At 68.7% G+C, this 54994-nt stretch carries 60 protein-coding genes and 1 pseudogene (2 of these 61 running past the window's edge); 36 read left to right on the plus strand and 25 right to left on the minus strand.

Annotated features, from left to right (window positions below):
- Positions 1–929, minus strand: the 5' portion of a protein-coding gene (locus ABD164_RS05850) for an epoxide hydrolase family protein (protein WP_344294389.1). Its footprint begins 235 nt before the window's first position; the window shows 929 of its 1164 coding nt (coding positions 1–929); its start codon is at positions 927–929; its stop codon lies off the left edge, out of view.
- A gap of 154 nt (positions 930–1083) precedes the next feature.
- On the minus strand, positions 1084–1359 hold the full coding sequence (locus ABD164_RS05855; protein ID WP_344294390.1) for a hypothetical protein: 276 nt from the start codon (positions 1357–1359) through the stop codon (positions 1084–1086).
- Positions 1360–1551: 192 nt separating this feature from the next.
- Between ABD164_RS05855 and ABD164_RS05860 the strand changes: the two genes are divergently transcribed.
- The 3 genes from ABD164_RS05860 (at position 1552) to ABD164_RS05870 (ending at position 4465) form a co-directional block, all read left to right on the plus strand.
- The gene (locus ABD164_RS05860) at positions 1552–2520 is read left to right on the plus strand and encodes a helix-turn-helix transcriptional regulator (RefSeq protein WP_344294392.1); all 969 of its coding nucleotides are present in this window, start codon (positions 1552–1554) and stop codon (positions 2518–2520) included.
- A complete protein-coding gene (locus ABD164_RS05865) occupies positions 2517–2984 on the plus strand; it encodes an SRPBCC family protein (protein WP_344294394.1) in 468 nt (155 codons plus the stop codon). Before ABD164_RS05860 ends, ABD164_RS05865 begins: the two co-directional genes overlap by 4 nt.
- 65 nt (positions 2985–3049) lie before the next feature.
- Positions 3050–4465 (plus strand): MFS transporter, encoded by a 1416-nt coding sequence (locus ABD164_RS05870; protein WP_344294396.1) that lies wholly within the window; start codon positions 3050–3052, stop codon positions 4463–4465.
- A gap of 11 nt (positions 4466–4476) precedes the next feature.
- On the opposite strand, the gene ABD164_RS05875 is transcribed toward ABD164_RS05870, so the two are convergent.
- A complete protein-coding gene (locus tag ABD164_RS05875; protein ID WP_344294398.1) occupies positions 4477–5013 on the minus strand; it encodes a hypothetical protein in 537 nt (178 codons plus the stop codon).
- Positions 5014–5139: 126 nt separating this feature from the next.
- Between ABD164_RS05875 and ABD164_RS05880 the strand changes: the two genes are divergently transcribed.
- The 6 genes from ABD164_RS05880 (at position 5140) to ABD164_RS05905 (ending at position 12348) form a co-directional block, all read left to right on the plus strand.
- Positions 5140–7107 carry an alkyl/aryl-sulfatase gene (locus ABD164_RS05880; protein WP_344294400.1) on the plus strand — a complete coding sequence of 656 codons (1968 nt, stop codon included), beginning with the start codon at positions 5140–5142 and terminating at the stop codon, positions 7105–7107.
- A gap of 79 nt (positions 7108–7186) precedes the next feature.
- Positions 7187–7894, plus strand: coding sequence for an endonuclease/exonuclease/phosphatase family protein (locus tag ABD164_RS05885; protein ID WP_344294402.1), 708 nt, complete (start codon positions 7187–7189; stop codon positions 7892–7894).
- A 22-nt stretch (positions 7895–7916) separates the two neighbouring features.
- Positions 7917–8525, plus strand: coding sequence for a dihydrofolate reductase family protein (locus ABD164_RS05890; RefSeq protein WP_344294404.1), 609 nt, complete (start codon positions 7917–7919; stop codon positions 8523–8525).
- 222 nt (positions 8526–8747) lie between these two features.
- On the plus strand, positions 8748–9596 hold the full coding sequence (locus ABD164_RS05895) for a class I SAM-dependent methyltransferase (protein ID WP_344294406.1): 849 nt from the start codon (positions 8748–8750) through the stop codon (positions 9594–9596).
- 31 nt (positions 9597–9627) lie between these two features.
- Positions 9628–9849 (plus strand): hypothetical protein, encoded by a 222-nt coding sequence (locus ABD164_RS05900; protein ID WP_344294408.1) that lies wholly within the window; start codon positions 9628–9630, stop codon positions 9847–9849.
- Positions 9850–10008: 159 nt separating this feature from the next.
- Complete coding sequence (locus tag ABD164_RS05905; protein ID WP_344294410.1) at positions 10009–12348, plus strand: LuxR C-terminal-related transcriptional regulator; 2340 nt, start codon at positions 10009–10011, stop codon at positions 12346–12348.
- Positions 12349–12489: 141 nt separating this feature from the next.
- Here ABD164_RS05905 and ABD164_RS05910 read toward each other — a convergent pair whose 3' ends face one another.
- Both ABD164_RS05910 and ABD164_RS05915 read right to left on the minus strand, forming a co-directional pair.
- A complete protein-coding gene (locus ABD164_RS05910; protein ID WP_344294412.1) occupies positions 12490–14013 on the minus strand; it encodes an ATP-dependent DNA ligase in 1524 nt (507 codons plus the stop codon).
- Positions 14014–14107: 94 nt separating this feature from the next.
- Positions 14108–15523, minus strand: coding sequence for an FAD-binding oxidoreductase (locus ABD164_RS05915; protein WP_344294414.1), 1416 nt, complete (start codon positions 15521–15523; stop codon positions 14108–14110).
- Between the two features lie 264 nt (positions 15524–15787).
- Here ABD164_RS05915 and ABD164_RS05920 point away from each other — a divergent pair, with 264 nt between their 5' ends.
- Positions 15788–16810, plus strand: coding sequence for a 1-aminocyclopropane-1-carboxylate deaminase (locus ABD164_RS05920; protein WP_344294416.1), 1023 nt, complete (start codon positions 15788–15790; stop codon positions 16808–16810).
- A 175-nt stretch (positions 16811–16985) separates the two neighbouring features.
- Complete coding sequence (locus tag ABD164_RS05925; RefSeq protein WP_344294418.1) at positions 16986–17318, plus strand: hypothetical protein; 333 nt, start codon at positions 16986–16988, stop codon at positions 17316–17318.
- A gap of 187 nt (positions 17319–17505) precedes the next feature.
- Here the strand turns inward: ABD164_RS05925 and ABD164_RS05930 are convergent, their stop codons facing one another.
- The gene (locus ABD164_RS05930; RefSeq protein ID WP_344294420.1) at positions 17506–18270 is read right to left on the minus strand and encodes an SDR family oxidoreductase; all 765 of its coding nucleotides are present in this window, start codon (positions 18268–18270) and stop codon (positions 17506–17508) included.
- 142 nt (positions 18271–18412) lie between these two features.
- On the opposite strand from ABD164_RS05930, the gene sigJ reads away from it, so the two are divergent.
- The gene (gene sigJ / locus ABD164_RS05935; RefSeq protein WP_344294422.1) at positions 18413–19366 is read left to right on the plus strand and encodes an RNA polymerase sigma factor SigJ; all 954 of its coding nucleotides are present in this window, start codon (positions 18413–18415) and stop codon (positions 19364–19366) included.
- Between the two features lie 34 nt (positions 19367–19400).
- On the opposite strand, the gene ABD164_RS05940 is transcribed toward sigJ, so the two are convergent.
- Positions 19401–20390 carry an ArsR/SmtB family transcription factor gene (locus tag ABD164_RS05940; RefSeq protein ID WP_344294424.1) on the minus strand — a complete coding sequence of 330 codons (990 nt, stop codon included), beginning with the start codon at positions 20388–20390 and terminating at the stop codon, positions 19401–19403.
- 102 nt (positions 20391–20492) lie between these two features.
- On the opposite strand from ABD164_RS05940, the gene ABD164_RS05945 reads away from it, so the two are divergent.
- Both ABD164_RS05945 and ABD164_RS05950 read left to right on the plus strand, forming a co-directional pair.
- Positions 20493–20885, plus strand: coding sequence for a cupin domain-containing protein (locus tag ABD164_RS05945; RefSeq protein ID WP_344294426.1), 393 nt, complete (start codon positions 20493–20495; stop codon positions 20883–20885).
- A 75-nt stretch (positions 20886–20960) separates the two neighbouring features.
- The gene (locus ABD164_RS05950) at positions 20961–21251 is read left to right on the plus strand and encodes a DUF4287 domain-containing protein (RefSeq protein ID WP_344294428.1); all 291 of its coding nucleotides are present in this window, start codon (positions 20961–20963) and stop codon (positions 21249–21251) included.
- Positions 21252–21282: 31 nt separating this feature from the next.
- Here the strand turns inward: ABD164_RS05950 and ABD164_RS05955 are convergent, their stop codons facing one another.
- Positions 21283–21531, minus strand: a complete 249-nt coding sequence (locus ABD164_RS05955) for a hypothetical protein (RefSeq protein ID WP_344294430.1) — start codon at positions 21529–21531, stop codon at positions 21283–21285.
- Between the two features lie 286 nt (positions 21532–21817).
- Here ABD164_RS05955 and ABD164_RS05960 point away from each other — a divergent pair, with 286 nt between their 5' ends.
- Positions 21818–22705 (plus strand): DUF2306 domain-containing protein, encoded by an 888-nt coding sequence (locus tag ABD164_RS05960; protein WP_344294432.1) that lies wholly within the window; start codon positions 21818–21820, stop codon positions 22703–22705.
- Here the strand turns inward: ABD164_RS05960 and ABD164_RS05965 are convergent.
- Positions 22656–23102: a VOC family protein gene (locus ABD164_RS05965; protein WP_344294434.1), complete on the minus strand. Its 447-nt coding sequence runs from the start codon at positions 23100–23102 to the stop codon at positions 22656–22658. The two genes, ABD164_RS05960 and ABD164_RS05965, sit on opposite strands and share 50 nt — an antisense overlap.
- 131 nt (positions 23103–23233) lie before the next feature.
- Here ABD164_RS05965 and ABD164_RS05970 point away from each other — a divergent pair, with 131 nt between their 5' ends.
- Complete coding sequence (locus tag ABD164_RS05970; RefSeq protein WP_344294436.1) at positions 23234–23725, plus strand: hypothetical protein; 492 nt, start codon at positions 23234–23236, stop codon at positions 23723–23725.
- 54 nt (positions 23726–23779) lie between these two features.
- Here the strand turns inward: ABD164_RS05970 and ABD164_RS05975 are convergent, their stop codons facing one another.
- The gene (locus ABD164_RS05975) at positions 23780–24682 is read right to left on the minus strand and encodes an oxygenase MpaB family protein (protein ID WP_344294438.1); all 903 of its coding nucleotides are present in this window, start codon (positions 24680–24682) and stop codon (positions 23780–23782) included.
- Positions 24683–24927: 245 nt separating this feature from the next.
- Between ABD164_RS05975 and ABD164_RS05980 the strand changes: the two genes are divergently transcribed.
- The gene (locus ABD164_RS05980) at positions 24928–25149 is read left to right on the plus strand and encodes a hypothetical protein (protein ID WP_344294440.1); all 222 of its coding nucleotides are present in this window, start codon (positions 24928–24930) and stop codon (positions 25147–25149) included.
- Between the two features lie 52 nt (positions 25150–25201).
- On the opposite strand, the gene ABD164_RS05985 is transcribed toward ABD164_RS05980, so the two are convergent.
- The gene (locus tag ABD164_RS05985; protein ID WP_344294442.1) at positions 25202–25648 is read right to left on the minus strand and encodes a TA system VapC family ribonuclease toxin; all 447 of its coding nucleotides are present in this window, start codon (positions 25646–25648) and stop codon (positions 25202–25204) included.
- Positions 25641–25862, minus strand: coding sequence for a hypothetical protein (locus ABD164_RS05990; RefSeq protein WP_344294444.1), 222 nt, complete (start codon positions 25860–25862; stop codon positions 25641–25643). The genes ABD164_RS05985 and ABD164_RS05990 overlap by 8 nt, the downstream gene beginning before the upstream one ends.
- A 143-nt stretch (positions 25863–26005) precedes the next feature.
- Between ABD164_RS05990 and ABD164_RS05995 the strand changes: the two genes are divergently transcribed.
- Entirely contained in the window at positions 26006–27439 is a 1434-nt protein-coding gene (locus tag ABD164_RS05995; RefSeq protein ID WP_344294445.1) for an MFS transporter, read from the plus strand.
- A 105-nt stretch (positions 27440–27544) separates the two neighbouring features.
- Here the strand turns inward: ABD164_RS05995 and ABD164_RS06000 are convergent, their stop codons facing one another.
- Positions 27545–28885: a serine hydrolase domain-containing protein gene (locus ABD164_RS06000; protein WP_344294447.1), complete on the minus strand. Its 1341-nt coding sequence runs from the start codon at positions 28883–28885 to the stop codon at positions 27545–27547.
- Between the two features lie 65 nt (positions 28886–28950).
- Positions 28951–29586, minus strand: a complete 636-nt coding sequence (locus tag ABD164_RS06005) for a GyrI-like domain-containing protein (protein ID WP_344294449.1) — start codon at positions 29584–29586, stop codon at positions 28951–28953.
- A gap of 280 nt (positions 29587–29866) precedes the next feature.
- Here ABD164_RS06005 and ABD164_RS06010 point away from each other — a divergent pair, with 280 nt between their 5' ends.
- Positions 29867–30265, plus strand: coding sequence for a hypothetical protein (locus ABD164_RS06010; protein WP_344294451.1), 399 nt, complete (start codon positions 29867–29869; stop codon positions 30263–30265).
- Here ABD164_RS06010 and ABD164_RS06015 read toward each other — a convergent pair.
- Both ABD164_RS06015 and ABD164_RS06020 read right to left on the minus strand, forming a co-directional pair.
- Positions 30255–30542 carry a hypothetical protein gene (locus ABD164_RS06015; RefSeq protein ID WP_344294453.1) on the minus strand — a complete coding sequence of 96 codons (288 nt, stop codon included), beginning with the start codon at positions 30540–30542 and terminating at the stop codon, positions 30255–30257. The two genes, ABD164_RS06010 and ABD164_RS06015, sit on opposite strands and share 11 nt — an antisense overlap.
- 191 nt (positions 30543–30733) lie before the next feature.
- Positions 30734–31315, minus strand: a complete 582-nt coding sequence (locus tag ABD164_RS06020; protein WP_344294454.1) for a dienelactone hydrolase family protein — start codon at positions 31313–31315, stop codon at positions 30734–30736.
- Between the two features lie 43 nt (positions 31316–31358).
- Between ABD164_RS06020 and ABD164_RS06025 the strand changes: the two genes are divergently transcribed.
- Positions 31359–32012: a TetR/AcrR family transcriptional regulator gene (locus ABD164_RS06025; RefSeq protein WP_344294457.1), complete on the plus strand. Its 654-nt coding sequence runs from the start codon at positions 31359–31361 to the stop codon at positions 32010–32012.
- Positions 32013–32030: 18 nt separating this feature from the next.
- Here the strand turns inward: ABD164_RS06025 and ABD164_RS06030 are convergent, their stop codons facing one another.
- Positions 32031–32534: a DUF6194 family protein gene (locus ABD164_RS06030; protein WP_344294459.1), complete on the minus strand. Its 504-nt coding sequence runs from the start codon at positions 32532–32534 to the stop codon at positions 32031–32033.
- A gap of 38 nt (positions 32535–32572) precedes the next feature.
- Between ABD164_RS06030 and ABD164_RS06035 the strand changes: the two genes are divergently transcribed.
- A complete protein-coding gene (locus ABD164_RS06035; protein ID WP_344294461.1) occupies positions 32573–33313 on the plus strand; it encodes a MerR family transcriptional regulator in 741 nt (246 codons plus the stop codon).
- Between the two features lie 9 nt (positions 33314–33322).
- Here the strand turns inward: ABD164_RS06035 and ABD164_RS06040 are convergent, their stop codons facing one another.
- Positions 33323–33880 (minus strand): TetR/AcrR family transcriptional regulator, encoded by a 558-nt coding sequence (locus ABD164_RS06040; RefSeq protein ID WP_344294463.1) that lies wholly within the window; start codon positions 33878–33880, stop codon positions 33323–33325.
- 186 nt (positions 33881–34066) lie between these two features.
- On the opposite strand from ABD164_RS06040, the gene ABD164_RS06045 reads away from it, so the two are divergent.
- The 7 genes from ABD164_RS06045 (at position 34067) to ABD164_RS06075 (ending at position 40642) form a co-directional block, all read left to right on the plus strand.
- Positions 34067–36001 (plus strand): S16 family serine protease, encoded by a 1935-nt coding sequence (locus ABD164_RS06045; protein ID WP_344294465.1) that lies wholly within the window; start codon positions 34067–34069, stop codon positions 35999–36001.
- 52 nt (positions 36002–36053) lie between these two features.
- Positions 36054–36488 carry a DUF4190 domain-containing protein gene (locus tag ABD164_RS06050; protein WP_344294469.1) on the plus strand — a complete coding sequence of 145 codons (435 nt, stop codon included), beginning with the start codon at positions 36054–36056 and terminating at the stop codon, positions 36486–36488.
- A 118-nt stretch (positions 36489–36606) separates the two neighbouring features.
- Positions 36607–37272: a class I SAM-dependent methyltransferase gene (locus tag ABD164_RS06055; RefSeq protein WP_344294471.1), complete on the plus strand. Its 666-nt coding sequence runs from the start codon at positions 36607–36609 to the stop codon at positions 37270–37272.
- 232 nt (positions 37273–37504) lie between these two features.
- A complete protein-coding gene (locus tag ABD164_RS06060) occupies positions 37505–38371 on the plus strand; it encodes an alpha/beta fold hydrolase (RefSeq protein ID WP_344294473.1) in 867 nt (288 codons plus the stop codon).
- Positions 38372–38416: 45 nt separating this feature from the next.
- Positions 38417–39211, plus strand: a complete 795-nt coding sequence (locus ABD164_RS06065) for a strictosidine synthase (RefSeq protein ID WP_344294475.1) — start codon at positions 38417–38419, stop codon at positions 39209–39211.
- A 31-nt stretch (positions 39212–39242) separates the two neighbouring features.
- A complete protein-coding gene (locus ABD164_RS06070) occupies positions 39243–39845 on the plus strand; it encodes a TetR/AcrR family transcriptional regulator (RefSeq protein WP_344294477.1) in 603 nt (200 codons plus the stop codon).
- A gap of 221 nt (positions 39846–40066) precedes the next feature.
- Positions 40067–40642 carry a hypothetical protein gene (locus ABD164_RS06075; protein ID WP_344294481.1) on the plus strand — a complete coding sequence of 192 codons (576 nt, stop codon included), beginning with the start codon at positions 40067–40069 and terminating at the stop codon, positions 40640–40642.
- An 8-nt stretch (positions 40643–40650) separates the two neighbouring features.
- On the opposite strand, the gene fosX is transcribed toward ABD164_RS06075, so the two are convergent.
- Both fosX and ABD164_RS06085 read right to left on the minus strand, forming a co-directional pair.
- Positions 40651–41085 carry a FosX/FosE/FosI family fosfomycin resistance hydrolase gene (gene fosX / locus ABD164_RS06080; protein ID WP_344294483.1) on the minus strand — a complete coding sequence of 145 codons (435 nt, stop codon included), beginning with the start codon at positions 41083–41085 and terminating at the stop codon, positions 40651–40653.
- Between the two features lie 139 nt (positions 41086–41224).
- A complete protein-coding gene (locus ABD164_RS06085) occupies positions 41225–41854 on the minus strand; it encodes a VOC family protein (RefSeq protein WP_344294485.1) in 630 nt (209 codons plus the stop codon).
- A 128-nt stretch (positions 41855–41982) separates the two neighbouring features.
- On the opposite strand from ABD164_RS06085, the gene ABD164_RS06090 reads away from it, so the two are divergent.
- The 3 genes from ABD164_RS06090 to ABD164_RS06100 all read left to right on the plus strand — a co-directional run bounded on the left by ABD164_RS06090 (position 41983) and on the right by ABD164_RS06100 (position 44132).
- Positions 41983–42330 carry an ArsR/SmtB family transcription factor gene (locus ABD164_RS06090; protein ID WP_344294487.1) on the plus strand — a complete coding sequence of 116 codons (348 nt, stop codon included), beginning with the start codon at positions 41983–41985 and terminating at the stop codon, positions 42328–42330.
- Positions 42323–42580, plus strand: a complete 258-nt coding sequence (locus ABD164_RS06095; protein WP_344294489.1) for a hypothetical protein — start codon at positions 42323–42325, stop codon at positions 42578–42580. The genes ABD164_RS06090 and ABD164_RS06095 overlap by 8 nt, the downstream gene beginning before the upstream one ends.
- A gap of 115 nt (positions 42581–42695) precedes the next feature.
- Positions 42696–44132 carry an alpha/beta hydrolase family protein gene (locus tag ABD164_RS06100; protein WP_344294493.1) on the plus strand — a complete coding sequence of 479 codons (1437 nt, stop codon included), beginning with the start codon at positions 42696–42698 and terminating at the stop codon, positions 44130–44132.
- A gap of 38 nt (positions 44133–44170) precedes the next feature.
- On the opposite strand, the gene ABD164_RS06105 is transcribed toward ABD164_RS06100, so the two are convergent.
- Positions 44171–44947 carry a hypothetical protein gene (locus tag ABD164_RS06105; RefSeq protein WP_344294495.1) on the minus strand — a complete coding sequence of 259 codons (777 nt, stop codon included), beginning with the start codon at positions 44945–44947 and terminating at the stop codon, positions 44171–44173.
- A gap of 266 nt (positions 44948–45213) precedes the next feature.
- Here ABD164_RS06105 and ABD164_RS06110 point away from each other — a divergent pair, with 266 nt between their 5' ends.
- Positions 45214–45615, plus strand: coding sequence for a DUF1801 domain-containing protein (locus ABD164_RS06110; protein ID WP_344294498.1), 402 nt, complete (start codon positions 45214–45216; stop codon positions 45613–45615).
- Positions 45616–45865: 250 nt separating this feature from the next.
- On the opposite strand, the gene ABD164_RS06115 is transcribed toward ABD164_RS06110, so the two are convergent.
- The 4 genes from ABD164_RS06115 to ABD164_RS06130 form a co-directional block, all read right to left on the minus strand.
- On the minus strand, positions 45866–48490 hold the full coding sequence (locus ABD164_RS06115) for an ATP-dependent Clp protease ATP-binding subunit (protein WP_344294500.1): 2625 nt from the start codon (positions 48488–48490) through the stop codon (positions 45866–45868).
- Positions 48491–48560: 70 nt separating this feature from the next.
- Positions 48561–49259: a hypothetical protein gene (locus ABD164_RS06120; RefSeq protein ID WP_344294502.1), complete on the minus strand. Its 699-nt coding sequence runs from the start codon at positions 49257–49259 to the stop codon at positions 48561–48563.
- Positions 49260–49262: 3 nt separating this feature from the next.
- Complete coding sequence (locus ABD164_RS06125; protein ID WP_344294504.1) at positions 49263–49895, minus strand: hypothetical protein; 633 nt, start codon at positions 49893–49895, stop codon at positions 49263–49265.
- Positions 49892–50713, minus strand: a complete 822-nt coding sequence (locus tag ABD164_RS06130) for a TIGR04255 family protein (RefSeq protein WP_344294506.1) — start codon at positions 50711–50713, stop codon at positions 49892–49894. Before ABD164_RS06130 ends, ABD164_RS06125 begins: the two co-directional genes overlap by 4 nt.
- A 140-nt stretch (positions 50714–50853) precedes the next feature.
- Between ABD164_RS06130 and ABD164_RS06135 the strand changes: the two genes are divergently transcribed.
- The 4 genes and pseudogenes from ABD164_RS06135 to ABD164_RS18020 form a co-directional block, all read left to right on the plus strand.
- On the plus strand, positions 50854–52053 hold the full coding sequence (locus tag ABD164_RS06135) for a hypothetical protein (protein ID WP_344294508.1): 1200 nt from the start codon (positions 50854–50856) through the stop codon (positions 52051–52053).
- 324 nt (positions 52054–52377) lie between these two features.
- Positions 52378–52947 carry a PadR family transcriptional regulator gene (locus tag ABD164_RS06140; protein ID WP_344294510.1) on the plus strand — a complete coding sequence of 190 codons (570 nt, stop codon included), beginning with the start codon at positions 52378–52380 and terminating at the stop codon, positions 52945–52947.
- A gap of 5 nt (positions 52948–52952) precedes the next feature.
- Complete coding sequence (locus ABD164_RS06145) at positions 52953–54716, plus strand: ABC1 kinase family protein (protein WP_344294512.1); 1764 nt, start codon at positions 52953–52955, stop codon at positions 54714–54716.
- A 60-nt stretch (positions 54717–54776) separates the two neighbouring features.
- A pseudogene (locus ABD164_RS18020) lies at positions 54777–54994 on the plus strand (alpha/beta fold hydrolase); its annotated part runs 115 nt beyond the window's last position; the annotation flags it as partial.

Raw genomic sequence — 54994 nt, forward strand, 5'->3', positions numbered from 1 at the left:
TCGAAGTAGCTGCGGCTCATGCCCGCGGCGGCGTTCGCGAACCAGTTCACGCTCACCTCGGTGAGGATCTTCTCGAGCGGCACGAGCGCGGTGCCGTTGCCGAACGAGTTGAACAGCTCACTGTAGGCGAGCAGGGCCACCGGCGAGTCGCTGAGGCCGACGGCGACCGTCTGCGGCCGCGAGGCGTTCATGGTGTTGTAGCCGCCGACCGACTGGAACCACTGCATGTGCTCGAGTCCCGCGTAGTCCTGGGGTTCGAGGTGCTCGAACTCTGCCGGGTCGCCCGACGGGAACGAGAAGAGTTGCAGCACGTGCAGGCCGAGGAAGCCCTCGGGGTTCTGCAGTCCGAGCTCGCGGGCGACGAGCGCACCGTTGTCGGAGCCGTGGATGCCGTACTCCGAATAACCGAGCCGGTGCATCAGCTCGTCGTACGCACGAGCGACCCGGGGCGTCGCCCAGCCCGCCTCGGCGACCGGCTGCGAGAAACCGTAGCCCGGGGCATCCGGAACGACGACGTCGAACGCTTCTTCGGCGCGCCCGCCGAACGCGACCGGGTCGGTGAGCGGGCCGATCATGTCGAGGTAGTCGACGGATGACCCGGGGTAGGTGTGCGCCAGGATCAGCGGGGTGGCGCCGGGGTGCGGCGAGCGCACGTGGATGAAGTGGATGGGCTGGCCGTCGATCTCGGTGATGAAGTGGGGCACGGCGTTGATGCGGGCCTCTTCGGCGCGCCAGTCGTAGGTCGTGCGCCAGGTCTCGACGGCCTCGCGCAGGTATGCGTTCGGGGTGCCGTACGACCAGTCGTCGCCGGGCGCGGGCTGAGGCAGCCGGGTGCGGGCGAGTCGCTGCATGAGGTCGTCGAGGTCTGCCTGGGACGCCTCGACGCGGAAGGGGCGGATGTCGGTGCTGGTTGCGGTGGTGTTCGTCATGTCTTCGACGGTACGGGGCAATTAGGAACGTTCAGCTCCTCATTGCGCATGCGATTCCTTCTGTCTCCAGATCTCTCGACCCCCCCACCGCACGACGAACCGAACAGGGCGCGCCCGACTGCGGCGGCGCGCCCTGTCGACTCGACGAGCAGGGTCAGCAGTGGGTCGCGTCGTTCCCGTCGATCGAGGCGAGCAATGTGCCGAGTCCGCCGGGCCCCTCGACGTTGAAGAGTCGCGCGACATTGCCGATGCCGAGGCGCGGTTCGTCGAACGAGCTGGCGTGGGCGCCGAGCCCGCCATCGGAGCGAGCCGCCTGCGACGAGACGACGCCCCAACAGTTGCTTCCCTCGGCGGCGACGGCGGGCGTGGCCAGGGCGATGCTGCCGACGATGCCGAGTACGGCGGCGACGGCGAGAGAGCGAGTACGCATGAGAACCTCCTGATTCACCGGCGGTCGGAGCGGCCGCCTGAGTGGGGTTCGTCGCCGACCGGTCGATCGGATTGGAACCCGACCCTCGGTTCGAGTATCCCTCTCGCGATGCGCCGCTTCCAGACCGAGCGCAGCCGAGCCGCATCCACGAGTTTCTGCCGGCTGGCACCTGCCGACGGCAGAATTGACGCCATGTCCGACACCGCTGCGCGACTGCTCGCGATGCTCTCCCTGCTGCAGGCGCGACCCGACTGGACGGGCGCTGAGCTCGCCGAGCGACTCGGCGTCTCGACCCGCACGATCCGCAACGACATCGACCGCCTGCGCGAGCTCGACTATCCCGTCGACGCCACTCGCGGCGCCGCCGGCGGCTATCGGTTGGGCGCAGGCGGCAAGCTGCCGCCGCTGCTGCTCGACGACGAGGAGGCGGTCGCCGTGGCCGTCGGCCTGCGGGCCGCGACGGGGATCGCCGGCACCGAGCTCTCGAGCGCCCGCGCGCTGGCGAAGCTCGAGCAGGTACTGCCGGCGCACCTCCGCCCGACCGTCGACGCGCTCACGAACACCGTCGACCGAGCGCCCGAGAACGTCGGCACCGACGCGCCCGACCCCGAGGTCGACCCTCAGGTGCTCACGGCGATCGCGACGGCGATCCACGACGTCGAGTGGTTCCGATTCGTCGACCGCGGAACCGCCCGGCTCGTCGAGCCATACCGACTGCTGAGCTGGCAACGCCGCTGGTACCTCGTCGCCCGGGAGCCCGAGTCAGGTGAGTGGGTCACAGTGCGCGCCGACTGGATCGAGCCGAAGATACCCACCCGTCGCCGGTTCTCGCCCCTGCCGGTGCCGGGCGGCGACTACACGGTCTTCGCGATGCGCTCGATCGCCGCGAGCGGCTGGAACGTTCACGCGCGGCTGCGCATCGACGCCCCCGCCGAGGCCGTGCTCGATCGCATCAACCCGGCGGTGGGCGTGGTCGAGTCCGTCGACGACCGCACGTCGGTGCTCGTGACTGGCGCCGACAGCCTCGACACGGTCGCCGCGTACATCGGCATGCTGAACATGGACTTCACCGTCGAGTCGCCGGCCGAGTTGCGCGAACTGCTGCGCATCTACTCCGAGCGCTACGCCCGGGCCGCGGCCGGTGGCAGGCTGGAGCCATGACGAAGATCGAACGACAGATCGACATCACTGCCTCCCCCGAGGTGGTGTTCGACCTCATCGTCGATCTGCATGACTACCGCCGCTGGTTGCCGTCGGCCGGCGATTACGAGGGCACGAGCGAGATCTCGCCGCCACCCGTCGCTGTGGGTACCACCTATGTCGAGCACAGCCGCGCCGGCGTGCGGCACGGCGTGGTGATCGCCCTCGCCCGGCCCGACGTGGTCGCGTTCGAGCAGCCGATGACCCTGCGCCCGCGCAGTCTCGGCACGATCGCGAGCACCGTGAGCATGTCGTTCGCTGCGACCGCGACCGGCGTGCGCGTGATGCGAACCGTCGAGCTCGGCATCCCGCGACGGCTCAAGTTCGTGCGCTGGACCATCGTCGGGCGCTACGCACGCGAGAGCGAGCGGATGCTCCGTGCGCTGAAGTCGTACGCCGAGCGAACTGCCGTTCCGAATACTTGACACCCGGCTTCGTCTCGCGAAAGGCTCGCAGCGAGCCGTCCGTCGACACGGGCAGGAGGCAGCGGATGTCGCACCCTCGCGCGGGTTCGTCCGCCCCGGGTCGCGCCCGCTCCGACTGGACGATCGTCGCCCTCTGCACCGGCACCACGCTCAGCGCCCTGAACTCGGGCATGATCGCCGTCGCCCTCTCGACGCTGCGCCGCGAGTTCTCGGTCGACGTCACCACGGTCACGTGGGTGATCACGGCGTTCTACCTCACCTCGTCGGTGCTGCAGCCCGTGATGGGCCGCCTCGCCGATCGTTACGGACCGCGGCGCGTGTTCACGATCGGCCTCGTGATCGTCGGAGTGGCCGGGGCGCTCGGTCCATTCGCGACGACATTCGAATGGCTCGTCGGCGTGCGCGTGCTGCTCGCGATCGGAACCGCCACCACCTTTCCGAGCGCCGCCGCCATGATGCGCTCGGTCGCCGCGATCACGGGGCTGAGCGCGCCGAAGATGATCGGCCGCATTCAACTCATCGACACGAGTTCCGCGGCCGTCGGCCCGGTGCTCGGCGGGCTGCTGATCACGGCATTCGGGTGGGAGGGGATCTTCTGGGTGAACGTGCCGCTCGCGATCATCGCGATCGTCGCCACGCGAATCCTCGCCCCACACGACGGCCCGCGCGAGCACGTGCCCCTCGCGCGAACCGTGGCCGAGTCCGATCTGCCGGGCATCCTCGGGTTCGCCGTCACGGTCGTGACGCTCCTCCTGTTCCTGCTGGGGCTCACGACCGCTCCGAACTGGTGGTTCCTCGCGGTGGCGATCGTCGCCGGCGGCCTGTTCACGTGGCGCGAACTGACGTACGACAACCCGTTCGTCGACCTGCGGCTGCTCGCCGCCAATGTCGCGCTCATCCGGGTGTACGCGACGTTCATCCTCGCGACGCTCGTGCTGTACAGTGCGCTGTTCGGCGTGCCGCAGTACCTCGAAGACCATGCGGGATACCGCACCGACGCAGTCGGTGCGATGATGCTGCCGCTCGCCGCGTTCACGGTCATCCTGGCCCCCCTGGTCGAGCGCGTGATCGACAAACGCGGCATCCGCACCGCGCTCATCGCCGGCAGCATCGGGCTCGCGTTGGCGGCGTTCGCCCTGCAGCTGCTCGCCGCATCGACGAGCCCGGCGACGGTGCTGCTGCTGATGGCCGCCGTCGGAATCCCCTACGGGGTCGTGCTCATCGCGATCACCCAGTCGCTCTATGTCGCCGCGCCGCCCGAACACGTCGGCCAGGCCGCGGGGCTGTTCCAGACGGCGCGCTCGCTCGGCTGCATCGGCGCGACCGTCGTCGTCGGGCTCAGCTTCTCGGGCGGCACGGCACCCGCAGATTGGAACCTGCTCGCGACCGCGATCGCGGTGCTGGCCGTTCTGTTCGTCGCGACGGTCGTGCTCTGGCGTGACCCGCGGGCCGCGCGGGCCGCCGCGCCTGAGGTCGGTTGACTGCTGGCGCCTCAGCCGGCGCCCGGCAGCCCGACCCGGTCGGGCACCGCGCCCCTGACCTTCGGCAGCCACGCGTCGACCTCTGGCCAGGCGCGCGCCGTCGGCAGGCGCCGCAACAACTCGGCGAGCGAGTCGTCTGCCGACGGCCATGGGATGACCCTGCTCGGCGATGCGCTCGAGAGCACGCCCAGCCACCAGTGCTTCCAGGTCACCGGCAGCACCTCGGGATGGATCACCACGTAGTAGTCGGGCACGCTGAAGTCGTGGCGCACGGCCGCGTCGAGCGCCCGCTCGATCTCGAGCTCGAGCACCCCGTAGGTCGACTGGTCGTCGAAGAACTCGACCCACGCGGCCGCGACGTGCCCGAGCGGGTCGTGGTCGTGTACGACGTAGGGCGCGGCCGCGGTGGCCGACCATCGCGACACCTCCACGTCGGTGGCGTCGTGCAGCGAGGCGGCCTGCACGTTGGCGTAGCCCTCGAGCGCATGGATGGCACTCGTCGCCTCAACTCCGACGACGACCAGGGTGGTACTGGCCGGGGCCTCCATTTCCGCAGTCTACGTCCGTCTCGGCGGCAGTGCAGGGCGCCCCGCCGAAACGTGATCGGGTCGTGTCGAACGGCCGTGCGTCGCATGCCGCCGAGGGGTTCTTTCCGTGAACGGCGCAGTCCTGCCATGCTGAACTCGTACCGCGAGACGCGGCCGAAGGGGGATCAGAGCAACGTGCACGAAGACAGCGAACTGACGCCGAAGCCGGCGACCGCCCACACGAAAGCGGCGAACACCGCAGCCCGGGCGAGCTTGCCCTTCGCCGACCGGCGGGACTATGACGACGCGGCCCGCGGCTTCATCGCCGATCTTGCCGATCCGGTGATCCACCGGGCCGATGGTGCGCCGGTCATGGATCTCTCAGCGCACGACTTCGTCACGGAATCGGAGGAGTCGCCCGACACCGTGCACCCGAGCTTGTGGCGACACGCGCAGGTGAATCAGCACCATGGGTTGTTCGAGGTCGTCGAGGGGGTCTACCAGTTGCGGGGGCTCGATCTGGCGAATCTCACGATCATCGAAGGCGACGAGGGCATCATCGTGATCGACCCGCTGAGCTTCACCGAGACCGCGAGAGCGGCCATGGACCTCTACCGTGCGCACCGCGGCGACCGTCCCGTGAAGGCGCTGATCTACACCCACAGCCACGTCGACCACTTCAGCGGGTCACGCGCCATTCTCGAGGGCATCGCCGAGGACATCCCCGTGATCGCGCCCGACGGATTCCTGTACGAAGCCGCCGCCGAGAACGTCTTCGCCGGCACCGCGATGACCCGCCGTGCCCTGTACATGTATGGCCCGCTGCTGCAGCCCGGTCCGCGCGGGCAGATCAGCGCGGGTCTCGCGAACGCGTTGGGCAACGGTGGCAGCGCGACCCTCGTTCCGCCCACCGACCTGATCACGCGCACCGGCGAAACCCGCACCATCGACGGAGTCGAGATGGTGTTCCAGATGGCCCCGGGCACCGAAGCGCCGGCAGAGTTCCTGATCCACTTCCCGCAGCGACGGGTACTCTGCGCTGCAGAAGACCTCAACCACCTGATGCACAACCTCTATACGCTCCGGGGCGCGCAGGTCCGCGACGCCGCCGCGTGGTGGAAAGCGCTCAACGAGACGATCCAACTCTTCGCTGACGAGACCGACGCGGTCATCGGGCAGCACGGCTGGCCCCGCTGGGGCACCGCAGACATCCGCGAGTACCTCGAGAACCAGCGGGACCTGTACAAGTTCATCCATGACGAGTCTTTGCGCCTGGCGAACCACGGGTTCACCTCGACCGAGATCGCCGAGCAGCTTGAACTGCCCGCCGCACTCGATGAGCAGTGGTACAGCCACGGCTACTACGGGTCGCTCAGCCACAACGCCAAGGCCGTCTATCAGCGCTATCTCGGCTGGTACGACTCGCACCCCGCTCGGCTGAATGCGCTTCCGCCGACAGAGGTCGGGCCGCGCTACGTCGAATTCATGGGCGGCGCCGATTCGGTGCTCGAGAAGGCTCGGGCATCGTTCGAGGCCGGTGACTACCGATGGGTGGCCGAGGTGCTCACGCATGTCGTGTTCGCCGACCCCGCCAACACCGAAGCGGCCCTGCTGCAGGCCGACGCGCTCGAGCAGCTCGGATACCAGGCCGAGAACCCGACCTGGCGCAATGAGTACCTCATGGCGGCCCTCGAGCTACGCCATGGCGTACGCGACCTCGGTCGGATCGAACTCGCCACGGCCGACGTCTTCGCCGCCATGACGACCGAGATGATCTTCGACTTCGCCGGCATCAAGCTGAACGGGGCGAAGGCCGGCACTCGCACGGCGACGATCGCCTGGATCATCACCGACGAGAGCGATTCGGCCCTCCAGTACCTGCTCGAGCTGCGGAACGGCGTACTCGTCTACACGGCGGGAAAGGCCGCGACAGCACCCGACGCCACCGTCTCCTCGACCAAGGCTGCGGTGGCGGCGGCCCTTTTCAGTGGGCGGCCCATCGAAGACCTCGTCAGCGCCGGGGATCTCTCGATCGACGGCGACCGGAGTGCCGTCGAGCATCTCTTCGCTCTCCTCGACGACTTCCCGCTCTGGTTCAACATCGTGCAACCGTGAGTCCACGACCCGCCGAGTAATCCGGGAGCACGCTGTCAACGCGACCACATCGGGCGTCGGGCTGCGTAGGCTGGATCCGATGAAGGTCGTCAGCTACAACCTCCGCAAGCACCGGGCAATCGCTGAGCTCGCCGCGCTCGACGAGCAGTACTCCCCCGACGTGCTCTGCTTGCAAGAGGTCGAGACCGCTGGTCTCGCCGAGCACGTCGGCCGACTGCAACTGGCGCACTCCACGACCGGCAACCGGCTCGGGCTCGCCGTGTACTTTCGGCCCGACCGCTACGAGTTCGAGGTGGTGCAGAGCTTCGCGCTCAAGAAGTCCCTGCACGATCACCTGCTGCGGCCCGCCCACGAGCGTCTCGTCGGCGTGCGCCTGCGCGACCTCGAGGCCGATCGCGAGTTCGTCGTCGCCTCGTTCCACGCCGCACCGCTGACGGCGCTCAACTCGCTGCGTCGGCACCAGATCCACGCGGCGCTCGCCGAGTTGCAGGGTATCGGTCCGGGCCTTCCCATCCTCATGGTCGGCGACTACAACTACCCGGTGTTCAAGGACAACCTGGCCGAGAAGGTGCGCGAGGCCGGTTACGAGCTCAGCCTCAGCGACAGCCGCACGTACACGCGCTACAAGTTCTTCCGCGGGCACTTCGACCTCGCGACCTCGGTCGGCTTCGACATCGAACGCGTCGAGACCCTTCCGCGTGGGTCATCCGATCACCTGCCGATCCTCGTCGACGCCCGCTACGCCGCCGCAACCGAATCCGAGGTCGAGGCCGCCATCGGCGCCTGACCCCGAGCAGAAGGAGCACCTCATGGGCACGATCGTCGCCGACCTGTTCGTCACCCTCGACGGGGTCTACCAGGGGCCCGGTGGTCCGAATGAAGACACTGAGAACGGCTTCGAGTTCGGCGGCTGGCAGGCGCCGTATTTCGACGACGAGAGCGGCGAGGCGATCGGCGCGGGCATCGACACCCTCGAAGCGCTGCTGCTCGGCCGAAAGACGTACGACATCTTCGCAGGGTATTGGCCGAATGCGCCGGCCGATGTACCGATCGCGAAGAAGTTCAACGAGGTGCCGAAGTTCGTGGTCTCGCACACGCCGTTCGAACCGACGTGGCGGGGCACGACGGTGCTCACCGATGCGTCGACCGAGGTCGCGGCGCTGAAGCAGCGGTTCGGCACGACGCGGGTGATCGGCAGCGGCGACCTCGTGAAGTCGCTGCTGACCTACGACCTCGTCGACCGGCTGAACCTGTTCGTGTATCCGATCGCGTTCGGCGAGGGCAAGCGGCTCTTCGCGAGCGGGGTGCCGGCGGCGTTCACGCTCGCAGCGCCGCCCCGGGCGTTCCCGAAGGGCGCGGTGCTGCTCTCGTACGACCGCGCGGGCACGCCCGTGACCGGTATCGACATCGACGCGTAGCCGAGTCGCCCTGTCGCTCACACTCCGATCGTGAGCGCCGCCGTGCAGCCGCTCGCGACCGAGCCCGACATGCTCGCGATCTGGTGGATGCCGCCGTCGTGTCGGGGGTACCCCTGACCAGATCTCCGTGTGCTGCACGGATGTCGCGACCACGGCATGCGCGCACGCTGAGCGACGAAGCATCCGAATCATGCGTGCTTCTCACTCATAAGGAGACGACCGATGACCGACGCCACCACAATTTCCGCCACGCAGACCGACGCCGACCGCGCGCTCAAACAGAAGCACCGCGCGATGTGGGCCTCGGGCGACTACCCGCGACTCGCGAGCGAGCTCATCTGGCGGCTCGGGCCGCGCCTCGTCGCAGCGACGGCGGTGCAGCCGGGCGAGCGAGTGCTCGACGTCGCGGCGGGGAGCGGGAACGTGGCCATTCCGGCGGCACTGCACGGCGCGACGGTGGTCGCGAGCGATCTCACCCCCGAGCTGTTCGACGTCGGCCGGCGCCTCGCCACCGAGGCCGGAGCCGAGCTCGAGTGGCGCGAAGCGGACGCCGAGGCGCTGCCGTTCACCGACGCATCGTTCGACGTCGTGCTCTCGTGCGTGGGCGTGATGTTCGCGCCGCACCACGAGCAGGCCGCCGACGAGCTCGTGCGCGTCGCGGCGCCGGGCGGACGCATCGGACTCATCAGCTGGACGCCCGACGGGTTCATCGGCCGCATGTTCAAGGTCATGAAGCCGTTCGCGCCGCCCCTGCCCGAAGGGGCGCAGCCGGCGCCGCTCTGGGGCGACGAGCAGCACGTGCGCGCGCTGCTCGGCGATCGTGTCGACGAGGTCGAGGCGAAGCGCCAGACCGTTACCATCGATGCCCTCGCGACGCCCGAGGCGTTCCGCGACTACTTCAAGGCCCACTACGGCCCCACCATCGCGGTCTACAGCCGCATCGCAGACGACCCCGACCAGGTTCGGGCGCTCGACGAGGCACTCGTGGCGCTCGCCGTCGAGCACGGCCTCGGCGTCACCCGCAAAGCCATGGAATGGGAATACCTGCTGTTCACCGCCCGAAAGCGGTGAACGGTCGGGGCTCCCCCGAAGAGAGACCATCATGTACCTCAGCGAAGACTATGTTTCACACGAGCTGCATCGCGCGGCCGAGCAGCGCATGCTGCGCGACCTCGAGCGCCGCCGAGTGATCGCCGAGCGCGCGGCCGAGACCGCTGCAGCCGGCGACGGTGTGACCGATGCCGGGCGCCTACGCCGCGGCATCCGCGCCCTGCTCCCCCGCCGCCTGGGTCCGCTCACCCCGCCGCGCCCCGCGACCCCGTGACGCACTCCCCCTGCATGACTCCTGAAAACAAGGACGCTGCTCCACATCGAATGATGTGTCATGTCTCACGACATCGAATGACGTCCTTGTTTTCAGGAGTCTCCGAGCAGGGATGCCGCACCGGTGCGGTGCGGCGCGTACGGCCGTAGACTGAGCGCCGTGTCGACCCGTGAAGACACGCTGACGCCCCGCGAGAGCGCCATCCTCGCCGCAGTCGAGCGGCGACTGAGCAACCCCGAGATCGCCGCGGAGTTGTTCATCTCGGTGCGCACCGTCGAGAGCCACATCGCGAGCCTGAAACGCAAGCTCGGCGCCGAGAGCCGGACGGAGCTGGTGGCAGCGGCCGGAGAGCGGCGCGAGCGAGCGGCATCCGTTCGCCTTCCGCACAACGCGTTCGTCGGTCGCGACGCCGACCTCGCCGCACTCGGAGCCCTGCTCGACGACCACCCCTGGGTGACCGTCGTGGGCCCAGGCGGGGTCGGCAAGACCCGGCTCGCACTCGAGTTCGCGAGCGCCGGCGAGCGGGTTCCGGTCGTCGTTGAACTCGAGCACGCCGAGCCCGGCGATGTCATCGCCCGCATCGCTCGGGTGCTCGACCTCGAAGCTGCGCCCGGCAGGGACATCACGTCGTCGGTGTTGCTCGCCCTCGCCACGCACCCCTACCTGCTGGTGCTGGACAACGTCGACCGGGTCGGCGTCGCGGTGGGCGAGGTGGTCGCGCGCGCACACGCGACCGCACCCACGCTGCGGGTCCTCACCACCTCGCGCACGCCGATCGGCGAGCCCGGCGAGGCGGTGTTCCCGCTCGCGCCACTCGCCGTCAGCGACGGTGACGGGGACGGGGACGGTCCGGCGGTGACGATGTTCCTCGACCGGCTGTCTGCCGCCGGCCGCACCCAAGCCGCGCCGATGCGCCTCTCGGCGTCAGCCGCGTCGCCGGCGGAGGTCGAGCTCGCCGCCGAGGTCTGCGCGCGGCTCGACGGGATCCCGCTCGCGATCGAGCTCGCCGCGGCCGTCGCCAGACACCTCTCGCTCGCCGAGCTCGCCGCTCGCCTCGAGCGCGACTTCGCGACCCTCGATCGTGCGGTGCCCGATGGGCGTCACCGAACGCTCGAGACCGCGTTCGAGTGGACCTGGGATCTGCTCACCGACGAGGAGCGCGAGGTGCTCTGCCGACTCGCCGCGCTGCCTCGCACGTTCGATGTCGACCTCGCGGCAGCGGTGACGCACCCGGGTGCCGAGGGGATCGTGCTGCGCCTGCTCGACCACTCGCTGCTCGTGCCCGCGGGCGGGCACCCGCGGCGCTTCCGCCTGCTCGCGGTCACGCGCGAGTTCGTACGCGCTCGCACCGACCCCGAGGTCATCCACGAGGTGCTGCGACAACACGCCGAGTTCCTCGATGAGAGTGTGCTCGTGTTCGTCGCGACCGCCCGCACCGACAGCAGCCTCGAGGCGATGCACCGGTCGGAGACCTTGTGCCCCGAGGTGAATGCCGCTCTGCGATGGGCGCTCGCGGCGCGGCATCCGGCTGCCGTCTCGCTCGCGAACTCGCTGTCGATCGGCGTCGAGCAGTTCGGATCCGACGTCGACAGCATCCGCACGCTCGCGATGGCGGCGCACGACGAGGGCTTCCTCGCGGCCGCCTCCCCGTCGCAGTTGCTGTCGATCGGCACCGCACTGGCATTCATGGATGTCGCGCTCGTGAGTGAACTCGCACAGCGCGCCCTCGCGCTCGCCGCCGACGAACACGACCTGCTCGACGCGCACCACCTCGCCGGCCTGGCCGACGCGTACGCCGAGCGCCACGACTCGGCACTCGAGCACCTCGATGAGGCCGCGCGGCTCGCCGTCAGGCAGCACGCGGAGTGGGATCTCGCCGCGGTGCGCCAGATGCGGGGCCTCGCGCTGCGCGACTCTACTGTCGACAGCGCCCGCCTCGCGATCACCGAGTTCGAGGCGGCGATGCGCGGCTACGCCCTCGCGGGCGACGTGGTCCACGTCAACAACTCGCGGTACATGATGGCCCACACCGCGGCCGAGGCCGGCATCGAACTCGATCGTGCCGCGCAATGGGCCGGCGAATGCGTCGACTACGCCCGCTCGATCGGAAACGAGCACGAACTCGCCCATGCGCAGCTCGTGCAGGCGACGCTGGGCTCCGATTCGCCGGGCGAGCTCGAGGGGCTCGTCGGCAGGTTCCGCAGGCTCGGCGACCTGCGATGCGTCACCCGCAGCCTCGTGTTGCGTGCCGAGCGAGCGGCACCGACGGAGCGCGTCGCGCTGCTCGATGAGGCACTCGGGGTCGCCGAGGACGCCGGCGACACCGCCAAGCAGATCGCGATCCTCTCGCGCCTCGTCGAGGCGCGCTGGTCGCTCGGCGATCGCCACAGCACCCTCGTCGCGCTCGATCGGCTCGCCGCCGTCGGCGGGGCGGATGTCGCGGCCGAGGCGTGCCCGCCCGAGCTCGCCGATGCCGTGGTGGGGGCGACGCCGGCGTGACGGCGGCACGACTCCCGATGTGACTCCGCGTGACTCCGACACGCTCGGCGCACGCGAAAACAGGAAGTGTCGGGCAACAGGCCGCCACGGCTTCCTGTTCTCGAGCCCGGTGCGGCGTGTCTTCCTGTTTTCGGCGCACCGCTAACCGCGCAGCAGACCGCGCAGCGCCTGAATCGTGTCGGCGTCTTCGGGCCGCTTGTCGTCGCGGTAGCCCTTGACTCGGGCGAACCGCAGCGCGATGCCGCCTGGGTATCGACTCGAGCGCTGCACGCCGTCGATGGCGATCTCGACGACGATGACCGGCTCGATGAACACCGTCGACTCGGTGCGCCGCACCTCGAGCTGCGGGAACCGCTCGGTCTGCCAGCGCAGCACCGCGTCGGTGAGACCCTTGAACGTCTTGCCGACCATGACGTACTCGCCGGGCTCACCGAACTCGCCGACGGGGTCGAGCGCGGCGAGGTGCAGGTTCGACAGCCAGCCGGTGCGGCGCCCGTAGCCCCACTCGGCGCCGAGCACGACGAGGTCGTAGGTGTGCACGGGCTTCACCTTGATCCAGCTCGACCCGCGCCGCCCGGCGGCATAGGTCGACCCGATCGCCTTGACCACGATGCCCTCGTGCCCGGCGGCGAGTGCTTCGGTCGAGACGCGCTCGCCGACCTCTGCATCGGCGGTGACCTCGCCCGGGATGCGATGCCCAGGCGCGATGCGCTCGAGTTCGGCGAGGCGCGCCGAGAGCGGTTCGTCGAGCAGGTCGCGCCCGTCGACGTGAAGTACGTCGAAGAACCAGGGATGCAGCACCGTCGCCCGCGCTCGCTCGGCGCTGAATCGCGACAGCGTCTCTTGGAAGGGGCGCGGCCCGCCGTCTTCGTCGAGCGACAGGGTCTCGCCGTCGAGGATGACATCGCGCACCGGCATCGCCTGCACGACCTCGACGACCTCGGGGAGTCGATGCGTGATATCGGCGAGGTTGCGAGTGAACACGCGCACGTCGTCGCCCGCGCGGTGCACCTGGATGCGCGCCCCGTCGAGCTTGTATTCGACGGATGCCTCGCCCACGGCCACGATCGCCTCGCTCGGGCTCGCCGCCGTGGCCGCGAGCATCGGCAGCACCGGCCGCCCCACGACGAGGCCGACGGCGTCGAGTTCGACGGCGGTGCCGGTGAGCGCGAGCCGAGCGGTCTCGCCGAGGTCGCCCGAGAGCATCGCGGCCCGGCGCACCGAGTCGCCCGGCCGATCGGCCGCCCGCGCGATCGCGTCCATGAGCACGCCCTCGAGCGCGCCGGTGCGCATGTCGCCGAGCAGCACCCGGCCGATGAAGTCCTGCTCGCGCTCGGTCGCCCGCGCGGTCAGCTCGCGCAACTCGCGCGCGCGTTCGCCGCTCGACCCGGCGCCCGCGAGTGCCGCGAGCCGGTCGAGTGAGTGATCGAGGTCGGCGACCGTGAGGCCCGGGACATCCGTCGCATCGCCCATTGCGGCAGCCAGCCCTCGCCAGCCGACGCCGACGCGCCCCTGCCGCGCCCTGCTGACGAGGAACCCCACGGCCGGCGCGATCTCGTCGGGCTCGAGCCTGCCCAGCAGGTCGGCGAGCGCGTCGACCTTCGCCAGCCGCGAGCGGGTCGCGGCGACGGTGTCGGTGGTGGTGACGAGCTCGTCGAGCAGCACGCGCCCAGTCTGCCACCGGCCTCCGACACCGGTGCCGGCATCGGCTGCGGCATCCTTCTCGCACCGGAACGCAGCCGGACGCGGCGACCCGGATTCAGCCGCCCTGCGGCGCGATGTTGTTGTTCATGCGGAACAGGTTGCCGGGGTCGTACGTCGTCTTGGCCGCCACCAGCCGCTCGTAGTTCGCACCGTACGAGGCGCGCACGAGCGCCTCCTTCTCTTCGCCGAAGCCGACGAAGTTCAGATAGGGCCGATCCGTCGCGAATCGCTGCTGCATCGCCGCCCACGTCCTGCGAGTCCAGTCGATGCACCGCTCGCTCGCGTCGGGGTCGAACCACGACGTGTCGAGACTGAGCAGGTACCTGGCGTCGCGCTGGGCGAACGCCGTGGCGTCGGGTGCGACCCGATCGATCGCGCCGCCCAACTGCCAGAAGTTCACGATCGCTTCGGGCGACGGCCTGTCTGCGGCGACGTCGATGATCGCGTCGAGCAGGTCGTCGCTCGGCTCGCCCACGAGCAGCGACTTCCAGTAGTAGTAGCCGCCGAAGGGGAAGAACGCATCGAACGAACTCTGGGCGAGCGTGTACGGCGCGCGCCCGCTGAGGTCCAGGATGGGCGTTCCCCATTCGAGCACGGGCTGCAGCAGCCGCTCCCCGTCGTCGGGATCGCCCGAGTAGACGACCAGCACGACGAGGATCGGCACGCCGTGCAGCTCCGCGGGAAAGTCGTCGACGGCGGGCACGCTCCAGAACATCGCCTGCGGCCCCATCTCGTCGGGCGCGCTCGCGCAGAAGTCGCGATACTTGCGCAGCACGGCCGGCGCATCGTCGAGCGAGAAGATGGGGGCAGCCTGGTAGATCTCGGGTCCGACCGGGTGCAGCACGAACTCGAACGACGTGACGACGCCGAAGTTGCTTCCAGCACCCCGCACCGCCCAGAAGAGCTCGGGGTTCACCGACTCGCTCGCGGTGCGCACCCGCCCGTCGGCGGTGACGATCTCGACCGATCGAAGACTGTCGAGCGCCAGTCCGTACTTGCGATGCAGCGAACCCAGACCGCCGTGCAGGGTCAGGCCCGCGACGCCGGTGGAACTCACCTGGCCACCTGGCGCGGCAAGCCCCCACAACTGGGTCTCACCGTCGACGTCGGCCCAGGTGGCGCCGCCCTGCACGCGCGCAGTCTTACGCTCGGGGTCGACGTGGACGGCCCGCATCGCGGAGAGGTCGATGACGATGCCGCCGTCGTTCACCGCGTTGCCGGCGACGTTGTGCGCACCGCCGCGGATCGACACGACCATGCCGCGCTCGCGGGCGAAGTCGACTGCGTCGACCACGTCGGCCGTTCCCGCGCACTGCACGATCAGCGCCGGGTGCCGATCGATCAGCCCGTTCCGCACCAATCGAGCTTCGTCGTAGCCGGGGTCTCCCTGCTGCAGGACCCGGCCACGCACACCCGCGGCGAACCGTTGCGCTGATTCTGCATCGATGGATGCTGCAGCCTCGGTACCCATTGCACTCACCCTTCAGCGTTCACCGGAGTGTCGGGTCGGCGGTGGAACCGGGCGGGCATCGGTCGATCGATGCGCTGCGTGAGGGCATTCAGGGCGGGAATCCACCTGTTCGCCATCATGCTCTTTCACAGCCGTGGCGTCCAGCGCGGAACCGTTCGTCCTCGCTGCAACGCCGCGGTTGACCTCACACGCGGATGATGGTGCAATATATTGCATGCAGTTACCCGCGCCCGGGTCATCCGTCGCCTGAATGAAGGAGCCCTCATGGCACTCGCCGACTTTCCCCGCCACCAGCTGACGTTCGGTCCGAGCCCGGTGCACCCGGTGAACCGCCTGAGCGACCACCTCGGCGGCGCCCGCATCTTCATGAAGCGCGAAGACGTCAACAGCGGCCTCGCGTTCGGGGGCAACAAGACCCGCAAGCTCGAGTACCTCGTGCCCGACGCGCTCGCCGCGGGCGCCGACACGCTCGTCTCGATCGGCGGCGTGCAGTCGAACCACACTCGCCAGGTCGCCGCCGTCGCCGCGCACCTCGGCATGAAGGCCGTGCTCGTGCAGGAGCACTGGGTCGACTGGCCCGACGCGGTGAACGACCGGGTCGGCAACATCCTGCTGTCGCGGCTCATGGGCGCCGACGTGCGGCTCTCTGCGGCTGGGTTCGGCATCGGGTTCAAGGAGTCCTGGAAGCAGGCGATCGCCGACGTCGAGGCCGCCGGCGGCACGCCCTACGCGATCCCGGCCGGTGCGAGCGATCACCGGCTCGGCGGCCTCGGCTTCGCGAACTGGGCGCACGAGGTCGCCGCCCAAGAAGCCGAGCTCGGCGTGTTCTTCGACACCATCGTCGTGTGCGCCGTCACCGGGTCGACGCAGGCGGGCATGATCGCGGGCTTCGCCGACCTCGAGGCGAACGTCGGCGGCCGGCCTCGGCGGGTCATCGGCATCGACGCGTCGGCGAAGATCGACGAGACCCGCGACCAGGTCGGTCGTATCGCCCGCAACACGGCGTCCCTCATCGAGGTCGGGCGTGAACTGCGCGACGACGAGATCACCGTGCTCGAGGGCTGGGCCGGCGACGAGTACGGCATCCCGGTCGAGTCCACCGACGAGGCGATGCGCCTCACCGGCCGGCTCGAGGGCGTCATCCTCGACCCGGTCTACGAGGGCAAGTCGATGGCCGGGCTCATCGACCTCGTGTCGAGCGGCGACATCCCGCGCGACTCGAACGTGCTCTACGCGCACCTCGGCGGACAGCCGGCGATCAACGCGTACAGCGGCCGCTACCACTGAGCGGATGCCGCGTGGCGCGCCTGCTGCAGCTCGACGCGGCCGCCGCGTCTACGTCGAGATGACGCGATCCGCCCGTTCAAGGCGTCCGAACGGGCGGATCGCGTCACCTCGGCGCCAGGGGGACCCGGGCGGATGCCGCGTCGCGGGTGTCGGCCGGTCGGCGTAGTGTCGCGGCATGGCGAAGTCGAATCCCCAGCGTGAGCGGGCCGTCGAGCGGCTCGCCGAGGTCGGATCCGACCTGCTCCAGCGGCCGGATGTCGCGATGACGCACATGTTCGGCTCCGAGGCGCTCGCTGTGCGCGGCCGGCTGTTCGCCTTCGCATCGACCGCCGGCGACCTCGTCGTCAAGCTGTCGGAGCAGCGCGTCGACGAACTCGGGCTCGACAACATGGTGATGCGAGGCAGGCCGATGCGCGAGTGGGCCGTCGTCCCCTACGACGCGGGACCGGAGCGCTGGCGCGCCATCGTGGGCGAGGCGCACGGCTTCGTCGACGCGATCACGCCGTGACGCGGCATCCGGCTTGCCGACGGCTCCGAGCAGCGCACGAGCGTGCGCGGGCTGTACGCCGCGGGGAACGTGGTGTCGGCCAGGTCGTCCGTTCCGTGGGCCATGGCGTCGGGGGCCCTCGCGGGCACGGCGATCAACGCCGACCTCGTGGGGCCTCCGGGGCCTCGAGGCATCCGGCATCCGTCGCTCAGCGGGTCGGCTGGGCGGATCTCGCCTGCTCCGCCACCCACTCGTCGAACGTCTGGCGACCGAGGATCGCGTCGGGATTGGGCAGGGTCTCGCCGCGCTTCATCGCGCCGAACTGCTTGATCGGCAGCGAGACGGTGATGATCGGCCCCTTCACTCCCGTCGCGTGTGCAAGTCGGCGGATCATGTCCTCGAGGCGCTCCTGGCGCGGGCCGGCGAGGTCGGGCACGTGGCCGGCGGGCTGACCTTCGGCGAGCGCGATGAGCCGCTCGCCCACCTCCCAGGCGGCGATCGGCTGCGTGCGGATCCTCGGTGCGAGATGCACGCCGGCGATGCGCAGGCCCTTCAGGAGCTGCCCGGCGAACTCGTGGAACTGCATCGCGCGCTGGATCGTCCACGGCACGTCACCCGCCTCGACCGCCTGCTCCTGCGCGAGCTTGCCCGCGTAGTAGTCGAAGGGTGCCCTGTCGATGCCGACGATCGACAGCGCGACATGGTGCCGCACCCCGGCGGCCTGCTCGGCCGCCAGCAGGTTGCGCGTGACGGTCGTGAAGAACGCGGTGGACTTCTTCGCCGACAGCGAGTTGAGGTTGCTCACGTCGATCACCGCGTCGACCCCGCGCAGCGTGTCGGCGAGCCCGTCGCCCGACACCAGGTCGACCCCGTTGCCGCGCGTGAGCACCACCACGTCGTGCCCGCGCTCGCGGGCGGCGTCGACGGTGTGGCGTCCGACGGTGCCGGTTCCTCCGGCGATGGCGATCCTCATCGTGCTTCCTCTCCTCGGTCGTCGTGCGCCTCCCGGGCGGGAGGCACGACGTTCGCGTTCACCCCATCCGACGACACAGGCCGCCGGAATGTGAGGCGGCCTGCGCATCGTCCTCACCGGCATCCGGTGGGAAGGTGGAGGCATGACCCCGCACGACGGAACGACCGACGGCCGAGACGCTGCAGCATCCGGCGCCGCCCGAGACGCCTTCGACGCGACGACGCTCGACGCCGAGCGCGGCATGCTCATGAGCCTCGCGTACCGCATGCTCGGCATGGTCGCCGACGCGGAGGACGCCGTGCAGGAGACCTACGCGCGCTGGTACCGGATGACGGAGGGCGAGCGCGACGCGATCGAGAACCCCGCGGCGTGGCTGACGCGGGTCGCGAGCCGCGTCTGCCTCGACCAGCTCGCCTCGGCGCGAGCCCGTCGCGAGCGATACGTCGGCGAGTGGCTGCCCGAGCCCCTGCCTGGAGGCGCCGGGATGTTCGCGACCCCGCCATCGTCCGATCCGCTCGACCGAGTCACACTCGACGAGTCGGTGTCGACCGCACTCCTCGTCGTGCTGGAGTCGCTCACGCCCGCCGAGCGCGTGGCGTTCGTGTTGCACGACGTGTTCGCGATGCCGTTCGCCGAGATCGCCGAGATCGTGGGCCGGTCGCCCGACGCGTGCCGTCAGCTCGCGTCGACGGCGAGGCGGCACGTGCGCGAACGTCGCGAGGGCGCGGCCACCCGCGAACAGCACGACGCCGTGGTGCAGGCCTTCATCGCGGCGGCCGGCGAAGGCGACCTGCAGGGACTCGTCGCGCTGCTCGATCCCGAGGTGGTTCTCGTCTCCGACGGTGGCGGGCTGGCGTCGGCCGCTCGCCGACCTGTGCTCGGCCCCGATCACGTCAGTCGGTACGTCCTCGGACAACTGGAGAAGCGCGGCCAGGCGATGACCATGTCGGTGCACGAGACCGCCGACGGCCTCACGCTCGCGTTCGCCGAGGACGGCGTCGTCGACAGCGTTGCGGTGCTCGACGTGCGCGACGACCGCATCACGCGCATCTGGATCATGCGCAACCCCGAGAAGTTGCGGCTCTGGAACGCGTGAGGAAGGCTCTCGAGGTCGGCAGCAGAACTCGAGCTCACAGCACCGCGCCGACCATCGCCTCGCCGAGCGGCGTGCGAAGGTGCAGCACCCGGGCGCCGTCGCGGGTGCTCACCACGAGGCCGGCGTCGCGCAGTACCGTGAGGTGGTGCGAGGCGGTCGAGATCGCGAGCGCGGCGTCGGCCGCGACCTGCGACGTCGTGCGCGGTTCGTGCGCGGCGAGCAGGATGCCCGCGCGGGCTGGCCCGACGAGCGCGCCGAGCGCCCGCTCGGACGCCTCGGGGTCGCGCGACCACGTCTCGGTGACTCCGTGCGCCGGGTAGAACAGCGTCGGCTGCGCCGGCGGCTCGGTGAGCACGGCGCAGCGTTGTCCGCCGAACACCGACGGCACGAGCACGAGGCCGCTCCCCCGGCAGTCGAGCACCTCGCTGTGCATGCGCATGCCGACGCGCACGGCGTCGCCGTTCCATTCGACCGTGCGATGCAGCGTCGCCACCATGCCCGCCAGACCCTCGGTCGCGACCCGGCGCGAGCGCACGGCGATGTCGGCGCGAAGCAGCCGCTCGAGCTGCACCCACACCGGCGCGAGCAGCGCCGCCCACGCGTCGGCCCACGCGTCGGCGATGACCTCACGGGCGCGCTCAGGCTGATCGCGCATGCGCGTGATCGCCGCCTGCCGGGTGCCCGTCGACCGCAAGATCATCTTCGCAAGGTCTGCCTGAACAAGCTCGGGCGCTACTGCCCGCAATCGCTCTGCCTCGTCGTCGGGCGTCATGTCCCAGCTCGGCGTCGCCGTGAAGAAGTCGGGAAAGTACCCTTCGGCGCCGATGACGAGGGCGAGCAGGTCGAACGCCTCGCGCGGAACGCGGTCGCGCACGCTGCGCAGCCATCCCCATTGCAGCGGGTGATCGGCCGGCCGCTGCAGCACCCGCACCGCATGGCACAGCTCGTGACCGGGCGAAACGCCGAACCTGATCGCTGAGATGTCGTCGGGCGCGAGCCGGAAGTCGACATGGTTTCGATCCACATCGAAACATTAACGGCATCGGATGTCCCGGCGCGAGTCTTTCTGTAGGCGCCTATCCCGACCACCGACCAACCGAACGAACGACCAGAGCGAGGTAGTCCCATGAACGCCGCCGAGATCACCATGACCCCGACGATGACTCCGCCCACCGAGCCGCAGCTCGTCACCGCCGAGTCGCTCGTCATCGGCACCGGCCGCACCCGACGGTTCGTCGGGCGCGACCACGGCGCCGGGATCTCGTATTTCTACGTCGACGACGAGCCCGGCCAGGGCCCCGATCTGCACTGGCACCCGTACACCGAGACCTGGTTCGTGATCGAGGGCACCGCTCGCATCACGATCGGCGATCATCAGCTCGTCGCCAACGCCGGCGACACCGCGACCGTGCCGGCAGGTGTCTGGCACGGCTTCAAGAATGCCGGCACCGGGCGCCTGCGGGTACTCTGCATCCACGCCTCCGACGTCATCATCCAGACGTGGGCCGACGAGGCCTGAGCGCCGCCGACACCGCGACCGACCCCCTCACCGAGCCTGCGCACCACACCGGCAACTACTGAAGGAGAGTGCACAATGTCGTTCCAGGCCTACCTCGACAACATCGAGGCCAAGACGGGGCTCGCGCCCCGGCAGTTCATCGAGCTCGCGCACGAGCGTGGCTTCGACGAGACCACCAAGGCGACCCCGATCGTGGCGTGGCTGAAGCAGGACTACGGCCTCGGCCAAGGTCACGCGATGGCCCTGGTGCACGTCATCACGAAGGGCCCGCAGATCAGCACCAAGCACGTGGGTACCGACGGCACGCACCGCGACGAGTCCGACACGCTCTGGCTCGACGGCGTGGCCACCAGGCCCGGCGGCTGAGCGCGCGCGATTCGGTGCCCCCCGAGTATGCCTAGACCGCGAGGTAGTGCGGCTTCGGCACGGCGCTGAGCGCAGCCGCCCCGGCGAGCACCATCGCCGCGGCGATGAGCGCGACCGTGATGACCGACGGCACCCACGCCGCGAGCGCGAAACCCTCGATGACCGCGCGGCTGTTCACGAGCACCACCCCGATGCCGCATTCGATCACCCCGATGAGCGCGGCGATCACCCCGACGACGTACCACCGATCGACGCCCTGCTGCCGGCGAGTCGCGCTCATATGATCCCCCTCATGATTTCCCCTTCATGAAGGAAGACGCTCTCGGCGCCCGATGATGACGCAGATTCGCGAAGACGCATCTGCCCGGCGACTCCGACACTGATGCCACGGGGCATCAGTGTCGGAGTCGGCCGATCCATCAGGGTGGACCCCGTCACTGATGCTGAATTCGCATCAGTGACGCAGTCCCGAGTGCTGCACACGACGTCGAGCGAGATACACGGGCCGAGCGGTTCGGGGGTTTGCCCCATGTCGGCGTCGCGAGCAGGCGGCCTAACCTGCCGCCATGTCCGAGATCACACCCACTGAAGCGCCACCCCGACCCGTTCCCGACGCCGTGATGTCGCACGAATCGTCGCCATCCGCCGAGTCGACGACCATTCGCGCGACATCACGCCTCAGGGTCGGGAGGGCAGGCAGGGCAGGCGGGGTCGGCAGGGCTGGCGCCCGCGCTGGCTGGACGTGGGTGCTGCTCTCGTCGATAGGCATCGCCGCATTCGCGGTGACGCCCTACCTCACGTCGTCGCTGGCCGCGCTCGTCGATTCCCCGACCTCGGGCCTCGCGTCGAACTACGTCGACCGGCCGTGGTTCATCGTCGCCGCGTTCTACGCCCACGTCGTCATGGGCGGCTTCGCGCTCGTGCTCGGGCCACTGCAGTTCTGGCGGGGGTTGCGCGAGCGTATGCCCCGCATGCACCGCTGGACCGGCCGCATCTACCTCGTGGCGGTCGCGATCGCCTCGGTCTCGGGCCTCGTGATCGCGTTCGTGAACGACGCCGGTTTCGTCGGATTCTTCGGCTTCGGCACCCTCGCTGTGCTGTGGTTCGCCACCGGCTGGCGAGCCTACCGAGCGATCCGGCGCCGCGACATCGACAGCCACCGGGCATGGATGATGCGCAACTTCGCCCTCACCTACGCCGCGGTGACCCTGCGCATCTGGCTGCCGCTGCTCATCCTCTTGCAGGTGCTCGTGCCGCTCGCGCCCGGCACCGACTTCGACGCCGTGTTCGCGAACGCCTACGCCGCCGTGCCGTTCCTGTGCTGGATCCCGAACCTCATCGTCGCCGAATGGCTCATCCGGCGCCGCGGCTTGCCGTCGTACCGGCTCAGCTCGGCGGCACGCGTCAGTCGAGCTCCTCGAACAGCGTCAGCTGAAGTCCAGCTGGCCCGTTGAGCCGCGAGTTCACCGACCGCCACGGCGTCTGCCGAGGCTCGGCGACGAGGTCGGCACCGCCGTCGACGGCGTCATCGGTCGAGGTCGCGGCATCCGTCACCTCGAGCGCAACCCGCAACGTCGCACTCGGCTGCCCTTCGGCCTCGACGCGGTCGATGTAGCGCACTTGGGCGGCGTTCGACAGCTCGAGGGTCGCGCGGCCCGCGCCGAGGATCACGACGCGCGCGTCGTCGTCGCCCTCGTAGGCCTCCTGCTGCGGCATACCGAGCACGTCGCGGTAGAACGCCAGGGCGGCCTCGAAGTCTTCGCCCTCGGGCACCGACACCACGAGCCGCAGCTGCTTCACCCGGCCGTGCGGATGGGTGGGGTTCGAAGATTCGGCGGATGTCTCGTGCATGATGCACCTCCGATTCGGAGACTATCGCAGCGGTGGTGCGTGAGGGGCCGGCCCGATGTCGCGCCGAACGGCGCGGACTGCTCGGTAGTGGCACGGATGCGGTGTCGGGTGCGTGGCGGTAGCTTCGCGCCATGACCCAGACCCACAGCCTCCGACTGCCGCGCACCCATGCGCCGCAGGTGCCGCGCGCCGCCGCGCGGCACGTGGAGCGCGTGCGGGTGGAAGCCGACAGCGCGCCGCAATCGCGCCGGCACTCGACAGCCTCGATCGAGCTCACCCTCTGGGCGGTCTTCACCGCGGCGACGCCGTTCGCGATCGGCATCGGCATGCTCGGATCGCTGCTGCGCGCTGAAGCCGGTCACGGATTCGGCGGCTACGACGTGCTGTTCTACTCCGGGCTGGCCGCCGGCATCGCCGCCGGCGTCTTCGCCCTTGCGCTCGGGGCCTGGCCGTGGGCCGCGTCGCTCGTGGCATCGCCGGCGCTCATCGTCGCCATCGGATCGGTCTTCGACGGCGACTGGGTACTCATGGCCCTGCTTGCGAGCCCGATCCTCGTCCTCGCCGGCATCGCGGGCGTGCTCGTCACCGCCCGCAGGGCGACCGATCGCACCTGGGAGCTGTGAGCCGGCACCGACCACGGGACATCCGTACGCAACGGCGCGGGCGCAGGCGCGCCTTCAGAGCCGCGCGAGCCGCGCGATGCGGGCGCGGGCGTTGCGCTCGCTCGGAGAGACCGGCCCGAGTACGAGCACGCCCACCGCGAGCGCGATCCTCGTGAGCGTGATGGCAGGCCAGCGCGGGCGACGCAACCCGAGAAGCCTGCGGTACTCGGGCGCGAGCGAGGCGACCGCGCCGCCGAAGAGGATCGGGTAGGCGAAGCCCGTGAGTCCGGGCAGGCCCGGTCGGCGCAGGAACTTCACGGCTTCGACCACGCGCTCGTCGACCTTCGCCTCGCGGAGGAACTCCGACATCTCGGCATGCAGGGCCGCCACGCTCGTGGGTGGATCGCTCACGCCCATGAGGCGCCCGGCCTGCGCCCACTCGCGCACGTAGGCATCGCCGCCGCCCGGGATCGCCCGACCCCAGGTCTGGTGCGCGCCGAGGAACGCTTCGGTGAACGCGTCGTGCACCCAGCGCAGCAGTTGCTCGTCGTTCGCGGAGTACGCGCGCTCGACGCCCGACGCATCGGTGTAGGTGCCGGTGACGTGCTCGTGCAGCCGGCTGACCGAGGCCGAGGCCGCTGTGGCGCTGCGGCGGTCGCCGAACGTCGTCGTCGCGACCCAGCGCACCGTGCCGTCGAGCCGCCCGAGCGGATCCTCGTTGTAGCGCGACCAGTCGTGCACGCCGGCCATGGCACCGGGATGCAGCGTCTGCAGCAACAGCGCACGGATGCCCGCGACGAGGGTCGGCAGCGCACCGTTCACCGCCCAGACCGCGCTGCCCGGGCCGAAGAATCCGGCATCGTCGCCCTCGGCGAGCGCGCGCGTCCACGCGGGCAGCTCGTGCGGCGAGCGGGCGAGGCGGCCGCGCACCCGCCAGCGAGCCCCTCGGGCTGGCGGTTCGGCAGTGGTGGCGGCCATACTCCACCCTAGGCATTCACGGCCCGATTTGCGCCCAGCCGTGACCGTCGCCCGCCGTATGGAATCCGCTGGCGAAGGCGCCGGGTCTCACGCTCGACCAGATCTACCACGCACTCGACCAGGCGGGCGAACGGCCGGCGTGGGGCTTCGTCATCGCGTGGGCCGTCTTCTGGTCGCTCGCGGCGATCGCGGTTTCCGTCATCGCGCTGGTCACCCGATTGCGCCCGTTGGCGAGCAATCGCCGCGTGGTTGTGGCGGGACTGCTCGTCACGGGCGGGACATGCGTCACCTCGTGGCTCGCGGGGTTCAGTCACGGCATGTCGATCGCCGACGCGTTCATGACGTCGGGTGGCGATGCGGCCGGTTCAGGTGCAGCCCTCATCGCGATCGGCGTGCTGTCGACACTGGCCGCGATCTTCGTCGCACTGCCTCCGGCGCGGCTGACGACGGCGTCAGCCAGCGCATAACCCCGCTGGGCTGCGTTCGTTCTCCAAGGGAGCCGCCGGCTTCGCCGCCCGCTCAGACCTGGATGAGCTCGACATGTCGCCGATCACCAGCGGCGAGCGCCGCACGCAGGCGAGCATCGAACGTCGCAAGCACGACGCCGTTGTCGGCGGCGAGGTTGACGAGGTGGAAGTCGGTGACCTGCCGGTGCCCGACGAGCGCGATCACATCGATCGCGGGTGTTGCGAGCGAGCTGGCATCGGCCACGAATCGGTGCCCGGCCACGGCGCGCAATTGACCGAGTAGTCGAAGGGCTTCGCTCGGTGGGATGTCCCCTCCCGCCACCGCAGGATTCGACACGAGTCGAACGAACGCCGTCTCGGTGATCGGACTCGTCGCCCATGTGGTGACGCCGCCGAACCATCGGTGTGCAGCGGCGTGGTGCACGTGTTGCTCGCTCATCAGGGCGATGAGCACGTTGACGTCGAGCAGGTAGGCCCGCCCGGGCGAACCGCTACTCACCGTCACGGTACTCGGCGACGAGTTCGTCAGTGATGACGTGATCGCTGCGCAGGTTCGGCAGCATGGGGAATCCTTCGCGAACGGCCGGCGCGTCGGCGCGCAGGCCGCGAAGGGCGAGTTCGGACATCGCCGCACCGAGTGAGACACCACGCTGCTCGGCGAGTGCCTTCGCGGCGCGAAGCACCGAGGGGTCGATGTCGAGAGTGGTGCGCATACAGACATTCTACCTGCTCACCAACATCATCGCATCACTGCATCACCGCATCACCCACATCCGGATCATTCGTTCGGGAATACCCCTGGGGGGTATAGCGTATGTATCTCTACAGGAAATCGACCCGGAAGAGAGAACCGACCATGTCAGCACCAACCCCGATACCGGCACGACGCCGCTGGCTCGGGCTCGCGCTCATCGCCGCGGCCCAGTTCGTCGTCATCATGGACACGTCGATCATCGGCGTGGCCCTCCCTCACATGCAGGCGGAACTCGGGTTCACACCCGAGTCACTGTCGTGGGTGTTCAACGCCTACGTCGTCGCATTCGGCGGCCTCCTGCTTCTCGGCGGCCGGCTCTCCGATCTGCTCGGAGCCCGCAAGGTCTTCATCTACGGGTGGATGGTCCTCGCGGCCGGTTCCGTGCTCGCGGGGGCGGCCGGCAACGTCGGCGTCGAGATCGCCGGCCGTGCCATTCAGGGCGCGGGTGCCGCACTCATCGCCCCCGCAGCGCTCAGCCTGCTGATGGCCCTCTTCGGCGGCACGAACGAACTGCCCCGCGCCTTCGCCGTATACGGTGCAGCCGCGCCCATCGGCGGCACGGCCGGGGTCTTCCTCGGCGGGGTGCTCACCGAGTACGCCAGCTGGCCGTGGGTGTTCTACATCACCGTTCCCATCGCGGCGCTCGTCGCCGTGCTCACGCCGGCTGCACTGCCTCGTGTCGCCGGCCGGCGCGGGTCGGTCGACATCGTCGGCGCCACCACGGGCACGGTCGGCCTCGCCGCCCTCGTCTATGGGCTCGTGCGCGCCCCCGAAGCCGGCTGGGCCGCGGCCGAGACGCTCACGGCCCTCGCAGCGGGCGGATTCCTGCTCGTCGTCTTCTTCGTCGCACAGGCACGCTCCCGGCAGCCGCTGCTGCGTCTGGGCATCTTCCGTGCCCCGCAACTCGGGGCAGCGAACCTCGCGCAGCTGCTGCTCGGTGCAGCCTGGGTGCCGATGTGGTTCTTCCTGAACCTCTACCTGCAGCAGGTGCTCGGTGCAGGTGCATTCGCCGCCGGAGCCGCCCTTCTTCCGATGACGGTCCTCATCGTGCTCGGCATGACGCTGGTCGCGCCTCGACTGCTCGCGAAGTTCGGCGCGAAGCCGCTCATCGTCGCCGGGTTCCTCTTCCTGGCCGCCGGACTCGCGTGGCTCGCGCTCGCGCGCCCCGACGGGGCGTACGTCGTCGACGTGCTCCCCGCTTCGCTGGTCGCGGCGTTCGGCATGGCGCTCGCGTTCGTGCCGTCGCTCGGCATCGCCATCGGAGCAGCACGGCCAGACGAGACCGGAGTGGCATCAGGGCTCGTGAACACGAGCTACCAGATCGGTTCCGCCGTGGGCCTCGCGGCGCTGACCGTGCTCAGCTCGGCCGTCGCCGCCGGTGGCGCGAACGCTGATCAGCTCACACGCGGGTACGTCGCCGCATTCATCGGCGCGGCAGTTGTCGCGGCGGTCGGAGGTGTCACCGCCCTCGCCACTCTTCGGGGCAGGCAAGGCGTGAACGCGGCGGACGCCGAACGTGAGTCGGTCAACGCCTGATTGTCAGACAGACCGAACGGGGAAGCGCGGGTCAGTAGCCCGCGCTTCCTCGCACGGCAGCTCGCGCACGAAGTGCGGGGAGATCAGCCTGCCTCAGGCGGTCCGTCAGTCGAGCGCGGCGATGGCGTCGTCGACGAGTTGCACGACCGAGTCCTCTTCGTCGTACTCGGGCGTGAACCCCATGCGAACGACCACGAGGTCTTCGCTGGGCACGACGAGCACCTTCTGCCCGTCGTGGCCGCTCGCGTAGAAGGTGTCTTCGGGCAGGTCGGGCCAGCGCAGGGTGCCGTCGGGCAGCGGGTTGACGCGCCATCCCATGCCGTACCCGGGGTCGTCGGTCTGCTCGACGTCGACGACCGTGAGGCTCTGCTCCATCCAGTCCTCGGGCAGCAACTGCTCGCCCTGCCACTCGCCGTTCTGCAGGGCGAACTGGCCGATCGCCGCCCAGTCACGCGGCGTCGCCCACAGGTACGACGAGCACACCGGCGTGCCCGCGGCGTCGGGTTCGAAGATCGCCGACGAGAGTCCCAGCGGTTCGAGCAGTGTCTGCCGCGGCAGGTCGGCGCCGAGACCGGTGCGTTCGGTGAGGATGTCGCAGAGCAGTGTCGTGCTGCCGCTCGAGTACAACTGCACGGTGCCGGGATCGTGCGCGAGCGGCAGGCTCGCGACGTAGGCGCCCATGTCGGGTTCGAGGTAGAGCATGCGGGTGATCGGCGTGCCAAGGTCGTATGTCTCGTCCCACTCGAGGCCGCTCGTCATGCGCAGCAGGTGCTCGATGGTGATGTTCGCGCGGTCATCGGTCCATTCGGGCCGCAGGTGGTCGTCGTCGAGCGAGACCACGCCCTGATGCACGAGCACGCCTGTCAGCAGGTCGGTGACGCCCTTCGACATCGACCAGCCGAGCTGCGGGGTCGCGGCGTCGAACCCGTCGGCGTAGCGCTCGGCGACGAGCTCGCCGTCCTTCACGACGATGACGGCGCGGGTGCCGAGCGCCGCGGCCTCGTCCTCGGAGAGGTCGTCGCCGAAGGCGCGCGCGACCGCGTCGTCGACGGCAGGGTTCGCGGCGGGGGTCGATGCGTCGGTGAACGGGTTGCCGCCAGCCGCGATCGGGGTGGCCTCGCCGAGCGCGGGGCGCTCGCCCGCGAGCGTGCAGCCGAAGCCCTCGGTGAACCAGGCCGTCTGATGTGCGAACTGGCCGAGCAGTGACGCCGTCGACTCGTCGTCACCGGACTCCACCTGCAGGTAGGGCACGAGCGGGTTCGGCGGCAGGTCGGTGGCGGGGTCGTCGCGGCCGGCCACGGTGGTGACCGCGCACGCGTTGTGCGCGGCGTATCCCGTGCCGGTCAGCAGGATCGGCTTCTGCCAGAGGTAGACGCCGGCGAAGGCGGCGATCAGGACGAGGGCGGTGACGGCGACGACGACGATCACCCGGCGGAGGATGTGCACCAGCGGATGCTAGCAAAGCGGACGCCGGTGTCCGAATCGACCGCGCGCCCCACGTCTCGCGGGCGTCAGGCCGCCGGCCGCACCGGCTGCCGCAGAACCGTGCGCAACTTCGCGGGGGCGGTGCGGCGCGCGTCGCTCAGGTAGATCTCGTGATGGTCTCCGTTGAAGGTCAACCCGTGTTGCGGCATCCATTCATCATGAAGCCGGGCGAGCGTCGGCGCCTCGTCGTCGTACGAGCCGACATGCAGGATCTGCGCCGACGCGCCCTCGTGCAGCCGCTCGAGCCGCAACCTGTCGAGCGCGGACTTCTCGCCCTTCGCCCGCACGGCGGCGACGGCTTCGCCGACAAGTGCCTCGGTGATCCACTCGGGTTGTGCGATGAGCATCGTCCAGCTCCACGATGCCTTGTCGCGGGTCACGAACGCCGCGGGGTCTTCGGCGCGCCAGAGCCCCTCGAGCGGCCCGACCACGAAGTCGCGCCCGAGGCCCCTCTTGCTGCGGAACTTGACGGCGTACGCGACGCCGAAGAGCGTCTCGACCGCGTCGGCGTACGCGGTCGACCTGTTGGGGTCGCCCGACCCGTCGACCGCGAGGTAGTTCATGGCCGGCACGTCGACGACGGCGAAATCCTTCGCGGATGGCGCGTAGAGGTCGCGATGGGCGCGCTTGAGGTCGTACTTGTCACTCGTCGGCGTGGTCATCCTGCGAGGCTACGGCCGCATCCGGTCAGTCGGCGACCGGATGCGGTCTTCAGCTCGCGACGGCCACGGCGATGAGCACTCCCTGAGTGATGAAGAACCAGTCGTTGATGATGTGCGCGCCCGCCGAGACCCAGAGGTTCTTGGTGCGGATGAACGCGAGCGTCAACGCGATGCGCGCATGAGCGCGAGGAGCGGCAGCACCACGAAGATCTCTTCCACTCGGTGCAATGCGTGTCGAGTCTGCCAGACATGCGTGCACCATCGTCGCTATCGTGACATCGTGCCCTTCGCCATCGCGCTGACCGTCATTCTCGCCGTGCTCGCGATCTTCCAGGCCGCCCTGATCTTCGGGGCCCCGATCGGGCAGTACGCATGGGGTGGTCAGCACCGCGTGCTGCCGCTGCGACTGCGCATCGGCAGCGCCGTGTCGATCGTCATCTACGCGTTGATCGTGCTGATCGCATTCGACCGGCTCGGGGCGATCGACGTGTTCCCCGACACGTTCTCGGTCATCGCGATGTGGGTGATCTTCGCGTACTTCACGCTCGGCATCTTCATGAACGCGATCTCCCGGTCGAAACCCGAGCGCAACGTGATGACTCCACTCTCGGCGGTGCTCGCGGTGCTGAGCCTGCTCATCGCCCTGGGCGTCGGCTCGATGGCGATCGCTATAGCGTAGAACCCCACACGAACCCGTCGGGGTCGGTGAACGACCCGGCGTCGCTGTTGACTTGGAGACGGTGCGACCCGGTGCCCTCGGCCGAGACGCAGGCCGACTTGGCGAGCGCACGACGCTTGTACAGGCCCAGGCCGATCGGGCTCGACGGCGTGGCGAAGTCGACATAGCTGCCGAAGCTCTTCGCGACGGCGAGGCCGCGGTCGGCATAGAAGCGCTTGCTGGCCCCGACGGGGTCGGGCGTCTCGAGCGCGATGGAATCGATGGACGTGATGGTCATGGCGTCGCGCCTCAGTGCGTCGCGGCCCAGTTCTTGAGCTGCGTCAGCGTAATGCCCGATCGCGAGTCGGCCTTGCGCAGGCCGAGCGCCTTCGGGGCCACCGGCGCGTAGTCATGCCACCACCGTCGCACCCGGCAGACCCGTGGTCGAGACCCGTCACGACGTCGGTCGAGTAGCGACGAAGGAGCGACTCAGCCGGCTCGCTTCAGCTCGTCGAGCTCGCCGAGCCACTCGAGAACGGATGCCTCGAGCCGGCGTGCAAGCGCGGCGTCGTAGTCGGCGCTGACCGGGTCGGCGAACAGGTGCGCCGAACCCGGGTAGCGCTCGATGGTGCCGTGCGCCTCGGCGACCAGCGCCTGCGCGACGTCGAGGTCGACCCAGGGATCGTGTTCGGTCGTGTGCACCGTGAGCGCGACATCGGCCGGCCACGGCGTCTCGAAGGCGGCCGACGGCAGGCAGCCCGACATCAGCAGCGCGGCGCGCGCGCCGGGCCTCGTCTGCGCGAGCAGCTGCGCCGGACCGGTGCCGAGTGAGAAGCCGGCGTACACGAGGTCGTTCGGCAGCGATTGGGCCGCGGCGACCGCGCGGTTCGCGAGCTCGGGGATGCCGATCTCGTCGCGGTAGGCGACGCCTTCGTCGAGCGTGGCGAACACGCGCCCGTCGTAGTAGTCGGGCGTGTACACGGTATGGCCCGCCGAGCGAAGGGTGGCGGCGAACGCGAGGACTCCATCGGTGAGTCCCTGGCCATGGTGGAAGAGGAGGATCTCGTTCATATTGAACAGTGTACAACTCAATTGATCGATGTACAATAGCCAGATGGGACGGACCGCCGGGCAGCGCGCCGGCCTCACTCGCGAGCGGATCACCGATGCCGCGATGGGCCTCCTGCGCGACGACGGCCTCGAAGCCGTGTCGATGCGACGACTGGCCGACCGGCTGGGCGTCGCGCCGAACAGCATCTATGCGCACATCGCCGACAAGGCCGCCCTCATCGACGAGCTGATCGACGCGATACTCGGCGGCGTGCCGACGCCGGCCGACGGCGGCTGGCGCGAGCGCATCGAGCGGATCATGGGCGACAGTCGACGCGAGCTGCTCGCCCACCCCGACCTCATCCCGTTCGCGCTCGTGCGCCAATCGGTCGGACCGAACGCGCTGCGCCTCGGCGAGGTGACGCTCACCGCGCTGCGCGAGGCCGGGCTCGACGGGCCCGAGGCCGTGACCGGGCTGCAGGTGCTGCTGGTGCACACCATCGGCTCGGCGGCGTTCGAGACCGGGCGCGCACAGGATCCCGAGCCGGCGGCCCGCATCCGCCGCGGCCGCGAACGAGCCGAGGAGTTCGGCGGCGTCACGGCCGAGCTCAGCGAACCGATCTCGCACTGGAGCGGCGACGCGGTCTTCGAGCGCGGCCTCGGCTGGCTGCTCGACGGGCTGGTGTCGGATGCCGCGTCACGACGCGCGGCGCGGTGACGCGGCATCCGATCGTCACTACTCGACCGCACCGACCTCGCCGCCGACCGCACCGCCGCCCGCCTCGCGGCGCCGCTCGAAGCGAGCACGCGCAGCGTCGTGCGCCTCGCGAAGCAGCTGCAGCACGGCCGCGGTGGTCTGCGCACCGGGGTTGACCACGGCGACCCACCCGAGCGCGCCGTACACCGGGTGCGGGTTGAACACGTCGGCGGCGGCGTGGTCGCGCGCCCGGGTGAGGCTGCGCGGCTCCTCGCCCGTGAGGCGGCGGAAGGTCGTGCGGTCGACGTGCACGTTCACGCGCCACAAGCCCGGCGCGTCGAGGCCCGAGGCGGTGTCGTCGGGGTAGTCCTTCGTCACGATGGTTGCGTAGGGCTGTACGTGCTGCGGCATCTCGCCGTCGGGCGCGTAGTAGAAGAAGGCGTCGCCCCAGGCGAGCTCGGGCGAGCCGCTGCCGGGCCCGGGGATGACGACGAGCGCGCCGTCGAAGTCTCGCACGGTGTCGATGATCTGCTGCATACTCATAGTTCAAGCATCATCTTCAAGTGTTTATGTGGGGTTCGATGATCGACGCGACGGCGGGCGGTGCGCCGCGGGCACCGTTGCGAACTTCGGATGTCGCGCACGCGACGGGCTATTCGGTGCAGCAGGTGCGCGACCTCGAACGACTGGGCGTCATCCCGCCGGCCACCCGATCGCCCAACGGATACCGCTCGTACGCCCCCATCCATGTGCACGCGCTCGGCGCGTACCGGGGAATCGCGGCGGCGATCGGCGCGGTCGCCGCCCGTCGGCTGCTCACCGAGCTGCGCGAGCAGACGGTGACCGAGGCCGCGGCCGCGGTCACCTCGATCCACGCGGGCCTCGCACGTGAACGCGACGAGGCCCTGCGCGCACAGGCGGCGCTGCACGCGATCCAGGCCGAGGGGTCATTTCCAGATGGCGAGGCGGCCGATGACGCCATGACGATCACCGAGCTCGCCGCCGCGCTCGGTGTGCGCGCATCGACGCTGCGGTTCTGGGAACAGGAGGGGCTCGTCACGCCCGACCGGGTCACGTCGCTGCGAGCACGCCGCTACGGCCTGGCGGCGATCAGGCAGGCGCGAATCGTCGCGGCGCTGCGCAGCAGCGGGTACGGCATTCCGGCGGTGAGCGGCGTCATGAGCTCGCTGGATGGGCTCGGCGGGGTCGCCGAGGCAGAGCGGATGCTGCAACACCGACTCGATCAGATCGGTGGGCGTTCGGTGGCATTGCTGCGGGCGAGCGCCGACCTCGCGGCCGTCGTCTCGGCACCCGCTGGGTGAGTGAATCCCTCAGGCGCTCGTCTCGTCGGAGCCGAGCATGACGTCGACGAGCGGCGTCGCCCACGGATGCTCGTCGAGATGGTCGGGGAACCCCATGGCGAGCACGGTATTGATGAGCAAGCCACGGGCCAGGTAATCGCGCGCCTGCTCGGGTGTCGCCTTCGTGTGCTCGAGCAGCACCGCGTACATCTGCGACAGGAGCTCGCGAACGTATGCCCCGACGGAGGGCACGCTGCACGTCGCGAATCCCTGCAGCAGCACGCCCATGACGGTGTCGTCGAGCGCCGTGCGCGCGTAGAGGGCGTCGAAGTTCTCGAGGTCGAACTCCTCGAGGCGGATGCGTCGCATCTGATCGACGATCGCATCGCCCGCGCGCTCGAGCACAGCGAGGAACAGCGCCTCTTTGGTGCCGAACAGGTGCAGCACGTAGCCCTGCGAGATGCCGGCCGCCTCGGCGACCTGCGTCGTCGTGGTGCCGAAGTAGCCGCCTCGGGCGAAGACGCGCATCGCGGCATCCAGCACCAGCTCCTGGCGTTTCGCGCGCTTGAGGTGCGTCGTCTCTGCCATCCGATGAATTCTATCCGCCCGCCCGGCGCGCCCTGACAGAGTGGCCGATCGCACCCTGCATCCCGGACAAACCGTCCTTTGCGGATTCAGTGCTGTCACTGATTTTATAATTGATTGATTACATCATGCTCTAGGCTGGGCCAGTTGCCCGCCCCCGATCAGACCTCACGAAGGAGACGAACCAGCATGCCAACGACCACGAGAAGGCGACGGCCGATAGCGCTCGCCGCGATGACCGTCTTCGCGACGGTCATGCTCACCGGATGCATCCAGTTGCCGTTCGGCGGCCCGAAGGGCACGCCCGTGCCGGTCGTCGAGCAGAAGTCCGAGGTCACGATCCCGGCTCTGAGCGGAGCAGGCGAGGGCGCGGTCAGCTCGATCGACATCAGCGTCGCCCCGAACACCGAGGGAGCGCTCGCCGTCGAGGTGTCCGAGAACGAGGTCGGCGGTGCCGGGCGAACACTGCAGGCGTCGGCATGGAACTCCGCGATCGTCGCGACCCTCTTCACCGGGGCCGACCTGGCGACCGACTACCGCTTCGCGTTCGACGGCTACGTCGACGGACCGAGCGCGGGCGGCATCATGACCGCCGCGACCATGAGTCTGCTCCTCGGCGACGAACTGCTGCCGGGCGTGGCGATGACGGGAACGATCACGCCCACCGGCACGATCGGGCCGGTCGGCGGTGTGCCGACCAAGATCTCGGCCCTCGCCGAGAACGGCGAGTACACCAAGGTGCTCATCCCTCTCGGCCTGCGCAACGCCCCCGACCAGGACGGCGCGCTCGTCGATGTCGTGAAGCTCGGTGCTGAGAACGGCATCGAGGTCGTCGAGGTCGGCGACATCGCCGAGGCCTACAGCCAACTGACCGGCGAATCGCTGCCATCGCCGTCGAGCGTCACGATTCCCCGGGTCTCCGAGCCCGGCTACTCGAGCACCGAGGCCGCGACGAATAGGCAGATCACCGAGTTCGAGCGCAACGAGTCCGACTTCCTCACGCTCTCGGAGGAGATCCGGTCGTTCGCCTCGGGCGGTTATGAATCGGCAGCAGTCGATGCCGCGACAGCACGTGACCTGCTCGCGCAGGGGCTCGTGGGCGGAGCCCTGATGAAGGCGATCGGCGCCAACATGCTCATGAAGGCGTTGAGCGGCACGTACCGCACCGCAGACGACGTGCTCACCCGCGGATTGGACAGCTTGCTCATCCGCCTCGAGTCCGCCGACCAGGCATCCGATGTCTTCTTCAACTTCCTCGACCAGCTCGACCGTTACGAGGTCGAGACCATCGCCGATGCCGAAGCCCTCATCACCGCCTACGGCAACGCCTTCGACGCGTACTCGCTGTACCGCTACGCCGAGGCCGAGATCGCGGCGATCTACGAGAATGCCGACAGCTACGCGAGCACCGAAGAAGTGCTGATGGATGCGCTCAGCCCACTCATCTACCTCGAAGTGTCGATCGCGCAGGTCGAGGCGTCGGAGTCGGTCTTCGAGATCGCCCGCGACGCCGACGGCCCGGCACTCGCGCCCGAGGCCGACGTCGAGGCGATCGCCGAGTTCTTCCGCAAGGCCGCCGACTCGAACCTCGAGGTGTTCAACGCCGACGTCATCGCGATGATCGCCGAGGACGCCGGTGTCTCCGACGCGGTCGCGCTCGACGCGATGGGAGCGAACGACCTCAACATCGCGCTTGCGAACAACGCCACCGGCCTCGTGCACGGCATTCAGGCCTACCTCGGCGAAGAGAACCCCAACTCGGCCTACGCCGCGATGGGCTACGGCTGGACCAACTATGCCCGCAACTCGAACCTCATCGAGAAGTACGGCACGAACGGGATCCTCGACTGGACCACGTTCACGGTGGTCGGCGTGACCAGCGATGCCCGACTCGTGCACACCCTCGACTTCTCGCGCGGCCAGGTCGCCCAGGCGATCGACGTGCTCGCCGGCAATGGCTACGCCTCGGTGCTGGGAGTCGGTTCGTTCGAGTCGGCCTCGCTCGCCCGCGAGGGCGACCTCGAGGAGAAGTTCACTGCGATCCAGGACTACACCGGCACCTTCGCGCTCAGTCGGGTGCTCGCGTACCTCGGCGGATTCGCCCAGGCCGAGTACGCCGAGTGACCGTTCGTCTTCACACCATCCACATCAGTACCCCAAACACAGAAGGAGCATCATGACCGACCAGAACCTGCAGCCCCAGCCGAGCGTTGCCCAGGCGTCCACAACCGCCTCGGCCTCGCCGTCGGCGCCGCCGGCACCGACCGCCTCCGCCCCCGGCTACGCGGCCGCGCCGGTTACCTCCGGCGCTGCGCCCGTCGTGCCCGGCAAGGGCCTCGGCATCGCTGGCCTCGTGCTCGCGATCGTCCTGCCGCTCATCGGGCTCATCGTGAGCATCGTCGCGAAGTCGAAGTCGAAGAAGGCGGGCGTGAAGAACACCCCGGCCACCGCCGGCATCATCGTCGGCGCGATCCTCACCGCGGTGGGCATCATCATCGCGATCATCGCCGTCTCAGTCAGCGCATCGCTGGTCGGTGGCGTCGTCGAGATGTGCAGCGAACTCGGCGCGGGCGTCTGGGAGGTCGACGGGGTCACCTACACCTGCGGCTGAACTCAGCTCACCGCGTTCAGGAGCGCCGCCGGACCGAATCAGCGTCCAGCGGCGCTTCGCCATGCGCCGCTCGCGAGTCGGATCCGTAAGCTCATGGAACAGCGGAAGGGAGCACCTGATGAGTCGCCACGAGCACGGGACGGACGCGGCCGAGGAGGCGGAGTTCTTCGAGGCGCCGAGCTGGGAGGAGCGATACTCGGGCGACCAGAAGATGTGGAGCGGCAACCCCAATGCACAGCTCGTCGCCGAGGTGTCTGCGATGCCCCCGGGCACGGCGCTCGACGTCGGCTGCGGTGAGGGCGGCGACGTGATCTGGCTGGCCCAGCGGGGCTGGCAGGTGACCGGAGCCGACTTCTCGGCCAACGGCCTCGCCCGCGCGGCTCGGCACGCCGATGAAGCCGGGGTCGCCGACCGCACCGACTGGTTGCAGGTCGACGCCCGCACCTTCGCTGCCGAGGGCCGGTCATACGATCTCGTCACCACGCACTTCCTGCATCCACCCGACGGCGGAATGGTCGATGTGACCCGCCGGTTGGCCGAGGCCGTCGCGCCCGGCGGGCATCTGCTGGTCGTCGGGCATGCGCCATCCGAGGGGTCCACCCACCTGTCTGCCAGTCACCGCCCGGCGATGTTCCTCGCCGAAGACCTGCTGCCCGGCCTGCCAGATGACTTCGAGGCACTCGTGGTCGAGCAGCGGCCACGAACGATGATCCGCGACGGCGTGAAGATCGACATAGAGGACGCCACCCTGCTCGCGCGCCGGAGCTCGACTCAGTCGGCGTGACGGCCGGGTGTCGCGGCTCATCGTTCGTGGGCGATGCGCGAGGCCGCGAAGACGACGGCCGGCCGAGTGCGCGGCGCCCGGCACCGCCGGAGCCGGAGCCGGCACGACCGGTTGATGCGCCAGCGCTTTCAAGGAGATCGATTCGACCTGTGCACTTGACATACTTTCTGAGTTGACTCGTAATTGAGCGTACTCGGCTTTATTGGCCGTGACGACAACAAGGAGAGTCACCATGGGCACCACCGACACCCGCAACGAACCGGTCATCACGTCGTACGCGGCGGCGCCGACCCGCACGATCAGCGCGGGCGGCGTCACCTACGCCTACCGCGAGTTGGGACCGAAGGGCGGCGTCCCCGTCGTCTTCTTCGTGCACCTCGCCGCCACCCTCGACAACTGGGACCCGCGCATCGTCGACCCCATCGCTGAAGGCCACCACGTCATCACGTTCGACAACCGCGGAGTTGGCGCGTCGACCGGCGAGGTCGCCGACAGCGTCGAGGCGATGGCCGACGACGCGTACACCTTCATCACTGCCCTCGGGTTCGACAAGATCGACGTCTTCTCGTTCTCCCTCGGCGGCATGGTCGCGCAGTCACTCGTGGCCAGGCACCCCGACCTGGTCCGCAAGCTCGTGCTCACCGGAACCGGCCCCGCCGGCGGCGAGGACATCGACAAGGTCGCCGGAATCACCTACTGGGACATCCTGCGCGCGACCCTGACCCGATCCGACCCGAAGGAGTTCCTCTTCTTCAACCGCAACGCCACCGGCAAGCCCGCCGGCAAGGCGTTCGTGAAGCGACTCCAGGAGCGCACCGACGACCGTGACGCCCCGGCCACCGTGAAGGTGCTCCAGACCCAGCTGAAAGCGATCAAGAAATGGGGTCGCTCGGCGCCCGCTGACCTTTCGAAGATCACCCAGCCCACCCTGATCGCGAACGGCGACAACGACCGCATGGTGCCGTCGGTGCTCTCGAGCGATCTGCACCGCCGCATCACGGGATCCGAACTAGTCATCTACCCCGACTCCGGCCACGGCGGCATCTTCCAGTTCCACGACCGGTTCGCCCCGGTCACCGTCGAGTTCCTCGCCCGCTGACGGGCAACCGAAGCACCGGCATCCGAAACCCGAAGGAAAAGGACCATGACCGCCACCGTTCCGTTCACCAAGAAGCCCTTCGCATCATCGATCCTGCTCTGGATGCGCACCGACCAGTCGCGCCAGCAGGGCATGGAGTACTGGAAGGGTCCGCACTCGAAGATCATCTCGGCCACGCCGGGGTTCGACGAGTATCGGCAGGTCCACCTCGCCGCATCCAATCCGGGGCTGTGGCCCGCAACCCACGGTGTCCAGACCGCCATTCCCGCGGATCGCAGAATCGACGGTGTCGCCGAGGTCACCTTCCAGTCGACTCTCTCGCCGCTGCTTGGCCGCAGGCAGACCCGGCTCGCATACCAGGATGAGATCAACGTGTTCCGGCGCACCCTGCTCTACGCTGGACCGCCGAACTCGACTCGCTGGTATGACGTCGGCGGGCCGGGCGAGACCGGGGCTCGGGCGCTGATCTACCTCAGGAGAAGAGAGGGCGTCGGCACCCGATCATTCCGCAAGCACGTCACCGACGAACTCGTGACCGCGCTCGCGAGCACCGGCATGCTGACAGAGCTGCGCACCCAGGTGTTCATGCCCTGGAACGAGACGCTCTGGAATACGCCCAACGTCGCGCACGACAACCCCACCGACCAGCGGTTGCACGCCTCGCTGATGCTCGGCTTCGCCGACGCATCCGCGCGAGCGGCGTTCTTCGGCAGCGACGAGGTCATGATGCTGTCTGACGAGTTGTCGATGTTCGCCTCGGCCGTGCACGCCTACGAGGTCTCCGAAACGTTGACGTACGTCAGCGAGGGCGATGTTCTCCCGCACTATGCTCATAACTGAGCACAGTCAGATCTGATCCTTGGAGAACCGCATGACAGTGACCACCCCACCGGTCGGGCGCCGCGAGCGGAACAAGCAGGAGAAGCTCCAACGCATCACTGCGGCAGCACGAGAGCTCTTCGCCGAACACGGCGTCGACGAGGTCACCACGCAGCAGGTCGCCGAGAAGGCCGATATCGGCACCGGTACCCTCTTCCTCTACGCCAAGACCAAGGGCGAGTTGCTCCTGCTCGTGCAGAACTCCAGCTACGTCGACGCCCTCCAAGAGGGAAGGGCGGCCGCCGAGCGCCTCCCCGATGCGCTCGACGCGGTCATGGCGATCATCCGCCCTGTCGTGGAATGCAACCGCATCCAGGTCGACAACGGGCGCACCTACCTGCGAGAGCTCGTCTTCGGCGACCCCGAAGAGCCGCATCACCGCGACGCCCTCGCGCTGACCGTCCAGACCGAGGAGGCGATCGCCGACGTGCTGGGTCGCGACGACCGTATCGATGCGCGTGATGCTGCGACGCTCGCGCACGTCGTCTCCGCGATCATGTTCGTCGGCATGGCCTCGCCGGTGAACGTCGCCCGCACCGTCGACGACATCCTGCAAGAGGTCAGGGATCAGGTGCGCGTGCTCCTGCCACGCTGATCCTGCGGCAAGCTTCAACCAAAGCCGCTCGCGCCCGCCTCAGTGTCGCCCCGGAACCGCCGGTCGAGTAGCGACGTAGGAGCGTATCGAGACCTCGTCACCGGGTCTCGATACGGCGTCGGCGTCTACTCGATCGACGTTGACGCCAGTTCGCTCGGGTCGGGCCCATTCGGGGGTTCTCCCGATACCACCCACCCGCCCTCATCGGCTTGGCTCGAGACATGTCGTTCGTCACGTTCGTGCGCGGGTGGGTGGCCATCGCCGTCGGGTGCCTGCCGCTCGCCGCCCTCATGCTCGTTCCGCAACTCATGCGCAGCCGCGCCGGCAGCGAATCGCTGCTGATCGTGGGCATGCTCGCCCTGCTCGCCCTGCTCGCCGCAGCGATCGTGCTCGCGCCTGTGCTGAGCGCTGCGGCAGCGCCGGTCGCCGGCGGCTGGGAGCCGCGGTCGGCCCTGCGGTCGGCCCGCGACGTGTGGCGCCGTCGCGCAGGGCAGGCGTGGCTGGAGTTCGCAGCCCTCGTGCTCGTCTACGGCGCGGGCCAGGCGATCGGCTACGTCATCGGGGCGGCGGTGCCGTACGTGCACGACAACCCGGCGAGCGCGACCGACCCGATGGCGCCGCGGTGGATCATCGACTACCCCGCGTACGCGCTGCAGGCCGTCGTGCTCTACGCCACCACGACCCTCGCGATCGCGGTGTACGCCGCTCGCCTTCGTTCGCTCGCGCTGCGCCTTGTGATGTCAGCGCCCAGTGATGTGGCAGGGCGCCGACGTGGAATGGAGTCGAACGTTCACTGAGCTGCGGGCTACTCGACCGGCTCGGCTGGCGGCACGTACACGGCGAGCCGTTCGCGCAGCGATCCGGTGTGCAGCTCGAAGAGGTGGCCGTCGTCGTCGTAGAAGTAGATCGAGTCGCCCTCGCCCTCGACGCGCGAGCGCGGCGGCCGGATCTCGAGGCCGAGCCCGGTGATCTTCTCCCGAAGCCCCGGCAGGTCGGCGCGCTCGACCTGGAACGCGACGTGGTTGTACGTGCGCGGCAGCCCTCCGTCGCCGCGCATGGTCGCCACCCACGTCGCCGCCTCGCCCGCGCCGACGAGGAAGAAGCGCTCCTCCGAGAGCGAGAAGGTGTCGCTGCCGCTGTCGTAGACGCGCACCGCGCCGAGCACCTCGGTGAGGATCTGCTGCATGCGGTCGAGGTCGCGCACGATGAAGGTCACATGGCTGAGTCCGCTGCTGGTCACCGCGACAGGCTAAGCGATGCTCGGCGCTGAGAGAGTAATCGTCGATGCCCGAACGGAGGCCGGTCGATGCGGGAAGACGTGTACGTCGAGCAGGAGCTGCGGCGAGAGCCGGCGGGCGGGGCGGCCCGGCCGGCCCGGCTCACACGGTGCCCCAGGTGAACCCGTCGGGGTCGGTGAACGACCCGCCGTCGCTGTTGATCTGCACGCGATGCGACCCGCTGCCCTCGGCGGGAACGCCGGCGTCCTTTGCCAGTGCGCGCCGCTTGTAGAGACCCAGGCCGATCGGGCTCGAGCCGGTGGCGAAGTCGACGTAGCTGCCGAAGCTCTTGCCCACGGCAAGTCCGCGGTCGACGTAGAACCGCTTGCTCACGGGCACGTCGTCGGCGCCCAGCAAGACGATGATGTTGTCGATCTTCCGGGTGGCGGGGCCGGTGTCCTTCTTTGCCGAGGTCGCGATCTTCCAGATCGCGCCGTCGGGCGCCTGCACGGCGGCGCCGCAGCCCCAGAGCGACTTCGCGACGGGCTTCAGCACGGATGCCCCAGCAGCGACCGCAGACTCGAAGAGGGCCGCGACGTCCGCCGGCTGCGACACGATGAGCGACACGGTGAATCCGCGGAAACCGCTGGTCGGGGCATCCGAGGCCCGCACTTTGACCTGGGAGCCGAGCCCGAACGCGTCGGAATAGAAGCGCGCGGCGGCCTCGGGGTCGGCAACGTCGAGCGTGATGGAGTCGATGGTCGTGATGGTGATGGTGTCGGTGGTGTTCATGTCTTCGACGGTATTCGCGCGCTTCGGACCGTGCTTCTCGATATCTGCTCGATTGCTGCGGCACGAGCGCACTATTGACAGCTGCGCTTGCACGTGCAATAGTTTCTTTGCACATGCAAGGAGACAATGTGAGTGAGTACACCGGGGACGAGATGGTGCGCATCATGGCGGCACTCTCCAACCCGCACCGCATGCGCGTGGTCGCCACGCTCGTTCGGGGAGCGACCTACGTGAGCCAACTCGCTCGTGAACTGCAGATCAGCAGGCCGCTACTGCAGGTTCACCTGCGCCGGCTCGAGGCGGCCGGCCTGGTCACCTCGCAACTGCAGATCTCAGAAGAGGGGAAAGCAATGAAGTTCTATTCCGTGCAATCGTTCGCACTGCAACTGAGCCCAGAGTCGATCGCGCGCGGCGCGAACTCCCTCACGTTGCCCGACGCAGAGAAAGACGCCGAGAAGGGAGTCCGAGATGAGTGAGGGGCTGCTCGTCTTCCTCGCCGTCGCCGGGCTGTTGAGCGTCATCCTCGTGGTGGTCATCTGGCAGCTCGCCTCGACGTGGCGCGCGAAAGCGGCGCTGGTGCGTGAGGGTGAGTACCGCCGCCTCGGGGAACGCGCGATCGCCGGTAACGAAGCGACGCTGCATCGACTCGATGACGTCGCGTCGCGGCTCGCCGAGGTGCAGGCGCGACTCTCCGCGATCGAGAAGTCGCTCACCGTCATCGAGTGATTCTGAGGCCCCGGGTCACCGAGTGGGCGCTCGGCGACCCGGGAGAAGACCGCCGTACACGCCGCGAGGCGTGCTCTGAACACGACACGATCTCCACCGAAAGGATAGGCGCATCATGCTGCCTGCAACCACGGTTCGGCACCGCCTGCCGGCCTTGATCACGGTAATCGGCCTCGCGCTGGGCCTCGCGCTCGGCCTCGTATTCGGCTCGTCGAGCGCGATCGCAGCCGAACAACGCAACGATTCCGGCTACACCACGCACGACGTCTCGTTCGAGAACGACGGCCTGACCCTGCACGGCACGGTGCTCGTGCCGTCGACGGGCGCGTCGCGACATCCCGCGGTGGTGATCGTCGCCGGGTCGGGCGCGCGAGAACGCGAGGACTACCTCGACGAGGCTCGCGCCTTCGCCACCTCCGGAATCGTCACCCTCATCTACGACAAGCGCACGGTCGGCTATTCGCTCACCGAGCGCTCGTACTCCCAGCTCGCCGATGACGCGATCGCCGGGCTTCGGCTGCTGCAGGCCCGCCTCGACGTCGATCCTGCGCGTGCAGGACTGTGGGGGCACAGCGAGGGCGGCTGGGTGGTGCCGCTGGCCGTGGCGACGCACGCCGACGTCGGATTCGTCGTCATCGCGGGCGCGAGCGCCCACCCGCCCGCCGAGGTTCAGGCGTGGAGCAACTGCCGCTATCTCGTGCACGCCGGCTTTCCCGAGCGAATGTGCGCACCGGTCGGCGTCAACCTCACGCGTCTCATGGTCGCGAGCGGCCTCTTTCCCGAAGCCGGGCACGACCCGCTTCCCGTTCTCGCGCAGGTGCGTGCCCCGGCCCTCGTACTGTTGGCCGAGTTCGATCGATCGACGGCGCCGGCCACGAGCGGGTCCCGCTTCGCGACGGCCCTCGGTGATTCACCGGATGCCACAGTGTGCGTCGTGCCCCGAGCCGATCACGAGTTCCGTGCGAGCTCGAACGGGTTCGACGAGAGCGAGCGCGTCGCGGCCGGCTACCTGCAACTCGCGCCGGCCTGGATCATTGCGCTCGACGGGGGTTCGTTCGACTGCCCTTCAGACGTAGTCGCTCAGCAGATCGGCGCACCCGAATCGCTTTCGCCGCTCGCGTGGTACGAGTCTGTCCCCATGCAGGCCGCAGCCGCGGCCGTGATGCTCGTCGCGTTCCTCTCGTACCCGGTCTGGGCGCTCGTTCGACGTTCCCGCGGGCGGCGGGGAACGCCGCCGGCTGCCCGGTCGGCGCGTCTCGTCTCAGCCGCGGGTCTCGTCAGCCTGCTCGCTACGATGTGCCTGCTCGGCTACCTGACGGCGACCGGCGCGACCGAGCCGATCGGGCCCGTCGTGCTCGGGCGACCATTGGTGTGGCTCGCCGTTCAGGTGCTCGCGCTCGTCGTCGTGACCGCCGCGGCCTGGACGGCGATCGCCTGGTGGCGAGCTCGTGACCGGGTCGCAGCCGGAGATCACGTGCGCCTGATCATGCTGCTCATCGGCGCGACCGTGTTCGTACCTTGGGCGGCGTGGTGGGGGCTGTTCACGGTGTGACGGCCGGCGCCGCCGGCGGCTGATCCGGCGCGCAGCCGCTACCCGCCAATGCAGTTCGGGTCGCCCTCGCCCATGCAGGTGGGGCCGCGGGGCGCTTCGACCGGAGGTGCCTGCTCGGGGAAGAAGCGCCCGGTCGGAACCTGCGCCGCGAATGCGATGATCAGGCCGAGACCTCCGACGATGCATGAGGTGATGATGAGCGAACGTCGACGGCTGACCGCGGCGAACACGATGGCTGCGACGAATGCGACAGCCGTGAGCGCGGCGGTGACGAGGTATCGGTCTTCCTGGGCCGGCGTCGCCGTCACCGGTCCGCCCCAGATGACGAAGTAGGTCTCGAACAACTGCCAGACAAGCACGAGTGTGAGCAGTCCGCCAAGGGCGAGCAGCCCGCCCGCGATCCGCGCTGGCGTACGCCGTCCCCGGCTGAGGAACGCCGCGGTGAACGCGATGCCGAGCGCGACGACGGCGGTGAGGATCCCGGCGTCGATCCAGGCGATGCCGTTGCCCAGTACGGCGCCGAGGCCGGTGCCGATGAGGCCGGGGAGGCTGCGGACGACGGTCGCCAGAAGCACCGCGACGGGAGCGGCGAGCACGATCAGCGCGAAGCGGCCGGGTCGGCGCATCAACCGCAACCCGAACTGCACGGCCGCGGTAAGCGCGATCCACACCAGCAGGTTCGGATCGGCGACCATGGCGATGAGCGGGAGCAGCATGTCGGTCGAGCCCAGCCCGTATGACGAGAGCACGAGCAGCAGCACGCCCAGCAGGCGAAGCACGACGACGGATGCCACGAGCACGACTGTCTCGGTCACACGCGCCCGTACGTCGAATCTCTGGCGGTCGGGGTCGATTGCCGCGCTGGCGCCGGTGTCATCGCCGCCATGGGGTAGGGCACTACTCATTGGCCAAGCTTCAACCACGCCGCTCGCGCCCACCTCAGTGTCGCCCCGGATGCGCCGCTGGCGGCACGTACACGGCGAGCCGGCCGAGATGCCGGCCGGGATCTCCTCACGGGGTGCCGGAGTACGCTGGCTGTCGAACACGTTCGTGAGGAACCATGTCGGCGAAGCAGCCCGCGATGTCACCGTCGGACCTACCGGTGTCCGAGGTGCTCGACCGCGTCACGGGCCCTCGCCGCGCCGAGGCCGAAGAACTGCTCGCGATGCTCGGCGGCATCAGCGGCGAGCGGCCCGTCGTCTGGGCGAACCGGATCATCGGGTTCGGAGTGTTCGAGTACCGCTACGAGAGTGGGCGAGGCGGTCGAGCTCCACGGCTCGCCTTCGCGCCGGGCCCGACGAAGCACACGATCTACCTCCCCGAGCATTTCTCCGAGCGCTGGCCCGACCTCATGTCCCGGCTGGGCCCGCACCGTGCGAGCAAGGTCTGCCTCTACGTCACGCGGCTGACGGGGGTGGATCGCAGCGCGCTGCGAGAGCTGCTGGAGCGCGCGCACGCCGACACGCGGTCTCAGGTGTCATGAGCACACGCAGCGCCCGGCCCTCGCGAAGGAGGACCGGGCGTTCGGGTTGCGGGGTCTCGATACGGCGCTGGCGCCGGTCGAGTAGCGACGAAGGAGCGTATCGAGACCAGTCACGGGGTCTCGATACGGCGCTGGCGCCGGTCGAGTAGCGACGAAGGAGCGTATCGAGACCGGTCACGGGGTCTCGATACGGCGCTGGCGCGCCTACTCGACCGACGGGGAGGCGCTGGCGCGCCTACTCCACCGGCGGTTACGCGGCGAGCTCCACGGTCGCGCGCGGCACCGGCGCGACGAGGAACTCGCCGTCGGCGGCATCCACTCGCACACCCTCGCCGTCGCCGAGCGCACCGCTGACGAACAGGTCGGCGATGCGGTCGTCGATCTCGCGCTGGATCACGCGACGCAGCGGGCGGGCACCGTACTCGGGCTCGTAACCGCGCTGCGCCAGCAGCGCCACCGCGGCATCCGTCACCTCGAAGCTGACCTCACGGGCCGCGAGGCGCGAAGCGGATGCCCCGAGCATGAGCCGCACGATTTGCTCGAGCTGCGGCTGGTCGAGCTTCTGGAACAGCACGATCTCGTCGATGCGGTTCAGGAACTCGGGCCGCATGGCCTCGCGCACCTTGCCCATGACGCGGTTGCGCACGTCGTCCTGCGACGAGAAGCCCGAGCCATCCGTCGACGCGACGAACCCGAGCGCACCCGAGCGCGACGCGAGGAACTCCGAACCGAGGTTCGAGGTCATGATGACCACCGTGTTGCGGAAGTCGACCGTGCGACCCTGGCCATCGGTGAGGCGTCCGTCGTCGAGCACCTGCAGCAGCAGGTTGAACACGTCGGGGTGCGCCTTCTCGATCTCGTCGAACAGCACGATCGAGTACGGGTTGCGCCGCACGCGCTCGGTGAGCTGGCCGGCCTCGTCGTAACCGACATAGCCGGGAGGGGCGCCGACGAGCCGGCTCACCGTGTGGCGTTCGCCGAACTCGCTCATGTCGAAACGAATCACGGATGACTCGTCGTCGAACAAGCTCGCAGCGAGGGCCTTCGCCAGCTCGGTCTTGCCGACACCGGTCGGTCCGAGGAACAGGAACGAACCCACGGGCCGACGCGCGTCGCCCATGCCCGTGCGACTGCGGCGCACCGACTTGGCGACCGCGGTGACCGCGTCGTCCTGGCCGATGACCCGCGAGTGCAGCTCGCCCTCAAGGTCGGCGAGACGCTCGCGCTCGCCCTCGGTGAGGCGGTTCACCGGGATACCGGTGGCACGCGAGATCACCGCGGCGATCTCGGCCTCGTCGATGACGTTCCGCTGGTCGAGGAGGCCGCTTGCGGCCGTCTCGAGACCCTCGGATGCCGCAGCGGCAACCCGCCCGGAAGCGGTCGCCTCGTCGAGCTTCGCCTGCACCTTCGAGATCTCGTCGCGGATGCGCGAGGCCTCCTCGTAGTGCTCGGCCGTGACGGCCGCGTTCTTGTCGGCCTCCAGTGTCGCGAGTCGCTCGATGAGCGCCGACACGTCCACCTTCACGCCGAGCTTCAGGCGCAGCCGCGCCCCGGCCTGGTCGATGAGGTCGATCGCCTTGTCGGGCAGCACCCGGTCGGTGAGATAGCGCGCGCTGAGTTCGACAGACGCCCGCAGCGCGGCATCCGTGTACTCGACACCGTGGTGCTCCTCGTACGCGGGCTTCAGCCCGTGCAGAATCAGCACTGCGTCCTCGATGCTCGGCTCCCCCACCTTCACCGGCTGGAACCGGCGCTCGAGCGCAGGGTCCTTCTCGATGGTGCGGTACTCCTTGAGCGTGGTCGCACCCACGAGGTGCAGCTCGCCGCGCGCGAGGCGCGGCTTCAGGATGTTGCCCGCGTCGGTGCCGCCGTCGCCCGAGCCGCCCGCACCGACCACGGTGTGGATCTCATCGATGAACACGATGAACTCGCCCTTGTTGGAGGCGATCTCCTCCATGGTCTTGGTCAGGCGCTCCTCGAAGTCGCCGCGGTAGCGGGTGCCGGCGAGCATGCCGGGCAGGTCGAGCGAGATAACTCGCTTGCCGAGCAGGGCCTCGGGCACCGACTCCTCGACGATCGCGCGGGCGAGGCCCTCGACGATCGCGGTCTTACCGACGCCGGCCTCACCGATCAGCACCGGGTTGTTCTTGGTGCGGCGGCTGAGGATCTCGATGGTCTGCTCGATCTCGTCGACGCGTCCGATCACGGGGTCGAGCTCGCCGTTCTCGGCGAGCGCGGTGAGGTCGGTGCCGAACTTGTCGAGCATCGGGGTCGCGCTCTCGCCCGCGGATTGAGGAGGCGCGCCAGCGCCGTCTCGAAATTCGCCAGCGTCAACGCTCTCGCGAACCTGCTGCGTCAGCGCCTCGGCGGTGACGCCGGCGCGCGCCAGTACCTGGCCGGCAGGAGCATCCTGCCCGAGAACGAGCGCGAAGAACAGGTGCTCGGGGTCGATGTACGTCGACCCGGCCGAGCGCGCGACCTGGTAGCTGTGGAACAGCGCGCGGGATGCACTCGGCGTCAGGGTGGCCGCGTTCATGGCCTCCCGCCGGTCGAGCTTGTCGAGGCTGGATGCCGCGGGCAGGCGCGCCTCGGTCGCGGTGATGAGCCGCTCGGGGGCGACGCCGATGCGGGCGACAGCCTGCTTCACGCTCTCGTCCTCGACGATCACGCGCAGGATGTGCAGGGCGTCGAGCTCGGTCTGGCCGCGCTCGAGCGCGAAGCGTCCTGCCTGCTGCAGGATGCCTTGCGTGCGGGCGGTCAGGAACCGGCTGAGGTCGATCGACCGAGCCTGACGCGCCTGCTCACCTGCGAGGTACCGGGACAGGAACTCGTCGAACGAGCTCGCGCCGGCTTCGGTGTTGAAGTCTTCGGGCACCAATCCTCCTGGGAACTTGAGTTGGGTACGCTCAAGTTAAGCGTGGAGAGGGCGCGGGTATTCCCTCGCCCTATGCGCCACCCACCTGATCGGTACCGAGTCCCCCCGATGCCGCATCTTGCCGGAGTCGCTTCCGGATCGAACTAACCGATTGGGGGTCTCCCAGCATCTGTCGCCTCGGCGGATGTCCCGGTGCATAGTCCGCGGACAACCATTCGTCGATCGCGAGCTCAGCCTGCTCCTGGCTCTTTCCCGCAGCCACTAGCGTTTCGGTCATTTCGAGGAACAGATCGGCCTCTTCAAACGGTCCGGCGATCTGACGATGAAAACTCAACGTGGGAATCACGACACGTGAGTTGTGGTAGATCCAGCGTTGAAGTAGGAGGTCTACACCTTCAATCGAGAGAATCGCTTCTCGCGCCCCCGCTAATACTTCGGACGAATCCAGCACATCCATTCTGGTGAAATCCACTCCCGCGTTGGAATCATCCAGATCTGGTAGAAACATCTTCTTGAAGTGCCCGGTTGACCAGTCCTGCGGCGCTGAGGCGCCAGCCACGACGTCCCCGACAAGGATTCTGTTAAGGAGCGTCGTGCCGCGACGAATGGCACACGGGTGTTGAAGAATGCACACTCGCCTATCCGGCCCAAGGCGAATTATGTCGCCAGTGAAGTGCGGTCGATAACGGAGTTCTGCAACCTCGTCTTGGCGCGCGTAATACAGCGACTCTGCATCGGCTGGCGTTTCCAGCCGTATTTCGTCTGTCATTCGTCAGGACCTCGGACGAATTGCGACCACTCCATCGGCATCCAAGAATGTCTCGAAGCTGTCGTCGACGTAACGGTTTCGCCAATCAGCGTCAAACTCATCAAGGATGTGACCGACTTCAATGTCGTTTCCGTCGTCGCTGACGAGTAGAAGAACGAGGTCAAACCGGCCCTCTGCCAGTAGGTCGATCCGCGAAAGTCCCACACCATCGCGCACCGGCATTTCCAGCCAAGATGTCGGCTCAGCGATGAATCGCTCTTCCAATACGGCAAGTAGCGCCACCACTTTGGCCAAGCGGAGACGCTTCGCGCCCGACATGCCCTCGCCACGTCGCCACTTTTGAACAGCGGGCACCGTGACCTGCGCGAGCCTTGCGATGTCTCGCCATGAGAATCCAACGTCGCTCAGCTCAGAAAGAATTGTTGATCCGTCCAAGCGCGCGGCTACCTGCTGTCGTGCTTCGAGATCACCCATGAGCGTGCGACGCCGAAATTCCGCCGAATCAGCTTGAAGGGTCCGTACCTGGCGATGAAGCACGTCGGACTCGTCGACGAGTGAGTACCTCGTCTTGCTAATACGGACTACAAACGGCTGGCGATCTCCGGTGCCCGTGCCCAGTCCCATCACGTCAGTCACTTCAGGACCTCCTCTCGTAGCCGACCCGTTATGACGGACTCAAACACAGCTTTAGTTGGGCCGTGGAGACGGTCGGCGCGCTTCATGACATCCACCGGCAGGAGCTCCGGAAGGTCCTCTCCGTCGGCCAAGGTCCAAGCAACGTCAGTATCAATGAGGAAATACGGACCCTCGGGTGGTACGTCAGGCCGCAAGAGATGCGGGGCGCTTTGCACGGCCGGTGGCCCATCAACGGCCCCATATCGCAACGCGAGCGTCTCACCGAGTCCATCCAGGCGATACTGAACTGTCGATTGTTGTTGGGCGACTGTAAGCGACGTCGAATCGACCTTGACCTCGGGGGCTAGCAAGCTGCTCTGGACCCATTCGCTCCAGTTCGGCACGGGTTGGATCGAGACGGGGATCCGGATCTCGTCGATGTATCGCAACCCCAAACGCGTCAGCCCATCCACAGGTACGACATCTTGGCGAGCCCGAAGCGCGGCATCTAGGAAGCGCTGAAATTTGGTCCAGCCGACATATTTTGTGGTTTCGACCGATAAGAATTCGTTGCTGAAGGAAATCGTCGTGCGCCGGTCGCGTGTGAGGAACTTTGTAACCTCGCGGGTCCGGACCCGCGGTGGCCCTGGAACCCCATTGGGGCCGACTTCGATCTGAAAATCACTCGCCTGATCCGTTGCTTGGAGCGGTGCAACTGAGGACAGTTGTTGCTTGAGTGTTGCGATCTCCCCTCTGGTCAGATCAGCCGACTGGGGATGTCGCACCTCAGCCACCACCAACTGGAGAGGGGCGTTACCGTAGGGAGGTGTGTGTGGCACAGCTCCACGATACTGAACATGCAACCAAAAGTGATACCCCTAGTTCGTGGGCCTCAATACCAGATGGGATGAAGATCCCGCAGCCTCGCGGATCAGTGTCCTGGGCGCGGCCCGACGAGCCCAAGCGATCGGAGCACCGTGTGAGCAATGCACCTGCGGACTGGTACCCGAATCCCACCAATCGTGCGTGGGTTCGATGGTGGACGGGAAGAGAATGGGCCGACGCGTACTGGCAGGTCCGCGCAACTCCGCGCGCGTACCTCAGCGGTGCACCACGTTTCGACATCAGTTCACGTTCGCCCACGTTCGATATCGTCGGTGAGGCGTATCGCGATAATGAGATCACGGCCGCAATCGGCCAGAAGCCGCCTCGCGATCGTGAAGTCGAATGGTTCGGGACCGCCGAGCTCGTGCCAGAGCCCGATAGTCCTCTGCGGAGAGAGGGCGACGCAATTGGCGTGCGGATCAATGGGCACGTCGTCGGATATCTCGCCAACGAAGAACTGAGCGAATACGCCCCGGTGATTCACCGGTTCATCCGCGCGGGAATAGTGCCGACCGTCGACACCCGAGTATGGGCTGTGACGAGGTATGTCGCGTCGCGCGCTCGTGACGAGCTCAAGAGCGCGATCCGGCTGTCGTTGCCTCGCGCAGGTGAACTCCTCCCGGAAAACGAGGTTCCGGGTGTGCCGTACGTGATCCTGCCGCGCGGCCGGCGCGTTCAGGTAAGCGGCGAGTCCGACCACCTGGATGTGCTGACGACGTTTCTTCGACGCAAGGGCAGAGCGAATGTTCTTGTGACGCTGACCCCCATCGAGGTTCCCCGAGCACGCGGCACTACGACGGCCGTTGAAGTTCAGATCGCGGGATCGCGCGTTGGACAGCTCAGTCCAACCATGTCCGCCAACCTCCTGCCCTTCGTTCGCGAGGCAACTGACAAGGGGCGCGTGGCGACGGCCTGGGCCAGTATCGTCGGCACGCGCCTCGCTGCGGAGGTCACCCTCGACATCGCGAAACCGGAACTCATCCCACCCAGTTGGCCCGCAGATGCCGACGGCCCACCTCCTCTTACCAAGGTTCAAGAGTTGCCGGCAGCATATGCACCGCAAGAAGACATCAGCTTGCCGCCATCGCGACGGGGACTCCCGACGTGGATTCTCGCCGTCGCGGTCATCGGCATACTCATCATCGGGTTGATTCCTTATGCGGGTTTGCCGCTCATGCTCATCGGCGGTGGCCTGCTGATCTGGTGGACGATTGTTGCGCGCAGAATGCCTCCGTCCGGCGCCAAGAAGTCGATCGAGCGCCGACAAGCCGCGATTCCTACAGTGATCAGATGACACGCTCGAGTTCAGCCACGACGGCATCTCGCTCTTCCGCGGCATCGGCAACCGAAGAAGCTCGGGCAAGTGCATTGATCCTGTAGTTAGCCGCATGCCCGGGCACCGGATAGGCGCATCCCGACGGCGGAGCTGGCAACGCGATTTGGGAACGACCTCCGGCAGCGGCTGTGGCCGATGACACGGTGGGCATTCCCCACACGCTCCGCCCTGTGAGGCGGAGCCTCCCGACGCTGATCATAGGTCTAGCCCTGAGCCCGGCGAACGATATATCGTGGATATATCGTCGAGACTCGGGCGAGCGCCCGGTTCAGGGAGGACATCATGAACGGTTCGTACATGGGCGACGGCTTCACCGGTTCCACGGGCGGGTGGGGGCAGGGCGGCTCCGGAGGGGGCCTGTGGGAGGCCGTGGAGCAACTTCGCGGCATGTTCGAGCAGAAGGTCGCGCCGCGGATGAACCGCGGCGACGTCCGCGCGGCGGTGCTCTCGCTGCTCGCCGAGAAGCCGATGCACGGCTACCAGATCATCAGCGAGATTGCCGAGCGCAGCGGCGGCGCGTGGAAGCCGAGCGCGGGCTCGGTGTATCCGACGCTGCAACTGCTCGCCGACGAGGGACTCATCAGCGCCGAAGAGGCTGACGGCCGCAAGACCTACTCGCTGACCGACGCGGGGCGGGCCGAGGCCGAGGCATCCGCTGATCGTCCCGCGCCGTGGCAGACCTCGAGCGGACGCGAATCCGGCGGTATGGGCGCGCTCCCGAAGGCCGGCATCGAGCTCGCACAGGCGGCGGCGCAGGTGCAGCGCACGGGCACTCCCGAGCAGGTCAAGCAGGCGGTCGACGTGCTCGACGACGCGCGTCGTCGTCTCTACTCGATCCTCGCTCAGGACTGACCGGGGTGCCCTCGGCACGTCGGGGTCCGGAAGACGCGACCCCCGATGTCGGGAACACGCGCGCCCGCTACCGGCGGATCCTGCGGTTCGCCGCGCGATACATCGTGCAGACGTGGTGGTACGAGCTCGTGCTGCCGCGCTTCGGCCTGGCGAAGGTTGCGGCGCGCGGGCGTGCGGCGCGGCTGACCCGCATCGCCCAGCGTTTCCACCTGCTCGCGGTCGACCTCGGCGGCCTCATGATCAAGGTCGGCCAGTACCTCTCGTCGCGACTCGACGTGCTGCCGCCCGAGATCACGAAGGAGCTCGCCGGGCTCCAAGACGAGGTGCCGCCCGTGCCGTTCGACGCGATCCGACGCCTCGCCGAGGCCGAGCTGGGCCTTCCGCTCGAGCGCGCCTATGCGTGGTTCGACCCGGAACCGCTGGCCGCGGCATCCCTCGGTCAGGCGCACCGCGCCCGGCTCTCGCCGATAGACGCCGCCGACACGGGACTCGACGAGGCGGTCGTCAAGGTGCAGCGGCCGGGCATCGAGACGATCGTCGACGTCGACCTGGCGGCGCTGCGCCGCGTCGCCGGATGGCTCAGCCGTGTGCGATTCGTCGCGAGCCGCGTCGACCTGCCCTCGCTCGTCGAGGAGTTCGCCGCCACGAGCCTCGAAGAGATCGACTACCTGCAGGAAGCGCGCAACGCCGTGCGGTTCGCCGAGAGCTTCGCCGGCGACCCGCGGGTCGCTGCGCCCGAAGTCGTCTGGGAGCGCACGACGCGCCGCGTGCTGACCCTCGCCGACGTGACGGCGATCAAGATCAACGACCGCGAGTCCCTGGTGGCGGCGGGCATCGACCCGAAGGCCGTCGCGAAGCAGTTCGCGACCGTCATGTTCGACCAGCTCTTCCGCGACGGCTTCTTCCACGCCGACCCGCACCCCGGCAACATCTTCGTCACGCCGGTCGAGCGGGTGACGGATGCCGCGTCGCCGGCCATTTCGAGTGAATCGGATGCCGCGTCGCCCGCCTGGCAGCTGACCTTCATCGACTTCGGCATGATGGGCGAAGTGCCCGACGGACTTCGCCGCGGCCTGCAGCAGCTCATCCTCGCGGTCGCCGCGCGTGACGGCAAGCGCCTGGTCGAGAGCATCCGTGGTGTCGGCATCCTGCTGCCGTCGGCCGACACGGCAGAGCTCGAGCGTGCGATGTCTGAGCTGTTCGCGCGCTTCGGCGGAATGGGCCTCGCCGAGGTACGGCAGATCGATGAGCGCGAACTGCGCAGCTTCGCGATCGAGTTCGGCGAGGTCGTGCGGTCGCTGCCGTTCCAACTGCCCGAGAACTTCCTGCTCGTCATCCGTTCGATGTCGCTGACCTCGGGCCTGTGCAGCTCGCTCGACCCCGACTTCAACATGTGGGACGCCGTCGAGCCCTACGCCGCAGGGCTCCTGCGCGACGAGCGCGGCAACATCGCGCAGGCGCTGGGGCAGCAGGCGCTATCGTTCGCGGGCACGGTCGCGCGGCTGCCGCAACGCCTCGACGCCATCGCAGACCGCATCGAGGACAGCCGCCTCGTGGCCAACTCGCCGCGCATCGAGCAACGGCTGACGAAGCTCGAGCGCACCGCCCGGCGGATCGTCTCGGCGATCCTGTTCGTCGGCCTGTTCATCGGCGCCATCCTGCTTCGCCTCGGCGAGCCGATGTGGGGCGGCGTGCTGATCGCGGTGTCGGTGATCCCGCTTCTGCACGCCGTGTTCGCCGGCATGTTCGGTCCGCGCGGGCCGGGGTGATCGGGGCTCGCAGCTCTCTCCGAGGCCTGCTCGAGAGCGGCATTTCGTTACGCTCCTCGAATGGCGACTTTCCACACGGCCGACGGCTCCGCGCTCAACGTCCACGAACTCGGCGTCGGCGATCCACTCATCTGCCTTCCCGGCGGCCCGATGACAGCATCCGCCTATCTCGATGGCCTGGGTGGCCTCTCGCAGCGGCGCACCCTGCAGTTGCTCGACCTGCGAGGGACCGGCGACTCTCAGACACCGGCGCATGCCGCGAGCTATCGCGTGGATCG

The sequence above is a fragment of the Agromyces neolithicus genome, from assembly GCF_039529735.1.
GTDB classification, from domain to species: Bacteria; Actinomycetota; Actinomycetes; order Actinomycetales; family Microbacteriaceae; genus Agromyces; species Agromyces neolithicus.

Coding starts and splice junctions, on each gene's coding strand:
- ABD164_RS05925 (WP_344294418.1), top strand. CDS start 16,986: ATGGCGAAGTCGAATCCCCAGCGTGAGCGGGCCGTCGAGCGGCTCGCC.
- ABD164_RS06025 (WP_344294457.1), top strand. CDS start 31,359: ATGGGACGGACCGCCGGGCAGCGCGCCGGCCTCACTCGCGAGCGGATC.
- ABD164_RS05950 (WP_344294428.1), top strand. CDS start 20,961: ATGTCGTTCCAGGCCTACCTCGACAACATCGAGGCCAAGACGGGGCTC.
- sigJ (WP_344294422.1), top strand. CDS start 18,413: ATGACCCCGCACGACGGAACGACCGACGGCCGAGACGCTGCAGCATCC.
- ABD164_RS06120 (WP_344294502.1), bottom strand. CDS start 49,259: ATGACAGACGAAATACGGCTGGAAACGCCAGCCGATGCAGAGTCGCTG.
- ABD164_RS05860 (WP_344294392.1), top strand. CDS start 1,552: ATGTCCGACACCGCTGCGCGACTGCTCGCGATGCTCTCCCTGCTGCAG.
- ABD164_RS05900 (WP_344294408.1), top strand. CDS start 9,628: ATGTACCTCAGCGAAGACTATGTTTCACACGAGCTGCATCGCGCGGCC.
- ABD164_RS05895 (WP_344294406.1), top strand. CDS start 8,748: ATGACCGACGCCACCACAATTTCCGCCACGCAGACCGACGCCGACCGC.
- ABD164_RS06015 (WP_344294453.1), bottom strand. CDS start 30,542: ATGACCATCACGTCCATCGATTCCATCGCGCTCGAGACGCCCGACCCC.
- ABD164_RS06020 (WP_344294454.1), bottom strand. CDS start 31,315: ATGAACGAGATCCTCCTCTTCCACCATGGCCAGGGACTCACCGATGGA.
- ABD164_RS05920 (WP_344294416.1), top strand. CDS start 15,788: ATGGCACTCGCCGACTTTCCCCGCCACCAGCTGACGTTCGGTCCGAGC.
- ABD164_RS05865 (WP_344294394.1), top strand. CDS start 2,517: ATGACGAAGATCGAACGACAGATCGACATCACTGCCTCCCCCGAGGTG.
- ABD164_RS05930 (WP_344294420.1), bottom strand. CDS start 18,270: ATGAGGATCGCCATCGCCGGAGGAACCGGCACCGTCGGACGCCACACC.
- ABD164_RS06060 (WP_344294473.1), top strand. CDS start 37,505: ATGGGCACCACCGACACCCGCAACGAACCGGTCATCACGTCGTACGCG.
- ABD164_RS06140 (WP_344294510.1), top strand. CDS start 52,378: ATGAACGGTTCGTACATGGGCGACGGCTTCACCGGTTCCACGGGCGGG.
- ABD164_RS05890 (WP_344294404.1), top strand. CDS start 7,917: ATGGGCACGATCGTCGCCGACCTGTTCGTCACCCTCGACGGGGTCTAC.
- ABD164_RS06030 (WP_344294459.1), bottom strand. CDS start 32,534: ATGAGTATGCAGCAGATCATCGACACCGTGCGAGACTTCGACGGCGCG.
- ABD164_RS06110 (WP_344294498.1), top strand. CDS start 45,214: ATGTCACCGTCGGACCTACCGGTGTCCGAGGTGCTCGACCGCGTCACG.
- ABD164_RS05855 (WP_344294390.1), bottom strand. CDS start 1,359: ATGCGTACTCGCTCTCTCGCCGTCGCCGCCGTACTCGGCATCGTCGGC.
- ABD164_RS05965 (WP_344294434.1), bottom strand. CDS start 23,102: ATGCACGAGACATCCGCCGAATCTTCGAACCCCACCCATCCGCACGGC.
- ABD164_RS06075 (WP_344294481.1), top strand. CDS start 40,067: ATGTCGTTCGTCACGTTCGTGCGCGGGTGGGTGGCCATCGCCGTCGGG.
- ABD164_RS05960 (WP_344294432.1), top strand. CDS start 21,818: ATGTCCGAGATCACACCCACTGAAGCGCCACCCCGACCCGTTCCCGAC.
- ABD164_RS05885 (WP_344294402.1), top strand. CDS start 7,187: ATGAAGGTCGTCAGCTACAACCTCCGCAAGCACCGGGCAATCGCTGAG.
- ABD164_RS06065 (WP_344294475.1), top strand. CDS start 38,417: ATGACCGCCACCGTTCCGTTCACCAAGAAGCCCTTCGCATCATCGATC.
- ABD164_RS06040 (WP_344294463.1), bottom strand. CDS start 33,880: ATGGCAGAGACGACGCACCTCAAGCGCGCGAAACGCCAGGAGCTGGTG.
- ABD164_RS05945 (WP_344294426.1), top strand. CDS start 20,493: ATGAACGCCGCCGAGATCACCATGACCCCGACGATGACTCCGCCCACC.
- ABD164_RS06055 (WP_344294471.1), top strand. CDS start 36,607: ATGAGTCGCCACGAGCACGGGACGGACGCGGCCGAGGAGGCGGAGTTC.
- ABD164_RS06050 (WP_344294469.1), top strand. CDS start 36,054: ATGACCGACCAGAACCTGCAGCCCCAGCCGAGCGTTGCCCAGGCGTCC.
- ABD164_RS05880 (WP_344294400.1), top strand. CDS start 5,140: ATGCTGAACTCGTACCGCGAGACGCGGCCGAAGGGGGATCAGAGCAAC.
- ABD164_RS05955 (WP_344294430.1), bottom strand. CDS start 21,531: ATGAGCGCGACTCGCCGGCAGCAGGGCGTCGATCGGTGGTACGTCGTC.
- ABD164_RS06070 (WP_344294477.1), top strand. CDS start 39,243: ATGACAGTGACCACCCCACCGGTCGGGCGCCGCGAGCGGAACAAGCAG.
- ABD164_RS05875 (WP_344294398.1), bottom strand. CDS start 5,013: ATGGAGGCCCCGGCCAGTACCACCCTGGTCGTCGTCGGAGTTGAGGCG.
- ABD164_RS06035 (WP_344294461.1), top strand. CDS start 32,573: ATGATCGACGCGACGGCGGGCGGTGCGCCGCGGGCACCGTTGCGAACT.
- ABD164_RS05995 (WP_344294445.1), top strand. CDS start 26,006: ATGTCAGCACCAACCCCGATACCGGCACGACGCCGCTGGCTCGGGCTC.
- ABD164_RS06085 (WP_344294485.1), bottom strand. CDS start 41,854: ATGAACACCACCGACACCATCACCATCACGACCATCGACTCCATCACG.
- ABD164_RS05990 (WP_344294444.1), bottom strand. CDS start 25,862: ATGCGCACCACTCTCGACATCGACCCCTCGGTGCTTCGCGCCGCGAAG.
- ABD164_RS06095 (WP_344294489.1), top strand. CDS start 42,323: ATGAGTGAGGGGCTGCTCGTCTTCCTCGCCGTCGCCGGGCTGTTGAGC.
- ABD164_RS05970 (WP_344294436.1), top strand. CDS start 23,234: ATGACCCAGACCCACAGCCTCCGACTGCCGCGCACCCATGCGCCGCAG.
- ABD164_RS06005 (WP_344294449.1), bottom strand. CDS start 29,586: ATGACCACGCCGACGAGTGACAAGTACGACCTCAAGCGCGCCCATCGC.
- ABD164_RS06045 (WP_344294465.1), top strand. CDS start 34,067: ATGCCAACGACCACGAGAAGGCGACGGCCGATAGCGCTCGCCGCGATG.
- ABD164_RS05975 (WP_344294438.1), bottom strand. CDS start 24,682: ATGGCCGCCACCACTGCCGAACCGCCAGCCCGAGGGGCTCGCTGGCGG.
- ABD164_RS05870 (WP_344294396.1), top strand. CDS start 3,050: ATGTCGCACCCTCGCGCGGGTTCGTCCGCCCCGGGTCGCGCCCGCTCC.
- ABD164_RS06100 (WP_344294493.1), top strand. CDS start 42,696: ATGCTGCCTGCAACCACGGTTCGGCACCGCCTGCCGGCCTTGATCACG.
- ABD164_RS05915 (WP_344294414.1), bottom strand. CDS start 15,523: ATGGGTACCGAGGCTGCAGCATCCATCGATGCAGAATCAGCGCAACGG.